The 56,831-nt window shown below is 63.0% G+C and carries 49 protein-coding genes, 1 tRNA gene and 1 pseudogene (1 of these 51 running past the window's edge); 28 read left to right on the top strand and 23 right to left on the bottom strand.

Going from position 1 to position 56,831, the window contains the following annotated elements:
- A protein-coding gene (locus EJ072_RS20375) for a glycosyltransferase family A protein (protein ID WP_126081010.1) crosses the window boundary here: on the top strand, window positions 1-840 show its 3' portion. It extends 90 nt beyond the left edge of the window; the window shows 840 of its 930 coding nt (coding positions 91-930); its start codon lies off the left edge, out of view; it ends in the stop codon at window positions 838-840.
- A 16-nt stretch (window positions 841-856) separates the two neighbouring features.
- Here the strand turns inward: EJ072_RS20375 and EJ072_RS20370 are convergent, their stop codons facing one another.
- The 3 genes from EJ072_RS20370 to EJ072_RS20360 all read right to left on the bottom strand — a co-directional run bounded on the left by EJ072_RS20370 (window position 857) and on the right by EJ072_RS20360 (window position 4,417).
- Window positions 857-1,657 carry a DUF1194 domain-containing protein gene (locus tag EJ072_RS20370; RefSeq protein ID WP_126081009.1) on the bottom strand — a complete coding sequence of 267 codons (801 nt, stop codon included), beginning with the start codon at window positions 1,655-1,657 and terminating at the stop codon, window positions 857-859.
- A gap of 58 nt (window positions 1,658-1,715) precedes the next feature.
- Window positions 1,716-3,539 carry an ABC transporter ATP-binding protein/permease gene (locus EJ072_RS20365; protein ID WP_126081008.1) on the bottom strand — a complete coding sequence of 608 codons (1,824 nt, stop codon included), beginning with the start codon at window positions 3,537-3,539 and terminating at the stop codon, window positions 1,716-1,718.
- A 101-nt stretch (window positions 3,540-3,640) separates the two neighbouring features.
- Complete coding sequence (locus EJ072_RS20360) at window positions 3,641-4,417, bottom strand: methyltransferase domain-containing protein (protein ID WP_126081007.1); 777 nt, start codon at window positions 4,415-4,417, stop codon at window positions 3,641-3,643.
- Between the two features lie 135 nt (window positions 4,418-4,552).
- Here EJ072_RS20360 and gloB point away from each other — a divergent pair, with 135 nt between their 5' ends.
- Together gloB and EJ072_RS20350 are read left to right on the top strand one after the other, a co-directional pair.
- Window positions 4,553-5,320 (top strand): hydroxyacylglutathione hydrolase, encoded by a 768-nt coding sequence (gene gloB, locus EJ072_RS20355; RefSeq protein ID WP_126081006.1) that lies wholly within the window; start codon window positions 4,553-4,555, stop codon window positions 5,318-5,320.
- A 42-nt stretch (window positions 5,321-5,362) separates the two neighbouring features.
- Complete coding sequence (locus EJ072_RS20350; RefSeq protein WP_126081005.1) at window positions 5,363-5,788, top strand: cupin domain-containing protein; 426 nt, start codon at window positions 5,363-5,365, stop codon at window positions 5,786-5,788.
- Here the strand turns inward: EJ072_RS20350 and EJ072_RS20345 are convergent.
- From EJ072_RS20345 to EJ072_RS20335, 3 genes are all read right to left on the bottom strand, one after another.
- Complete coding sequence (locus EJ072_RS20345) at window positions 5,785-6,456, bottom strand: lysoplasmalogenase family protein (RefSeq protein WP_126081004.1); 672 nt, start codon at window positions 6,454-6,456, stop codon at window positions 5,785-5,787. The two genes, EJ072_RS20350 and EJ072_RS20345, sit on opposite strands and share 4 nt — an antisense overlap.
- On the bottom strand, window positions 6,453-7,340 hold the full coding sequence (locus EJ072_RS20340; protein WP_126081003.1) for an EamA family transporter: 888 nt from the start codon (window positions 7,338-7,340) through the stop codon (window positions 6,453-6,455). Before EJ072_RS20340 ends, EJ072_RS20345 begins: the two co-directional genes overlap by 4 nt.
- 87 nt (window positions 7,341-7,427) lie before the next feature.
- Complete coding sequence (locus tag EJ072_RS20335; RefSeq protein ID WP_126081002.1) at window positions 7,428-8,219, bottom strand: DUF3108 domain-containing protein; 792 nt, start codon at window positions 8,217-8,219, stop codon at window positions 7,428-7,430.
- A 257-nt stretch (window positions 8,220-8,476) separates the two neighbouring features.
- Here EJ072_RS20335 and rpmB point away from each other — a divergent pair, with 257 nt between their 5' ends.
- From rpmB to EJ072_RS20310, 5 genes are all read left to right on the top strand, one after another.
- Complete coding sequence (gene rpmB, locus EJ072_RS20330) at window positions 8,477-8,773, top strand: 50S ribosomal protein L28 (RefSeq protein WP_040989302.1); 297 nt, start codon at window positions 8,477-8,479, stop codon at window positions 8,771-8,773.
- A 107-nt stretch (window positions 8,774-8,880) separates the two neighbouring features.
- Entirely contained in the window at window positions 8,881-9,567 is a 687-nt protein-coding gene (locus EJ072_RS20325) for a queuosine precursor transporter (protein ID WP_126081001.1), read from the top strand.
- Between the two features lie 58 nt (window positions 9,568-9,625).
- A complete protein-coding gene (locus EJ072_RS20320) occupies window positions 9,626-10,300 on the top strand; it encodes a hypothetical protein (protein WP_126081000.1) in 675 nt (224 codons plus the stop codon).
- Window positions 10,301-10,388: 88 nt separating this feature from the next.
- Window positions 10,389-12,164: a GtrA family protein gene (locus tag EJ072_RS20315; RefSeq protein WP_126080999.1), complete on the top strand. Its 1,776-nt coding sequence runs from the start codon at window positions 10,389-10,391 to the stop codon at window positions 12,162-12,164.
- 218 nt (window positions 12,165-12,382) lie between these two features.
- Complete coding sequence (locus tag EJ072_RS20310; RefSeq protein WP_126080998.1) at window positions 12,383-13,192, top strand: hypothetical protein; 810 nt, start codon at window positions 12,383-12,385, stop codon at window positions 13,190-13,192.
- 22 nt (window positions 13,193-13,214) lie between these two features.
- Here EJ072_RS20310 and EJ072_RS20305 read toward each other — a convergent pair whose 3' ends face one another.
- The 4 genes from EJ072_RS20305 to EJ072_RS20290 form a co-directional block, all read right to left on the bottom strand.
- Window positions 13,215-14,231, bottom strand: coding sequence for an esterase-like activity of phytase family protein (locus tag EJ072_RS20305; protein ID WP_189343058.1), 1,017 nt, complete (start codon window positions 14,229-14,231; stop codon window positions 13,215-13,217).
- Window positions 14,228-16,126 (bottom strand): cobaltochelatase subunit CobT, encoded by a 1,899-nt coding sequence (cobT, locus tag EJ072_RS20300; protein ID WP_126080997.1) that lies wholly within the window; start codon window positions 16,124-16,126, stop codon window positions 14,228-14,230. The genes EJ072_RS20305 and cobT overlap by 4 nt, the downstream gene beginning before the upstream one ends.
- A 56-nt stretch (window positions 16,127-16,182) precedes the next feature.
- A complete protein-coding gene (gene cobS, locus EJ072_RS20295; RefSeq protein ID WP_126064171.1) occupies window positions 16,183-17,169 on the bottom strand; it encodes a cobaltochelatase subunit CobS in 987 nt (328 codons plus the stop codon).
- Window positions 17,170-17,292: 123 nt separating this feature from the next.
- A complete protein-coding gene (locus EJ072_RS20290) occupies window positions 17,293-17,916 on the bottom strand; it encodes a J domain-containing protein (RefSeq protein WP_042643766.1) in 624 nt (207 codons plus the stop codon).
- A gap of 136 nt (window positions 17,917-18,052) precedes the next feature.
- Here EJ072_RS20290 and EJ072_RS20285 point away from each other — a divergent pair, with 136 nt between their 5' ends.
- Window positions 18,053-18,355 (top strand): BolA family protein, encoded by a 303-nt coding sequence (locus tag EJ072_RS20285; protein WP_126080996.1) that lies wholly within the window; start codon window positions 18,053-18,055, stop codon window positions 18,353-18,355.
- Here EJ072_RS20285 and EJ072_RS20280 read toward each other — a convergent pair whose 3' ends face one another.
- Window positions 18,356-19,162, bottom strand: coding sequence for an alpha/beta hydrolase (locus EJ072_RS20280; RefSeq protein WP_126080995.1), 807 nt, complete (start codon window positions 19,160-19,162; stop codon window positions 18,356-18,358).
- 293 nt (window positions 19,163-19,455) lie between these two features.
- On the opposite strand from EJ072_RS20280, the gene EJ072_RS20275 reads away from it, so the two are divergent.
- The 3 genes from EJ072_RS20275 to EJ072_RS20265 are packed head-to-tail and all read left to right on the top strand — an operon-like array spanning window position 19,456 to window position 24,293.
- Window positions 19,456-21,405: a PrkA family serine protein kinase gene (locus tag EJ072_RS20275; protein WP_042643762.1), complete on the top strand. Its 1,950-nt coding sequence runs from the start codon at window positions 19,456-19,458 to the stop codon at window positions 21,403-21,405.
- 19 nt (window positions 21,406-21,424) lie between these two features.
- Window positions 21,425-22,735, top strand: a complete 1,311-nt coding sequence (locus EJ072_RS20270; RefSeq protein WP_126080994.1) for a YeaH/YhbH family protein — start codon at window positions 21,425-21,427, stop codon at window positions 22,733-22,735.
- A 13-nt stretch (window positions 22,736-22,748) separates the two neighbouring features.
- A complete protein-coding gene (locus EJ072_RS20265; protein WP_126080993.1) occupies window positions 22,749-24,293 on the top strand; it encodes a SpoVR family protein in 1,545 nt (514 codons plus the stop codon).
- Window positions 24,294-24,320: 27 nt separating this feature from the next.
- Here the strand turns inward: EJ072_RS20265 and EJ072_RS20260 are convergent, their stop codons facing one another.
- From EJ072_RS20260 to EJ072_RS20250, 3 genes are read right to left on the bottom strand one after another with little or no spacing between them, the layout of a single operon-like run.
- Complete coding sequence (locus EJ072_RS20260; protein ID WP_126080992.1) at window positions 24,321-25,217, bottom strand: transporter associated domain-containing protein; 897 nt, start codon at window positions 25,215-25,217, stop codon at window positions 24,321-24,323.
- Window positions 25,214-26,383: a 3-dehydroquinate synthase gene (gene aroB / locus EJ072_RS20255; protein WP_126080991.1), complete on the bottom strand. Its 1,170-nt coding sequence runs from the start codon at window positions 26,381-26,383 to the stop codon at window positions 25,214-25,216. The genes EJ072_RS20260 and aroB overlap by 4 nt, the downstream gene beginning before the upstream one ends.
- Entirely contained in the window at window positions 26,380-27,009 is a 630-nt protein-coding gene (locus EJ072_RS20250; RefSeq protein ID WP_126080990.1) for a shikimate kinase, read from the bottom strand. Before EJ072_RS20250 ends, aroB begins: the two co-directional genes overlap by 4 nt.
- A gap of 190 nt (window positions 27,010-27,199) precedes the next feature.
- Here EJ072_RS20250 and EJ072_RS20245 point away from each other — a divergent pair, with 190 nt between their 5' ends.
- From EJ072_RS20245 to EJ072_RS20225, 5 genes are all read left to right on the top strand, one after another.
- Window positions 27,200-27,352, top strand: a complete 153-nt coding sequence (locus EJ072_RS20245) for a hypothetical protein (protein WP_042643428.1) — start codon at window positions 27,200-27,202, stop codon at window positions 27,350-27,352.
- A gap of 13 nt (window positions 27,353-27,365) precedes the next feature.
- Window positions 27,366-28,280 carry a site-specific tyrosine recombinase XerD gene (locus EJ072_RS20240; protein WP_126080989.1) on the top strand — a complete coding sequence of 305 codons (915 nt, stop codon included), beginning with the start codon at window positions 27,366-27,368 and terminating at the stop codon, window positions 28,278-28,280.
- A 101-nt stretch (window positions 28,281-28,381) separates the two neighbouring features.
- Entirely contained in the window at window positions 28,382-29,332 is a 951-nt protein-coding gene (locus tag EJ072_RS20235; protein WP_126064161.1) for an acetyl-CoA carboxylase carboxyltransferase subunit alpha, read from the top strand.
- 222 nt (window positions 29,333-29,554) lie between these two features.
- The gene (locus EJ072_RS20230; RefSeq protein WP_126080988.1) at window positions 29,555-30,844 is read left to right on the top strand and encodes a murein L,D-transpeptidase family protein; all 1,290 of its coding nucleotides are present in this window, start codon (window positions 29,555-29,557) and stop codon (window positions 30,842-30,844) included.
- A gap of 75 nt (window positions 30,845-30,919) precedes the next feature.
- Entirely contained in the window at window positions 30,920-31,171 is a 252-nt protein-coding gene (locus EJ072_RS20225; RefSeq protein WP_042643420.1) for a sulfurtransferase TusA family protein, read from the top strand.
- 19 nt (window positions 31,172-31,190) lie between these two features.
- Here the strand turns inward: EJ072_RS20225 and EJ072_RS20220 are convergent, their stop codons facing one another.
- Together EJ072_RS20220 and EJ072_RS20215 are read right to left on the bottom strand one after the other, a co-directional pair.
- Window positions 31,191-32,327, bottom strand: coding sequence for a GTP-binding protein (locus tag EJ072_RS20220; protein ID WP_126080987.1), 1,137 nt, complete (start codon window positions 32,325-32,327; stop codon window positions 31,191-31,193).
- Between the two features lie 5 nt (window positions 32,328-32,332).
- A complete protein-coding gene (locus EJ072_RS20215; protein WP_126080986.1) occupies window positions 32,333-33,502 on the bottom strand; it encodes a D-alanyl-D-alanine carboxypeptidase family protein in 1,170 nt (389 codons plus the stop codon).
- Window positions 33,503-33,723: 221 nt separating this feature from the next.
- On the opposite strand from EJ072_RS20215, the gene EJ072_RS20210 reads away from it, so the two are divergent.
- The 3 genes from EJ072_RS20210 to EJ072_RS20200 all read left to right on the top strand — a co-directional run bounded on the left by EJ072_RS20210 (window position 33,724) and on the right by EJ072_RS20200 (window position 38,901).
- Window positions 33,724-34,887, top strand: coding sequence for a M20 aminoacylase family protein (locus EJ072_RS20210; protein ID WP_126080985.1), 1,164 nt, complete (start codon window positions 33,724-33,726; stop codon window positions 34,885-34,887).
- A 110-nt stretch (window positions 34,888-34,997) separates the two neighbouring features.
- Window positions 34,998-35,074 (top strand) — tRNA-Arg (locus EJ072_RS20205).
- A 431-nt stretch (window positions 35,075-35,505) separates the two neighbouring features.
- Window positions 35,506-38,901, top strand: coding sequence for an adenylate/guanylate cyclase domain-containing protein (locus tag EJ072_RS20200; RefSeq protein WP_126080984.1), 3,396 nt, complete (start codon window positions 35,506-35,508; stop codon window positions 38,899-38,901).
- Between the two features lie 172 nt (window positions 38,902-39,073).
- Here the strand turns inward: EJ072_RS20200 and EJ072_RS20195 are convergent, their stop codons facing one another.
- Window positions 39,074-40,372: an NAD(P)/FAD-dependent oxidoreductase gene (locus EJ072_RS20195; RefSeq protein WP_126083694.1), complete on the bottom strand. Its 1,299-nt coding sequence runs from the start codon at window positions 40,370-40,372 to the stop codon at window positions 39,074-39,076.
- Window positions 40,373-40,761: 389 nt separating this feature from the next.
- On the opposite strand from EJ072_RS20195, the gene EJ072_RS20190 reads away from it, so the two are divergent.
- Window positions 40,762-42,507, top strand: coding sequence for an adenylate/guanylate cyclase domain-containing protein (locus tag EJ072_RS20190; RefSeq protein ID WP_126083693.1), 1,746 nt, complete (start codon window positions 40,762-40,764; stop codon window positions 42,505-42,507).
- A gap of 563 nt (window positions 42,508-43,070) precedes the next feature.
- On the top strand, window positions 43,071-43,373 hold the full coding sequence (locus EJ072_RS37340; protein ID WP_348639269.1) for a cupin domain-containing protein: 303 nt from the start codon (window positions 43,071-43,073) through the stop codon (window positions 43,371-43,373).
- A gap of 397 nt (window positions 43,374-43,770) precedes the next feature.
- Here EJ072_RS37340 and EJ072_RS20175 read toward each other — a convergent pair whose 3' ends face one another.
- Window positions 43,771-44,490, bottom strand: coding sequence for a cytochrome c biogenesis CcdA family protein (locus EJ072_RS20175; protein WP_126080982.1), 720 nt, complete (start codon window positions 44,488-44,490; stop codon window positions 43,771-43,773).
- 5 nt (window positions 44,491-44,495) lie between these two features.
- Window positions 44,496-44,891: a thioredoxin family protein gene (locus EJ072_RS20170; protein WP_126080981.1), complete on the bottom strand. Its 396-nt coding sequence runs from the start codon at window positions 44,889-44,891 to the stop codon at window positions 44,496-44,498.
- Window positions 44,892-45,382: 491 nt separating this feature from the next.
- Here EJ072_RS20170 and dctP point away from each other — a divergent pair, with 491 nt between their 5' ends.
- Genes dctP through EJ072_RS20155 form a run of 3 tightly spaced genes read left to right on the top strand, consistent with a single transcriptional unit; the run spans window position 45,383 to window position 49,037 of the window.
- Window positions 45,383-46,501: a TRAP transporter substrate-binding protein DctP gene (dctP, locus tag EJ072_RS20165; RefSeq protein WP_126080980.1), complete on the top strand. Its 1,119-nt coding sequence runs from the start codon at window positions 45,383-45,385 to the stop codon at window positions 46,499-46,501.
- Between the two features lie 58 nt (window positions 46,502-46,559).
- Window positions 46,560-47,663 carry a TRAP transporter small permease subunit gene (locus tag EJ072_RS20160; RefSeq protein WP_126080979.1) on the top strand — a complete coding sequence of 368 codons (1,104 nt, stop codon included), beginning with the start codon at window positions 46,560-46,562 and terminating at the stop codon, window positions 47,661-47,663.
- 3 nt (window positions 47,664-47,666) lie between these two features.
- The gene (locus tag EJ072_RS20155) at window positions 47,667-49,037 is read left to right on the top strand and encodes a TRAP transporter large permease subunit (RefSeq protein ID WP_126080978.1); all 1,371 of its coding nucleotides are present in this window, start codon (window positions 47,667-47,669) and stop codon (window positions 49,035-49,037) included.
- A 494-nt stretch (window positions 49,038-49,531) separates the two neighbouring features.
- Here EJ072_RS20155 and EJ072_RS20145 read toward each other — a convergent pair whose 3' ends face one another.
- On the bottom strand, window positions 49,532-49,774 hold the full coding sequence (locus tag EJ072_RS20145; protein ID WP_126080977.1) for a hypothetical protein: 243 nt from the start codon (window positions 49,772-49,774) through the stop codon (window positions 49,532-49,534).
- A 261-nt stretch (window positions 49,775-50,035) separates the two neighbouring features.
- On the opposite strand from EJ072_RS20145, the gene EJ072_RS20140 reads away from it, so the two are divergent.
- Genes EJ072_RS20140 through EJ072_RS20130 form a run of 3 tightly spaced genes read left to right on the top strand, consistent with a single transcriptional unit; the run spans window position 50,036 to window position 52,959 of the window.
- A complete protein-coding gene (locus EJ072_RS20140; protein ID WP_126080976.1) occupies window positions 50,036-51,043 on the top strand; it encodes an efflux RND transporter periplasmic adaptor subunit in 1,008 nt (335 codons plus the stop codon).
- A gap of 6 nt (window positions 51,044-51,049) precedes the next feature.
- On the top strand, window positions 51,050-52,291 hold the full coding sequence (locus tag EJ072_RS20135; protein WP_126080975.1) for an ABC transporter permease: 1,242 nt from the start codon (window positions 51,050-51,052) through the stop codon (window positions 52,289-52,291).
- Window positions 52,288-52,959, top strand: coding sequence for an ABC transporter ATP-binding protein (locus EJ072_RS20130; RefSeq protein ID WP_126080974.1), 672 nt, complete (start codon window positions 52,288-52,290; stop codon window positions 52,957-52,959). Before EJ072_RS20135 ends, EJ072_RS20130 begins: the two co-directional genes overlap by 4 nt.
- A 157-nt stretch (window positions 52,960-53,116) precedes the next feature.
- Here EJ072_RS20130 and EJ072_RS20125 read toward each other — a convergent pair whose 3' ends face one another.
- The 3 genes and pseudogenes from EJ072_RS20125 to nhaA form a co-directional block, all read right to left on the bottom strand.
- Entirely contained in the window at window positions 53,117-54,343 is a 1,227-nt protein-coding gene (locus EJ072_RS20125; protein ID WP_126080973.1) for a cation:proton antiporter, read from the bottom strand.
- 450 nt (window positions 54,344-54,793) lie between these two features.
- A complete protein-coding gene (locus EJ072_RS20120) occupies window positions 54,794-55,189 on the bottom strand; it encodes an MAPEG family protein (protein ID WP_126080972.1) in 396 nt (131 codons plus the stop codon).
- Window positions 55,190-55,425: 236 nt separating this feature from the next.
- A pseudogene (gene nhaA / locus EJ072_RS20115) lies at window positions 55,426-56,618 on the bottom strand (Na+/H+ antiporter NhaA).
- Between the last annotated feature and the right edge of the window lie 213 nt (window positions 56,619-56,831).

Genomic DNA, 56,831 nt, shown 5'->3' with positions numbered 1-56,831 from the left:
GTGCAGACACTTACCCGCTTCGAGCACATCGTGGTCGACGACGGTTCGACCGACGGGACGGCCGCCGCGCTGGCCGAGATCCGTGACCCGAGGCTGATCTATGTCGGCGCCAAATGGCGCGGCGCCAATGCCGCCCGCAACGCGGGCATCGAGCGCGCGCGGGCGCCCGTGGTGACCTTCCTCGATTCGGACGACGTCTATCTGCCGGACCGGCTGGAGCGGACGCTGGCGCGCTTCGACCAGAATCCCTCGCTCGAGGTCCTGATCAGCTCGTTCCTGTCGCTGAAGGGCAGCCGCAGCACCAAATGCATCAACCGCGAGGCCTTTCTTGATAAAAGCGCGCTGCAGCGCGCCCTGGTCTCGCAGACTATTTTCATCGCCGGCTCGGCAATCACCGCCAGGCACGTATCGCTGCTGGCGATCGGCGGCTATGACAGCGACATCACGCGCATGCAGGATCTCGACCTTCTGCTGCGCTTTGCCCGCCGCGGCGGCGCCCAGCTGTCCGAAGACATCGACTGGAAGAAGTACAATTCGGAGAACTCGATCTCCCGCCGGCGCGACGGCTATGTCGCGGCCTATGCCAACCTGATCGACAAGCATCCCTATATCGCCGACCGCTATCCCGATGTCCCGCCCTTTATGATCGCTCGCCAGATCATCGCCGACACATTGAAGGGCCGGCTGCAGCAGGCCTTTTCCGGCTACCTAGCCAACCGCTCGTCAAACGCGCTCGGCTATTCGCTGCCGCAACTGCTGCGCGGCTATGTCATCGGCCGCCGCTGGCGGCGCGACTGTTACGACGAGTTCCGCGCCAAATACGGCCCCCGCGCGGTCTGATGCGGCCGCAAGACCGCTATCGGTCGAGTTCCGGAAAATACGGATCGGAGAACCGCTGCCGCAGGCGCTCGCCCAGCAGGCAATCGACGGGCGCTGCATCCTGGACGCGAATGGATCTGGCGTCGGCGAGGCCGCTCACCTCCTGGATCAGCTTGCGGCGGATGGCGGTCGAGAATTCGGACGCCGCGTAGATCGGCAGCACGAAGGAACCGTCTCCTCCGGTCACGCAATCGGCATAGTATCGGTCGAGGCGGCTGACGCTCGGCGACGGCCTGATGAGTATGGGCAGGCCGTTGATAACGATACCCTCGGCAACGGCGGCATCGCGGATCGCGGCGACAGGCCGTCCGGTATTGTTGGGGCCGTCGCCCGATATATCGATGACCCTGCGCGGCGCCGAAAAGGCGCTTTTCTCCAGGAGCCCGGTGCCGAAGCCCAGCGCGCCCGAGATCGAGGTGCCGCGAAAGCTCCGGAACGGCCGGGAGGCGATCTTGTCGGCGAAGGCGTTGGCGCTGCCCTCGCCGTCAATGACCTGCCAGGCGATGACGCCGTCGTCGCGAACCACCCCTGCCCATTCGAAATAGGCAAGCGCGATGCGCCCGTTCGTTCCCGAACGAACCGCGTTGATGAAATCGCGATGACGCAGCGCCTCGACATAACCGGCGCGCTGCAGCGCGAACTCCTCCTCATCCATCGACTGCGAAATGTCGACGGCAAGCACCAGCTCCACATCGACCGGCGTGCCGCCGCCAGGCGCGGGCAACGAAGCCGCCTCGGCGCAGGCGAAACAGGCAAGCAGGCTGAGCATCTCGAGCATGGCTGCAGGCGTTCTGTCGACGCCGGCGATTCTTCCCGGCGATCGCGGCAAAATAAAGCTATTTCTTGCGGCGCGCCGCCTGGGGCGGCGGCTCGATCGCTCCGGCGCGGACGCGCGCCGGCTTGAGCGCCGGGCCGCAGACGTCCTTGACGATGGTGAAGGCCCTCGGGAAGAACTGGTTGTTGTGCAGGCCGCGCCCGATATTGAGGATTGCTGCATCCGGGAGCCTGGCCTGCAGCATCGCCAGCACGCGCCGCAGCGTCGCGCCGTCCAACGTGTCCAGCGCCTCGTCGATGATGACCCATTTCGGCTTCCGCAGCGCCAGCCGGGCAAACGCCAGCAGGCGCTGCTCGTCGTCCGCCAGCTCACGCTCCCAGCGCGCCGAGCGGTCGAGCTGGGACGACAGGCGCTCCAGCCCGACCTCGCCGAGCACGGCCTTGATCTCGGCGTCGTCGATCTTGACGCCCTCGGCGTGGTTCAGCACATCGCGCAGCGAACCGAGCGGGAAATAGGGCGTGCGCGGTACGAAGAACGGCTTCTCCCCGTCGGGCATGCCGATGCGGCCCCCTCCCCAGGGCCACAGGCCGGCAAGGGCGCGGAAGAACAGCGTCTTGCCGGCGCGCGGATCGCCAGTGATCATGACATGCTCGCCCGGATGGACTTCGACGCTCGTCTCGGCAAGCCGGGTGCAGCCGTCGGGCGAGGCGACTTCGAGCTCGTCGAATGTCAGCTTGCCGTCCGGATTCTCGCCGACCTCGATTCGCTTTTCCTTGTCGTGCAGGATGTCCGTTTCGCCAAGCGCGATGCGGAAGTCGGCGACGCGCATCAGCGTTGCCCGCCAGTCGGCGATGGCGCCGATATTGTTGATGAACCAGCGCAGCGAGGAATTCACCTGGTTGAAAGCGCCCACCGCCATCATCAAGCCGCCGAAGCTGATGTCGCCCGCGAAATAGACGGGCGCGGCCACCAGGATCGGGGCTACCACGGTGATCCAGCCATAGGCATCGGTGACCCAGGAAAGGTTGATCTGGGCGCTGTAGATACGCCGCATAGCGCCAAGCACGGTGCCGAGGTCGAGCTCCAGCTGGCGCCTGGCATCGGCCTCGCCATGGGCCAGAGCGATCGCATCGACATTCTCGTTGACCCGGACCATCGAGGAGCGCAGCTCCGCCTCGCGGGTGTAGCGGTCGCTGTTGAAGCGTATCAGCGGCCGGCCCACCAGCCAGCTCAGCCAGGACGCGATGCCGGCATAAAGGACCGCAGCCCAGACCATGTAGCCCGGTATGGTGATCGAATGGCCGCCGATATGGAAGACGAAGCCGGAAGAGAGCTGCCAGAGCACGCCGACGAAGGACGCCAGCAGGATGAAGGACTGCAATAGGCCGACGCCAAGGTCGGTCGACAGATCCGACAGATGGGCGGCATCCTGCTGCATGCGCTGATCGGGATTGACGCCGATGGCGCCGGCATGGGCGAGCCGGAAGGCCCGGGCCGGCGCCATCCATTCATCGATGAGGTCGAGCGTCAGCGCCTCGCGCAGCTTCAGCCGGATCATCTGGTTGAGCCACGTCTGGCCGATATTGAGCACCAGCAGGCTGCCGGCGATTTCCACAAAGATCATCAGTTGGTGCAGGAAGCCCCCGAGGTCGCGCCGCGCCAGCGCATCGTAGAAAGGCTGGTTCCATCGGTTGAGCAGAACCTGCCCGATCGAGGTCGCGATGATGACGGCGACGATGCCGACACTGACCCAGGCAAGCGGCCGGCGCACCGGCGAGGTCTTCAGCGCCATGCGTATCGTGGCCAGCTGGTCGGAAAGGCTGCTGGTCTCGATCGAGAACGCAGCCTGCTCGGCGCCTGGCTTGTAGTCCATTTGGTCAGCCATAAAGGACATCCCTGATTTCGGGCGCGATCAACGGAGCCGCGCCGCGAAGCTTTCCCTCAGATAGGGTGGCGATGGGGGTAAAGGACAAGGCGCGACACCGATCACGAACGCGTCACCCGTCGGGCGGCGACGTCCGCCGCCTTGCGTCCGAGCCGCGTCGCGCCCTGTGGCGAGAAGACTGGCACGAAGACGCGGCGCGAGGCGCGCTGGGCGACCGGCACGCCCTGGTAGAGCCGCTTCTGCGCCTCGACGACGATGACGCCCGAAAAGATCGGCCAGAACCGGCGGCCGGCCCGCTCCAGCACATTGTGGAACCGCATCATGAAACGCCGCGGCGACGGCGGGAAGAACAGCGCATCGCTCCAGGTCGCCGGGGTGAAGTTCGCCTCGCGCAGCAACTCGGTCAGCTGGCCGCGCGAGAACGGCCGGCCGTTGCCGAAGGGCGTGTGCTCGAAGCGCGCCCAGACGCCGCGCCGGTTGGGCACGACGATGACGACTCTGCCCGCCGGCGACAGCACGCGCCAGATTTCGTTCAGCGTCTCGCGCGGGTTTTCGGCGTGCTCGAGCGAATGCACCAGGAGCACGCGATCGATGCAGGAATCGACCAGCGGCAGTTCCTCGTCGAAGACCAGCGCCGTCGCCGTCGGTCCTGACGCCGGCCATACCACAGCGCCCTGCGTTGCCGGCATGAAAGCGAAGACACGCTCGGCATCGGTGCCGAAGCGTTCCAGCCATGGCAGCGCGTAGCCGAGGCCGACCAGCCGCTCGTTGGGGACAGTTGCCCAGATGGACGACAGCGCCATGGTGATCGAGCGCTCGGCGAGACGCCCGAGCGTGGACGAGTAGAAGGAACGCAGGTCGACGATGTCCGAATGCATGCGCGGGACGGTAGCCGTGAAGCCTGCCAAGTTCAACAAAGGCGCAAGTTCGATAAACGCGCCAAGTTCGATAAACCCGGATGACATCGGCGGCCGGTCGCCCTATGTCTGCGGCGATAATGGAGAAAGATGCCGATGGCCGTAGAGATCGAGCAGTTCATGTGCCGCACGGACAATTTTGGCGTGCTGGTCCACGATCCCAAAAGCGGCGAGACGGCGATCATCGACGCGCCGGAAGAAGTGCCGATCCTTGCGGCGATCAAGCGCACCGGCTGGACGCCGACATTGATCCTCACCACGCACCATCATGCCGATCACGTCGAGGCCAATCTGGCGCTCAAGGAGCGCTTCAAGCTGCGCATTATTGGCCCGGAAGCCGAGAAGGCAAAGATTCCCGGCATCGACGAGACGGTCAGCCAGGGCTCGGTCGTGCGCCTTGGCGAGGAACGGATCGAGGTCATCGAGACGCCCGGCCATACCGCCGGCCATGTCTCCTACCACCTGCCGGCCTCGAAAGTGGCCTTCACCGCCGACACTTTGTTCGCGCTGGGTTGCGGCCGCCTGTTCGAATGCAAGCCGCCGGTGATGTATGAATCGTTGAAGAAGCTGGCGGCGCTGCCTGCGGAAACCGCCATCTATTGCGGCCACGAATACACACTTGCCAATGCCCGCTTCGCGGTGACGGTCGACCCGGGCAATCCGCTGCTGAGGCAGCGCGCGGCAAGGATCGAGGCGCTGCGCGCCGACAACAAGCCGACGCTGCCGACGACCATCGGCGAGGAACTGTCGACCAACCCGTTCCTGCGCTGGCACGACCCGGCGATCCGCAAGCATCTCGGCATGGAGAAAGCCGGCGACGCCGAGGTGTTTGCCGAGATCCGCAAGCGCAAAGATAATTTCTAACTCCACCGCATAAAGCGACATGCGTCGAACCAAAGACCGCCAATGACCAGCGCCGCCGAGATCATCGCAACGCTAGGCCTTGAGCCGCATCCCGAGGGCGGCTGGTTTGCCGAGACGTTTCGCGACGCCGCAGGCGGCCCACGCGGTCATTCCACCGCGATCTACTTCCTCCTCGAGCAAGGCCAGCTTTCAGCATGGCATCGGGTGAAGGACGCGGCCGAGGTCTGGCATTTTTATGCCGGCGCGCCGCTGGAGCTGTCGATGCATGAGGAGGGCGCAGGCGTGGTCATCGAGCAGGTGCTTGGCACGGCCCTTGCCGCGGGCGAGCGGCCGCAGGTCGTCGTACCGGCCGGCTGGTGGCAGTCGGCGCGCAGCTTAGGTGAATGGACGCTGGTCGGCTGCACCGTGGCGCCGGGCTTCGATTTCGCCGCTTTCGAGCTGGCTGAGCCCGGCTGGCGGCCGGTCTAGGCCAGCAGAAACCCCAGCGTGATCGCCAGCTGGGCGGCGTAATAAAGCACCCAGACCGCGTAGCGCATCCACAGGCGCTGCGGCGAGATCGCCGCGAGCAGGAAGCGCTCGGTCGCCAGCAACCCGTCCGAAGCGATGAACAGCACCGCGCCGGCGATGACCCATGCGCTGCCGGTGGTGAGCGCCGAAATGCCCATGGCGAGGATCGCCGCGACATAGACGGCGATCGGGATGCGCAGTTGCGGGCCGACGCGGCGCCAGAGCGCTGCAAGCATGACGATGCTGAATGCGGCCATGGCGAGCGCGATCGCGCCCCGCCAGGATTCGGCGCTCAACAGTCGGAGCCCGCCACCCGCCTGCGAGAACAGCGCGACATAGGCGACATGGCCGGCGAGGAAGCTCGCCAGCCCGCCGAGGAAGGCCTTTTCGCCGTCGCGCGACAGGAAGGCGTCGCCGATGGCGCTCAAGCCCAGCGCTGCGACGAGCAGCAGCGGACCGCCCTGCATGACGGCAAGCACGGCCAGCAAGGCGACTGCAAGCGTCTTTGCCGCCGTGCGCGTCCATTTCGCCGGCATGTCGAGCGCAAAGGCGTAGATCACGGCCGCGACGAACGAGAACAGAAGCGTCGCGTTGGCGTTGGCCTCGATGCCGCCGGGAAACGGCATCATGCGTTCACCTCCTTGACCGCCGGCTTGCGCATCAGCAGAGACTTCGCGGCCAGCGCAGCACCCCCGGTGATGAGCAGGCAGGCCGCGAGGATGCGCAGCGACGGCTCGGCGACGCCGGCGGCGATCAGCACCAGCGTCGACAACAGCGGCGCGGCATAGCTCGCGGCGCCCAGGACCTGTATGTTGCCGCGCTTGACGCCGATGTCCCAGGCATAGAAGGCCGCGCCAACCGGCATCAGGCCGAGCCCGATGACGGCCAGCCACTGTCCGGGGCCGTCGGGCAGCACGGTCTCCTCAAGCAGAAAATGGCAGACCAGCGACAGCACCGACGTCGCCAAACAGAACCAGGTGACGATGGAGGTCGGCACCGATGGGAAGCGCCGCGACAGAAGCGAATAGGACGACCACAGCAGCGCGCAGACGGCGGCCATCGCGTAGCCGAAGGCATAGCGCGCATCGAAGGCCAGCCCGCCGCCCTTGGTGACGATCAGGAAGGTACCGGCAAGGCCGAGCAGCGCGCCGACGACATGGTTCCAGGCCAGCCGCTCGCCCGGCATCAGCGCGGAACCCAGCACGATCAGCAGCGGCCACAGATAGGCGATCAGGCTCGCCTCGACCGCCGGCGCGTTGCGCAGCGCCGTGAAGTAGAAGAAATGGTAGCCGAACAGGCCAGCTATGCCGATCACCCAGACCTGTGGCGGGATCTTCTCACTGCGGTCGGGCGCCGGCATCACTAGCCGGGCCGCCAGCCCGACGCAGGTGCCGATGGCGAAGGTGATGGCCGACAGCAGGAATGGCGGCACCTGCCCCGAGGCGTCGGTGAGCAGCGCCAACAGCGCCCACATGGCGACCGCCGAAAACCCGATCAATGTTGCGCGCCCCATATCTCCCCCGCCGGCGCGCGGCGGCGCCTCTAGCAATTCCAGGAAAAGTGCCTTGCGGTTTTCCGTCCGGAATTGCGTAAAACTGAGTTAATTTACCGCTTCGAACCGTCCGGCGCTGATGGTCAGCGGACCGATCTGGGTCCCGACCGTGGCGCGGATCGGGGCATATACGCCGGATTGACCGACCGGTGCAAACGTCACCAGCATGCGGCTCTTGTTCTTGAGGTAGTTCAGTGCCTTGCGTCCCTTGCGATAGCCCGCCACCGGCTCGAATCCCATCTTGCAGGTCACCGTGTCGCCCTTGTAGCCCGGCACCGCGATCGAGCCCCTGGAGGCATAGGTCAGTGTCAGGTCGGCGCGCATCTCGCCATCATAGAACTTGACCGTGCGTCCGCAGACCTTGTCCAGGCTGTCGGCATGGATGACGGTCGCGGCCATCGGATCGAGCACCGATTTCAGGTCTCCGTCGCCGATCGGCACCCAGCTCTTCGGATCGCGCTTGCCTGGAGCGGGAACGACTTGCGTGGAGGAGACCGCCCCGTTGCTGAAGCGGATGTCGACCATGGAGGACTTCTTACCGGACGTATAATCGGCCCTGAACACCTGCGGCGTCATCCGCTTGTCGGAAATGATGCCTTTCGACGAAATCGTGCCTTTCGTGTCGTCGAACAGCCTGCCGAGCCCGGCGGCGGAGACAGTGCCGTTGATGGCGTAGGTATCGCCCACATAGCGGCTGGAAAAGGTGGCCCTGGCGATCGAAAGGCCGAGGTAGGACACCGTATATTCGCCCTTGAAGGACTGTGGCGAGGGGGCGGCGAAGCTTGTTGCCGGCACGGCAAGGGCAAGAAGGGTGGCGAATGCATGAGATGGACGGAGCATGGCGGCTGGCGAATCCCTGGCGGTTCGGCCAGAACGCAACGGCTCCAGCCTGGCGTGTCCCTTCGCGAACGGCTTATAGTATGAAATCCGGCCTTTATATGGAGCGCGCCCGACGGCAGGCGACGTGCCGGAGCTTGACGCAATGGCGAAATGCCACTATGGAACGCCAACTTTTCCAAAGGCCGCCTGACTGAGACCGCGCGCCGCCTGGCGCGGGCAGAATGGTTTGGCAGGTTTAGAAACTGAAGGTTAGACAAATGTCCCGCACCTGCGAACTCACTGCCAAGGCAGTCCAGACCGGCAACAATGTGAGCCACGCCAACAACAAGACCAAGCGTCGCTTCCTGCCGAACCTGGTCAATGTGACGCTGATTTCCGAAGCGCTGAACCAGAACGTTCGGCTGCGCATTTCGGCCAACGCGCTGCGTTCGGTCGAGCATCGCGGTGGCCTCGACGCCTTCCTGGTGAAGGCGGACGTCAAGGAATTGTCGCAGCGCGCTCGTCTGCTGAAGAAGCAGATCGCCAAGAAGCTTGCCGAGCAGTCCGCCGCTTAAGTAGCTTTCGGGCACGACGACCGCCTCGGGCACCGGCCAGACCGGTGCTCGGATATGAGCGAGCGTCGCCTTGACGCTCGGCTGGTTCCATTACCCAGGATAAAAAAATGAATTTCCTGACGCGATACCTGCCCTTCGTGGCCGCCATGGCGCTTGTCGTCGTGGCGTCGAATATCCTCGTGCAGTTCCCGATGCAGGGCCAGGTCGGCGGCCTGTCGCTGGCAGACCTGCTGACCTGGGGCGCCTTCACCTATCCCTTCTCCTTCCTGGTCACCGACCTAGCCAACCGCCGCTACGGCCCGGCCGTGGCGCGCAAGGTGGTGTTCGTGGGTTTCATGACTGCGGTGACCTGCTCGATCCTGGTCCCGCCCTTCCTGTTCCGTCATGGCCTGATCGAGTTCGAGACCGCCGCCGATCGGTTGGTGCGCATCGCGGCCGCTTCCGGCGCCGCCTTCCTCACCGCGCAATTGCTCGACGTCACCGTCTTCAACCAGCTGCGCCGGCAGAGCTGGTGGCGCGCGCCGATCGTCGGCACGCTGGTCGGCTCGGTGTTCGACACGCTCGTCTTCTTCGGCGTCGCCTTTTCCGCCGCCTTCGCCTTTGCCGGCCCCAATGACAGTTTCGCGCTGGAGGCCGCGCCGCTAATGGGCATGCTGCCGGTCGAGACGATGCGCTGGGTCTCCTGGGCGCTTGGCGACCTTTCGGTCAAGCTCATCATCGCCGTCGTGGCGCTGATCCCCTACCGGCTGCTCGCCGCGCGCTGGAGCCAGCCGGCGGTCGCCGTCGGAGCATGATCCCAAAAAGTGGGACTCGGTTTTTGGAAAAGATCATGCTCAAGCCAAAAGACAGGCCGTGATCCCCTGGGTTCAGCTTGATTCCGCCCGCACGCCCGATGGCGGCCAGGAACTGCGCCTGAAGCAGCGCGGCACTGAATTCTCGATCATGCTCGGCACCAACGAGCTGATGAACAGCCGCCTCAGCGGCTCCGAGGAGGCGCTCGCCAGGCTTTCCTGCGAGCGGATCGCCGGCCGCAAGCGGCCGGAGATCCTCATCGGCGGGCTCGGCATGGGCTTCACCTTGCGCGCCGCTCTCGCCGCGCTCGATGGCGATGCCGCCGTCACTGTCGCCGAGCTTGTCCCCGCGGTCGTTGGCTGGGCGCGTGGGCCGATGTCGACGATCTTCGGCGGCTGCCTCGAGGATCCTCGAGTCAGCATTCGCGAGGCTGATGTCGGTCAGCTGATAAGGGTGCGGAAAGCCGCTTGGGACGCCATCCTGCTCGACGTCGACAATGGTCCCGAGGGCATCGTCTACAAGGGCAATGACTCGCTCTATGACGCGGCCGGGCTGGCTGCCGCTAGCGCCGCCTTGAAGCCAGGCGGCGTGCTGGCGGTCTGGTCGCAGGGACCGGACGGCGGCTTCACCTGGCGGCTGAAGCAGGCAGGCTTCGCGGTCGAAGAGGTCAACACGCGCGCCCACGGCAAGCGCGGCGCCCGCCATGTTATCTGGGTTGCGACCAACCGGCCCTGACGCTTTCCGTCACAGCTGCGGCGGATTTACGCTTTGTTACGGCCGATCGTGCAGGATCGCGAAAATTCTCCAAGGCTTCGCAACCACCATGACCGTGCAAGGCACCGGTTGGAAAAATCATCTCCTGCTTGCGGCATGCGCCACGCTGGTGGTGTTGACCGTCAACGCGGTTTCCGGCTTCCCAACCCTTGCGAATAATGGCGCGGACAATGACAGCATGCTGCGGCTGGTCGAGGTCCGCGACCTGCTCGCCGGGCAGGGCTGGTTCGATCTCCATCAATACAGGATGGGCACGGCAGGCGGTTTCGTCATGCACTGGTCCCGGCTGGTGGACGCGCCGCTCGCATTGCTTGTCATGGTCTTCGACGCGCTGGGCGCCGGCGCCGCCACCGCCGAACGGGCAGCGCGGATCATCTGGCCGACCACGCTCTACGGACTGACCATATTCGTGCTCATGCGCGCCTCGCGGCGCTTCGCCGGCGCCGACGTCGCGATGCCATCGCTCATCCTGTCGACGGCCGCGCTTTTCTTCCTGATGGTCTACAGCCCCGGCGTGATCGATCACCACAATGTCCAGCTGCTGCTGACGGCGGCCAGCCTTTGGCTTCTGATGGAAGCGCCCTTCTGGCGGCCTGCCGCCCTGCTGTCGGGCATTTGCGCCGGCCTGACGCTCGCTGTCGGCATGGAAACCGCTCCCTATGTGGCGACGCTCGGCATCTGCGCTGCGGTCCTGTTCATCCTCGACGATAAGGAGCACGCCACCGCGCGAGGCTTCGGCCTTGGATTTGCCGGTGTCGCCTTGCTGGTCTTCGTGGCGACCATCCGGCCTTCCGACTGGCGCGTCGCCCAATGCGACGCCTTCTCATCCTTCCAGTTCGCCGTAGCGGCGCTTTCCGGATTTGGCCTCGCGATCGCCTCGACATTGACCGCATCGACGGTTCGGGAACGGTTCGTTTCGATGCTGGCGCTGGCCGCGGTGGTCGCGGTGACTGTGATAGCGGCCTTCCCGCAATGCCTGGCATCGCCCTATGCGGGCATGGACGAGCGCATCCGCACCTTTTGGCTGGCCGACGTGGTCGAAGCGCAGCCCTTCTGGAGCGTCGCCATCCACCAGCCCAAGCTGATGGCGGCGCGCTATGTGACGCCCTTCATCGCGATCCTTCTGATCGGCTTTCAGCTGCGAAGCCGTCGCCTGCGCCGCGAGGAGATGCTTGCCGCCATCCTGCTTGTCGTCGCCTTCGGCGTCAGCCTCTGGCAGGTGCGCGGCTCGACCTTTTCCGTCGCCTTCGCCGTGCTGCCGCTCTCGGCCTGGATCACGCAAATCCGCCTCAGGGCCAGCGCCGCGCCCTCTTGGCGGATCTCCACCGCCATCGTCATGGCGTGGCTGGTCTCGCTCAATGCGACCTGGGCCGGGGTAGCGGTGGCGGCGCAATCCGTGGTCCAGAAGGCACCGCAGCGGGTGAATTCCGATCCCGACCATGCCTTGACCTGCGGCAAGCCGGCCGACTTCCTCGATCTGGCCGTCATGCCGGCGACGACGGTGCTTGCTTCGTCCAATCTCGGCTCGGGGATATTGATGTTCACCGAACACCGGGCGCTGGCTGGCCCTTACCACCGCAATGTCGCCGGCAATCTCGCCATGCTCGATGCTTTCATGGGAACGCCGGAAGCAGCCCGCGCCGTCATCCAGCGCGAGCAGGTGGCATTGGTCGCGATCTGTCGAGGCAACACGGAAGAGATATCGCTGGGCTTGGACGCGCCCAAGGGCCTTGCCGCGGCATTGCTGCGGGGCGACCTGCCGGCATGGCTTGAACTGGACCAGTCGACCGCGGGCAAGCCGATCGAGATCTACAAGGTCCGTTGAATATCGGCTTGCGGCCAAATCAGCACCGTCGCCGGGTGCCTCGCAACGCCCTTGCTTTGCGCCGATGCAACATCACCTCGTGATTGGAAGCCGCGATTGAAGTCAGTCCGTGGATCATTGCAATCCAGCCTGTGCTTTGGTTAGCATTCCGCACGGTCGGCGATATATCTATTCAAGAAATTTGGGTTCGGGGTTCTTCGGATTGGGGAAGGTTATCCATGTCGGTCATAGACGGCGCGGCGGCGCCAGCATCAGCCAGACAAACGCTGCAGCATGTTGTCTCCCACATGGTGGAGGCGGTGAACCGCGCCACCTTCGTGGAAAAGCCGTTCTGGCATCTTGAGATGACGGATATCTTTCCGGCGGACCTCTACCAGCGCATGCGCGCAGCCATGCCGGAGGCGCGCGAATATCGCGCGCTCAAGGGCCGCCACAATGTGAACATCAAGGCCGACGGCACCGCGACGCGGATCAAGATCGACCTTTATCCCGAATATATCCGCCATCTGCCAGCTGAGAAACGGGCCGTCTGGGCCTTGGTCGGCAAGGCATTGCACGCGCCGGAACTGAAGGATGCCTTCATGCGCCGCCTTGCCCCGGGCCTGGAGCGCCGGTTCGGCTCGGATTTCATGAAGGTCGGCATGTATCCGGTGCCGATGCTGACGCGAGACGTGGCGGGCTACAAGATTGGCTTCCACACCGACACGAAATGGAAGGGCATCACGGTCCAGTTCTATTTGCCGGAGGACGACTCGATCAACCATATCGGCACCCGCTTCGCCGAGCGCATGCCGGACGGGCGTTTCGAGAATTCGCACCGGATGTCGTTTTCGCCGAACACGGGCTACGCCTTTGCGGTCGGCACCGACACCTGGCACGCGGTCGACACTGTCGGGCCGGAAGTCCGCACCCGCGACAGCATCCTTCACACCTATTTCGTCGACAACACAGCGACACTCAAGATCCGCAACCGGAGCAAGCGCGCCGCCAATTTCGCGATGAACGAAGTCCGCCACGTCGGCCGGTAATCTCCCAGCGCTCGTGTCTTGTTCAGTCCTGATGCAGGATGAATTCCAAATAGAGGTTGCGCTGCAGGATCGAATGGTTGTCGTCGGATACCAGCGACACCATCAGCGCGCCATCGTCGCGGGTCCAGACGTCGAGCCCTTCCATATTGTCGATCTGGTAGCCCAGATCGGCCTCCATCAGCACCGGCCCGTCGGCGACCGCGCCCTTCTCGACGCTCTCGCCATAGATGCGCCGCAGCCGCATCTTCACCCCGCGCGCGATCGAGAAACTGCGTTCCAGAAGCAGCAGGTCGCCGTCCGGCAGGAAGGCTCCGTCGGTTATGTCGAAATCGCCATTGCGCTTGATGGTGAAGACGCCTTTGTGCGGCCCTTCGATAATGGCGGCGTAGACGTTGCCCGCCTTGTCGAGGCTCCTCTCCGAAACCACGACCAGCCCGCCCGCATGCTGACCGTAAGGGTTGGCATGGGCGACGGTCTCGAAGCCGCGGTTCTGGCGCAACTCGTGGGCGGGAACCAGATAGTCGAGCTGCCGGATCGGCGCTTTCATATTGTCGGGGTCGATCTTGAACTGGGCGACGCGCTGGTCGCGCTCGAAGCCGACGGTTGCGATGCCGTCCTTCACCGCGAGCCCTTCCGCGTCGACCTTCCATTTCCGGTCGATCGGCCGCCCCGAAGCGTCGACCATCTGCTGCATGCGGAAATTCTTGACACCCGAGGGTCGCTTGCCGGCGTCATGCGCGATCGTGCCGAAGAACCAGAAGCCGGTGTCGGCGACCCCGATGAAGTCGCTGCCCGGCTTCAAGAAACGAAGCGCCGACAGCGCGCCGAAATCGCGCGCCGGCGAGGTCATCTCCAGCCCGCCGACGAATTCGAACGGCCCGAACCGCGTCTCGTCATGGCCGATTTGGAACTGGGTGATCGGCCGCGCTGAAATCTCGACGGTCTCGACGGGAGCTCTCTGGGCGGCAATGGCCGGCGAGGCGCAGATCAGCACGCAGGCGAAGAGCGTCCGCCGCGCACGCCGCCCCGAAAACATCATCCGGCGCGCCGCAACCCGCCGCGGCGCGTGTCGCGCGCGCTTTCCTCGCCGAACAGCGAGGCGAGCTGCTCGGTCATGGCCCCGGCCAGTTCCTCGGCGTCGACGATGGTGACGGCGCGGCGGTAGTAGCGCGTGACGTCGTGGCCGATGCCGATGGCCAAAAGCTCGACCGGCGAACGCGTCTCGATCAGCTCGATGACCGCCCGCAGATGCCGCTCCAGATAATTGCCCGGATTGACCGAGAGGGTGGAATCGTCGACCGGCGCGCCGTCCGAGATCATCATCAGGATCTTGCGCTGCTCGGGCCGGCCGATCAGCCGGTTATGCGCCCAAAGCAGCGCCTCGCCGTCGATGTTTTCCTTGAGCAGGCCCTCACGCATCATCAGCCCGAGATTGCGCCGGGCGCGCCGCCATGGATGATCGGCGGACTTGTAGATGATGTGGCGCAGGTCGTTAAGCCGGCCGGGATTCGGCGGCTTGCCGTCCTTCAGCCATTTCTCGCGCGCTTGCCCGCCCTTCCAAGCGCGGGTGGTGAAGCCGAGGATCTCGACCGAGACGCCGCAGCGCTCCAGCGTGCGCGCCAGGATGTCGGCGCAGGTCGCCGCGACGGTGATCGGCCGGCCGCGCATCGAACCCGAATTGTCGAGCACCAGCGACACCACCGTGTCACGGAACTTGGTGTCGCGCTCCTGCTTGAAGGACAGCGGCTGCATCGGATCGATGACGACACGCACGAGGCGCGCCGGATCGAGATAGCCTTCCTCAAGATCGAAATCCCAGGAGCGGTTCTGCTGCGCCATCAGCCGGCGCTGCAGCCGGTTGGCCAACCGCCCGACAACGCCGGACAGGTTGGCAAGCTGCTTGTCAAGGAAGGCGCGCAGCCGGTCGAGCTCCTCTTCCTCGCAAAGGTCCTCGGCCCCCACCGTCTCGTCGAAGGCGGTGGTGAAGACCTTGTAGTCGATCTCCTTCGGCAGGTTGAGGAACGGGTTGTCGTTGCGCTTGGCCTCGCCGGGCGTCTCAGCGTCGGAATCGTCCTCGTCCGAGAGGTCGTCCGATGTGGCGTCGGTCGCTTCCGTCTCGGCCGACTCTTCCTCGTCGGCTGAAGCTTCGGCCTCTTCCGACTGCGACTGCTCGGAGCCTGAATCCTCCTCGCCGCCTTCCTCGCTCTGTTCGTCTCCCTGCTGCTCGTTCTCTTCGTTTTCCTCGGAGTCGTCGGTTACCTGGTCGTCGCCGAGTTCCTCGGCCATCTCCATGGAAACCAGCATGTCGCGCACGACGCGGGCAAAGGCCTGCTGGTCCTCCAGCTTGGCCGACAGGCCGTCGAGGTCGCCGCCCGCCTTTTCCTCGACCCAGGGGCGCCAGAGATCGACGAGCCGCTCGGCGCTCTTCGGGATCGCGCGGCCGGTGAGTTTTTCGCGCACGATCAGCGCGATCGCTTCCTCCAGCGGCGCGTCGGCCTTGTCCCTGACGTCGACGAGGTTGGCCTTGGCGTATTTGTCCTCGAGCATCGAGCCGATATTGTCGGCCACGCCCTGCATGGCGCGGCTGCCGATCGCCTCGACGCGCGCCTGCTCGACGGCGTCGAAGATGGACCGCGCCAGCTTGCCTTCCGGCGCCAGCTTGTTGTGGATGCGCTGATCGTGGCAGGCGCGCTTCAGCGCCATGGAATCGCCGATGCCGCGGGTGATCGCGATGTCGTTGCGGGAGGCCTTCTTCGGCAGCTCGGGCAGCCGGGCTCGGTTGCCGGCCAGCGCCGGCCGGTCCTTGGCGAAGCCGACCTCGAGATCCTTGTCGCCGGCGACGGCGCGCATGCAGACCGTCACGGCGCGCTTGAAGCTGTCCGCTTCAGACCCGTTCTTCGGCTTGTTGCGCGTGTTGTCGCCCGGACCCGCCATTGATCATTCCCTGCGCGTTTTCGTGCTGAACGGCCGGAGGCCTTTCAGCTGCGCGCCTAGCCCAGCACCACGTTGGCAGCGCTCTCCGGCAGGTCCTCGCCGAAGGCGCGCTGGTAGAACTCGGCCACCACCGAACGCTCCAGCTCGTCGCATTTGTTGAGGAAGGTCAGCCGGAACGCCATGCCGATATCGCCGAAGATCTCGGCGTTCTCGGCCCAGGTGATGACGGTGCGCGGGCTCATCACGGTCGACAGGTCGCCATTGATGAAGGCCGAGCGCGTCATGTCGGCGACGCGCACCATCTTGTTGACGATGTCCCTGCCCTTGTTGTCGCGGTAGTGCTTGGCCTTGGCCAGCACGATGTTCACCTCATTGTCGTGCGGCAGGTAGTTGAGCGTGGTGACGATCGACCAGCGGTCCATCTGCGCCTGGTTGATCTGCTGCGTGCCGTGATAGAGGCCGGTGGTGTCGCCGAGACCGACCGTGTTGGCGGTGGCGAACAGCCGGAAAGCCGGATGTGGGCGGATGACGCGGCTCTGGTCGAGCAGAGTGAGCCGCCCCGACGATTCCAGCACGCGCTGGATAACGAACATCACGTCCGGTCGCCCGGCGTCATACTCGTCGAAGCAGAGCGCGACATTGTGCTGATAGGCCCAGGGCAGGATGCCGTCGCGGAACTCGGTGACCTGCAGGCCTTCCTTGACCACGATGGCGTCCTTGCCGACGAGGTCGATACGGCTGACATGGCTGTCGAGGTTGACGCGCACGCAGGGCCAGTTGAGCCGCGCCGCCACCTGCTCGATATGCGTCGACTTGCCGGTGCCGTGATAGCCCGACACCATCACGCGGCGGTTGTAAGCAAAGCCGGCGAGGATCGCCAATGTCGTCGCCTTGTCGAACAGATAGTCCGGGTCGATGTCCGGGACATGCTCTGTCGCCGCCGAATAGGCGGGAACGACCATCTTGGACTCGAAACCGAATTTCTCCTTCACCGACACCGTCGTGTCGGGCAGGTTGGCGATGTCGCGATCGACCTTGTTCATCTCTATCAACGTCTCCACGGGCGAAACGCCGCGTTTCGCCGGCAATCGATTTTGTCCGGGGGCGGTCTTAGAGCCTTTTCCAACGTTATGAAAGTTGGAAAAGACTTGGGACCGTAGGGCCGCTCAGCACAATCCTGCCTGCTTGAGCACGCGATAGGCCTGCAGCACATCGCGGAACCGGTCTTCCGAACCTCTGTCTCCGCCATTCGCATCCGGATGGTGGCGCTTAACCAGTTCCTTATAACGCGCCTTGATGTCCTGACCAGTCGCCTTTGTATCAAGGCCAAGCGTTTCCAGCGCCTTGGCCTCAAGCGGTTTTGCCTTGCGTTCGCGCGGCTCGCGCGCGCCTGAGCCGAACAGGTTGAACGGGTCGCGCATGCGGTTGTAGTAGCCGGCGCGTCCCGAGCGCTGCTGCGCGAAATCCGGCGCCGAGCGCGTCCCGCCGCCATTGGCGCCCATGCGCCAGGTCGGCCTGTGACCGGTCAGCGCCTCTTTCTGGAAGCGGGCGATCTCGCTGTCCGACACGCCGGAGAAGTAGTTGAAGCCCTTGTTGTATTCGCGCACATGATCGAAGCAGAAGCGGAAATACTCGCCCTCCTTGAGCCGCCCGACCGGCGCCCGGTGCGTGCCGGCCTCGTTGCAGCCGTCCCACTGGCAGACCGGCGCGCGCGACTTCAGCTCCGCGTCCTTTTCCGGCCGGATCCGGATTTTCTCGAAATATTTGGGATACGCTTTCATCTCACCCATTTATGGGCTGTTCGCATGTGCGAAACAAGAATTGACATTTCGCCGATGATCGCCCTAACCGCTGAATCGCGGCTTAAAAGCGGTCGAAATACAAGATTTTGCGGCTGTGCCGCATATGTGGTGAAGGGAAGCCCTGATGTCCATACAGGCCAAGATGGAAGACAAGCTGAAAGCGGCATTTTCGCCCGAACGGCTCGCCGTCATCAATGAAAGCCACCTTCATGCAGGCCATCACCATGTCGAGTCCGGCCATCACGGGACGTTCGACGGCACCGGCGAGACACATTTCCGCGTCCGCATTGTCTCGCCGAGTTTTGCCGGCATGAGCCGCATCGACCGCCACCGCGCCGTCAACCAACTGCTTGCCGACGAACTGAAGGCAGGCGTGCACGCGCTGGCGATCGAGCCGGCCGCACCCGGCGAGAAGACGCGCTGGTAATCAGGCCACCGTCGCCTTCAGGAAGGCCAGCACCGCCGCGGTCAAGGCGTCGCCATCCTCGCCGAAATCGCCATTGATCGACATATGCGTATAGGCGCTGCCGTCGAACAGCGTGACCTCGGTGCCAGTGGCGCGCAGGCGCTCGGCGAAAGCTTTCGACTCCTCGCCTCGCCCGGGCGCGCGCGAATAGGCGATGAAGGTCGGCGGATGCTTCCTGCCGTCGACATAGCTCGACGGCGACAGCGCCGCCCATTGTTTCGGGTCGGAGAAGACACGCGCATAGGCGCGCACCATGCCGCCATTTCTCGAAAGCGCGGCAAGATCGTAGGCCCTTGTGTCGTCCAGGATCAGCGCGGCGACGCCCGGCAACCCTCCGCGCATGCCGGTCAGCGCAACCAGATGGCAGCCGGCCGAATGGCCCATGCCGACGATGCGGTCCGGATCGCCGCCATATCGGGCGATGTTCGCGCGCACATAGGCATAGGCCTTTTCGACATCGCCGGCCTGGGTGGCGACATCCGCTTCCGGCAGCATGCGGTAGTCGATCGAGACGAACAAGAAGCCATTGGCGAGCAGGAAGTCCGGCTTTGAGCCGACCTGGCTGCGCTTGCCGAACCGCCAGGCGCCGCCATGGACGAAGAAGACCACCGGCAGGTTCTTCGCGCCGGCCGGCGCGTAGATGTCGAGCTTGGCCGGACCGTAATCGATGGTTCGCGGTTCCGGCTGGCCCGGACGCCCAGCGGCTGACGCGCCCGGCGGCAACAGCGCCGCCATGGCTGCCACGATGAAGCTGCGTCGATTGATCATCGTCATCTCCGGCCAGGTTCTGTCGCGGCGGGCACGGATGCTCGCCACGCGCCTCGTTTACGAACCAAAAATGACAACTTTCGGTGCGAAACCAAATCCACTCCTTGACCGTCCGCTGGCAATCACCACGTATGTTCATAGGCGAGCATTTAAGGCCGAATCGGGGTGTCCCGAAGGCTAATGTCGGGGTGCATTGTGCGCTCTTCCTTCACGTGAAGGGAACCACAATGCTTTCCGGTGGTTGATGAAGCGATGAGCCGATTGGCAGCCTATCGGCTCCGAGGCAAAGCATCATGCGCGAGAACCAATCCGACGTCTTCGATCTGTTTTCGGAGATCTATTCCAATGCGGCACAGGAAGAGATCAGCCTTCAGCAATATCTGCTGGCCTGCCGCGAGGACAAATCCATGTACGCCTCGGCGCCGGAGCGCATGGTCGAGGCGATCGGCGAGCCGAATCTGGTCGACACCAGCAAGGACGAGCGGCTCGGCCGCATTTTCTCCAACCGCACCATCAAGATCTATCCTTCCTTTTCCGACTTCTACGGAATGGAGGATACGATCGAGCGCATCGCCGGATATTTCCGCTACGCCTCGCAAGGCCTCGAGGAGCGCAAGCAGATCCTCTATCTTCTCGGCCCGGTCGGCGGCGGCAAATCCTCGCTAGCCGAACGGCTGAAGAAGCTGATGGAAGAGCGGCCGATCTACACGCTCAAGGTCGGCAACCAGATCAGCCCGATCTTCGAATCGCCGCTGGGCCTCTTTCATCCCGACCGGATGGGCGATCTGCTGGAGGACAAATACGGCATCGCCCGCCGCCGCCTGAACGGACTGATCTCGCCCTGGGCGGCCAAGCGCCTGGATGAGCTGAAGGGCGACATCTCGAAATTCAGCGTCGTCAAGCTGATGCCGTCGCGGCTGCGCCAGATCTCCATCGCCAAGACCGAGCCCGGCGACGAGAACAATCAGGATGTCTCGGCGCTGGTAGGCAAGGTCGACATCAGGCAGTTGGAGCACTTCAGCCAGTCCGACCCGGACGCTTATTCCTACAGCGGCGGCCTGAACCGGACGACGCAAGGCCTGCTCGAATTCGTCGAGATGTTCAAGGCGCCGATCAAGGTCCTGCACCCGCTGCTGACCGCCACCCAGGAAGGCAGCTACAACGGCACCGAGAATTTCGGCGCCTTCCCCTATCAGGGCATCGTCGTCGCCCATTCCAATGAATCGGAATGGCAGCAGTTCAAGAACAACAAGAACAATGAGGCGTTCCTCGACCGCATCCTCGTGGTCAAGGTGCCCTATTGCCTGCGCATCACAGAGGAGCGGCAGATCTACGAGAAGCTGCTGCGCGAAAGCGAGCTGGCGAACAGTCCTTGCGCGCCCGAGGTGCTGGACATCCTCAGCCGCTTCACCGTCTCGACGCGCCTTGCCGAGCACGAGAACTCGCCGCTCTACACCAAGATGCGCGCCTATGACGGCGAGAACCTCAAGGAGATCGACCCGAAGGCGAAGTCCGTCCAGGAATATCGCGATGCCGCCGGCGTCGACGAGGGCATGACCGGGGTCAGCACGCGTTTCGCCTTCAAGATCCTGTCGCAGACCTTCAACTACGACACCAAGGAAGTGGCCGCCGATCCCGTCCACCTGATGTACATCCTCGAAGAGGCGATCAAGCGCGAGCAATTCCCGAAGGAAACGGAGGCTGCCTATCTCGAGTTCATCAAGTCGGAACTCGCCAGCCGCTATGCCGAGTTCATCGGCCACGAGATCCAGAAAGCCTATCTGGAATCCTACAGCGAATATGGCCAGAACCTCTTCGACCGCTACATCGCTTATGCCGATGCCTGGATCGAGGATCAGGACTACAAGGACCCCGACACCGGCCAGATCCTCAACCGCGAGGTTCTTGAGAAGGAGCTGTCGCAGGTCGAAAAGCCGGCCGGCATCGCCAACCCCAAGGACTTCCGCAACGAAGTGGTCAAATTCACCTTGCGCGCCCGGGCGCGCAACCATGGCCGCAATCCTTCCTGGACGAGCTACGAAAAGCTCCGCGAGGTTATCGAGAAGCGCATGTTCGGCCAGGTCGAGGACCTGTTGCCGGTGATCAGCTTCGGCTCCAAGCAGGACAGCGTCACGGAGAAGCGGCACAATGAATTCGTGCAGCGCATGGTGGAGCGCGGCTATACCCAGCGGCAGGTGCGCCGATTGGTCGACTGGTACATGCGCGTGAACAAGGCGGGTTGAGGAACGCCGGAACGGTGCCATGCCGATCTTCATCGACCGCCGTCTGAACCCGAAAGACAAGAGCCTTGGCAATCGCCAGCGCTTCCTCAGGCGCGCCCGCGAGGATCTCAAGCGCAGCATCCGCGACAAGGTCCGCACCGGCGGCATCGCCGATCTCGACCGCGAACACGCCGTGCCGATGCCGCGCAAGGGCACCGACGAACCGAGCTTCGGCGACGACAGGCAAAGCGGCCGGCGCCAGCACATCCTGCCCGGCAACAAGACGTTCAGCCCTGGCGATCTCATCGACAAGCCTGGCGGCGGCGGAGGCTACGGATCGGCTCCGGGGACTACGGAATCCGAAGACGACTTCCGCTTCGTGCTGTCGCGCGAAGAGGTGCTCGACCTTTTCTTCGAGGACCTCGAACTGCCGGATCTGGTCAAGCTCAACCTCAAGCAGATATTGAGCTTCAAGCCGAGGCGGGCAGGCTTCGCCGCGAGCGGGGCGCCGACCAACATCAATGTCGGACGCACAATGCGCAACAGCCACGGCCGCCGCATCGCGCTGAGACGACCCAAGCAGGCGGAGCTGGACGAAATCGCCCGGCAGATCGCCGAGCTGGAAGCGAAGCCGGCAAGCGCCGCTGTGCGCGAACGCATCACGGCGCTGCGCGAAGAGCTTGATCGGCTCGAACGCCGGCGCAGGCGGATTGCCTATGTCGACCCGGTCGACATCCGTTTCAACCGCTTCGATCCCCAGCCCGTGCCCAATGCGAACGCGGTCATGTTCTGCCTGATGGACGTCTCAGGTTCGATGGGAGAGCGCGAGAAGGATCTGGCCAAACGCTTCTTCGTGCTGCTGCATCTCTTCCTGACGCGCCGCTACGACCGCATCGAGGTCGTCTTCATCCGCCATACCCACCAGGCCAAGGAGGTGGACGAGCAGACGTTCTTCTACCACACCGAAAGCGGCGGCACGGTCGTCTCCACCGCGCTCGAGGAAATGCACCGCATCATCGAAGAACGCTATCCGGTCGCCCAGTGGAACATCTACGCCGCCCAGGCCTCAGACGGCGACAACTTCGCCACCGACTCCGAGCGCTGCATCGAACTGCTCGACCGCAAGCTCATGCGGCTTTGCCAGTATTTCGCCTATGTGGAGATCATCGACGAGCGGGAAAGCCATATCTTCGGCTCGACCGAGAACGGCACGTCGCTTTGGCGCGCCTACAACGCCGTCGACGGCAAATGGCCGAACTTCCAGATGAGGCGCATTGCCGCGCCGGCCGATATTTACCCGGTCTTCCGCGAGCTCTTCGCCAGGCAACCCGCCCTGCGCAAGAGCGCTTGAGGGGCTTCTGCAAATGGTCAGCCAGGCGCGCAAATCCGAACTGCTGTTTTCCGGCTCGGACTGGAATTTTGCGAAGCTGTCCCGCGTCTATGACGAGATCGAGGCGCTCGGGACCGAAGATCTGGGCCTCGACATCTATCCTGTGCAGATGGAGGTCATCTCTTCCGAGCAGATGCTCGACGCCTATTCCTCGGTCGGCATGCCGCTGATGTACCGGCATTGGTCGTTCGGCAAGCGTTTCCTCTACGACGAGTTTCTCTACCGCAAGGGCGCACGCGGCCTGGCCTATGAGCTGGTCATCAACTCCAACCCCTGCATCGTCTATCTGATGGAAGAGAACACCATGGCCCTGCAGGCCCTGGTGACCGCGCATGCCGCGCTCGGGCACAACCATTTCTTCAAGAACAATCATCTTTTCCGGCAATGGACCGATGCCGGCGGCATTCTGAGCTATCTGGATTTTGCCAAGGGCTACATTGCCCGATGCGAGGAACGGCATGGCCTGGCGGCCGTGGAAGCGATCCTGGATTCCGCGCACGCGCTGATGGAACAGGGCGTCTTCCGCTACCATCGGCCGCCGAAACTGTCGTCCGAGCAGCAGCGCGAGGGGCTGCGCGAACGTCTCGAATACGAGGAGCGCTCCTTCAACGATCTGTGGCGAACGCTGCCGCCCTCGCAGGGAAAGAGCAAGCCGGAAGCGGGGGACGAAATGCTTGCCGAGCGGAAGAAATCGCTCAAGCTGCCGGAGGAGAACCTGCTCTATTTCCTCGAGAAGAACAGCCTCGTCCTCGAGCCCTGGCAGCGCGAGATCGTCAGGATCGTGCGCGTCATCGCGCAATATTTCTATCCGCAGCGGCAGACCCAGGTGATGAACGAAGGCTGCGCCACCTTCGTGCACTACACGATCATGAACACGCTGTTCGATCGCGGCCGCATCAGCGAAGGCGCCATGCTCGAGATCCTGCGCAACCACTCCAACGTGGTCTTCCAGCCGGCCTATGACGATCCGCGCTACTCCGGCATCAATCCCTACGCGCTTGGCCTCGACATGATGCAGGATATCCAGCGCATCTCGACCGCGCCCACCGCCGAGGACCGCGACTGGTTCCCGGACATCGCCGGCCGCGGCGACTGGCGCGACACCCTGCTCGACGCCTGGGCCAACCACCGCGACGAATCCTTCATCCGCCAGTATCTGAGCCCGGCGCTGATCCGCAAATGGCGGCTCTTCGCGCTGGCCGACGGCGCCGACGAGCCGCATTACGAGGTGGCCTCGATCCACAATGAGCGCGGCTATGCCAGGATACGGTCGGCGCTGGCGCAAAGCTACGATATCGGTGCCAGCCGCCCCGACATCCAGGTGGTCGACGTGGACCTGCTGGGCGACCGGCATCTGCGGCTGCAGCACAAGGTCAAGGACGGCATCATGCTCGAGGGCCAGAGCCGCGACGCAACCCTGCGCCATATCCGCAACCTCTGGGGCTACGAGGTCAGCCTGGCGGCAATCGACGCCGGGACCGGCGCGACGCTCAGCGAGCGCTGGACGAAGGAACTCTGAGCGACATGGCTTGAATCGCGGAGCGCGTCAGCTTTCCCCGGCGGGCCTGATCCTCAACCTCGCAATGCGGTTCTTGTCGCGCTTCATCACCACGAAACGCTTGCCGTGGAAGGTGAAGGCCTGCTTCTCCTCCGGGATCGACTGCGTCTCATGGATGACGAGACCGGCGATCGTCGTCGCCTCCTCGTCGGGCAGGTCCCAGTCGAGAGCGCGGTTCAAGTCGCGGATCGGCACGGTGCCGTCGACGACGACCGAGCCATCGGCTTCTTTCTTGACGCCCTGCATGTCGACATCGTGCTCGTCGGCGATCTCGCCGACGATCTCCTCGATGATGTCTTCCAGCGTCACCAGCCCTTCGACCTCGCCATACTCGTCGACGACGATGGCGAAATGCGTCTTGCGCCGCAGGAAGGCGTTGAGCTGTTCCTGCAAGGTGGTGGTGTCCGGCACGAACCAGGGCTTCGCCGCGATCTTCATCACGTCGATCCGCGAAAAATCGTTGCCGACCTCGTTGAGGGCCCTCAGCAGGTCTTTCGCGTGCAGGACGCCGACGATGTTGTCGAGCGAGCCCTTCCACAGCGGCATGCGGGTGTGCGGACTCGTGAGGATCTCGCGCACCACTGCCTCGGGCGCATTGTCGGCATTGACGGAGCGCATATTGGTGCGGTGGACCATGACGTCCGACACTTCGAGCTCGTCAAGCTCGAAGAGGCCCTCGAGCCGGTCGCGCTCCTCGCGGTCGGCTTCGCCGTCACGACGGGAATCGTCGCTGTCATGATCCTTGCCGTTGCGCTCGGATCGCTGCTGCGGCTCGATCGGCCGCAGCGCGTAGCCGAAAGCGGCAAGCAAGCGGGCGCGGAACAGAAGCGCCACGATCATGATGGCGGCGAGGACGGCGGCGACGATCCAACCGGCGTCGATCATCCGGAACGGTTCCTCTTGGACCGTTCGGGATGGCTCATCTTGAGCGCTGCGGGATGGCTCATCTTGAGGAAGGAAAGCACTTCCGAGGGCGGCACGTCCTTGGCGATGAAGGCCTGGCCGATGCCGTGTGTGAGGATGAAGGTCAGCGCGCCGCGCGAGACCTTCTTGTCCTGAGTGATGAAGGAAAGCAGCGCCTCAGCGTCCGGCAACTCCCCGGGAATATCGGCCATGCGCCAAGGGAGGCCGACGGCGCTGAGATGCGCCTCGACGCGTTCCGCGTCGTCCGGGCTCGCCAGGTTGAGCCGCGCCGAAAAGCGATGCGCCAGCGCCATGCCGATGGCGACGCCCTCGCCATGGACGAGGCGCGCGCCGTCATATTGCGTGGCGGCTTCCAGGGCATGGCCGAATGTGTGGCCGAGATTGAGCAGGGCGCGATCGCCGGTCTCGAACTCGTCCCGGGCGACAACGTCGGCCTTGGCGCGGCAGGCCTCGGCGATCGCCTCGACGCGCGCCGGGCCGCCGGCAAAGACCTGCCCCCAGTTCTGCTCCAGCCAGGCGAAGAAGGCCGGGCGATCGATCAGCCCGTATTTGGCAAGCTCGGCATAGCCGGCGCGGAACTCGCGGATGGGCAGCGTGTCGAGCACTTGGGTGTCGGCCAGCACCAGCCTGGGCTGGTGGAAGACGCCGACCAGGTTCTTGCCGCGCGGGCTGTTGATGCCGGTCTTGCCGCCGACGGAGGAATCGACCTGCGCCAAGAGCGAGGTCGGGATCTGCACGAAATTCATGCCGCGCCGCACGATGCCGGACGCAAAGCCGGCGAGGTCGCCGATGACGCCGCCGCCGAGCGCGATCACCACGTCGCGGCGTTCGAGCTTGGCGGCGAGCACGCCGTCGACCACCTCCTCGAGATGGGCGAAGCTCTTGGTCTTCTCCCCGGCGGGCAATGTGATGACGGCGGACTGGATGCCGCCTTTCTCCAATCCCGCCTTCAGCGTGTCGAGATGCGCGGCGGCGACGTTCTCGTCGGTGACGATGGCCGCGCGGGTGCCAGGAAGCCGGCGCGCGACCTCCTCGCCGGAGCGCGCCAGCAATCCGGAACCGATAAGGATGTCATAGGCGCGGTCGCCAAGCCCGACCTCGACCTTTACCGGTTCGGCATGGCTCACGGCTGCCCCTCGTCATTTGTGGCGCCTGTAGCGCCCGTCGCGATCGCCTCGACGCCGAGATGGGCGCAGAGCGCCGCGACGACTTCGCCGGCGATGATCTCCTTGCGGTCGTCGCGCGTCGGCACGGTCAGGTCGGCGGCGGCATAGACCGGATAACGCTCGCCCATCAGCTTTTCCAGCACGGCGCGCGGATCGGGGTTCTTCAACAGCGGCCGGTTCTGCTTCTTGGAGACGCGCTCCATCAAGAGGTCCAGATCGGCCTTCAGCCAGACCGACACGCCATGCGCCGATATAGCCTCGCGCGTCTGCGCGTTCATGAAGGCGCCGCCGCCGGTCGACAGCACCTGCGGGCCGTTCTCCAGCAGGCGCAGGATCACGCGCTGCTCCAGCGCACGGAATTCCGGCTCGCCATAGCGCTCGAACAGTTCCGGCACCGTCATGCGCGAGACGCTTTCGATCTCCTGGTCGCTGTCCATGAAGGGCAGCGACAGCATCGTCGCCACCTTGCGGCCGATCGCCGTCTTGCCAGCCCCCATCAGTCCGACGAAGACGATCGAACGGCTGCCGAGCCGTTCGACCAGCGCGGCACAGCCTTCGTCCGTCGGATTTGGTGGCACAGCGTTCATCGGGGCCTCTTTGCGCCGTATCGACATCAAAAGCCTGTTTGCGTCAAGCGCGGGTGCACGAACGGGTCCGAAGCCTTTCCGGCAAAAACCTGCGGCGACCGGAATCCTTCGTCCTTGAATTGCCCAGTTTGGCGTCCCATAAGGGCACAGGGCTTTGGAAACGCAGAACAACAAGACGGGCGAAATTTGAATGCCGACTTTGTTTCGCTTCGTCGTGACGCTGGCGGTTCTTGCGGGTATTGCCTATGGCGCGATGTTCGCGCTGGCGATGTTCGTGGAGCCCAAAAAAGCGGAAATGAGCATCCGCATTCCCGCCGAGAAGCTCAACCCCAAGAAGAATTGACAAACCCGGCCCGATGAACAGCGCCGCCCGCATCGAAGCCTTCCTCGAAATGATGAGCGCCGAACGGGGGGCGGCCGAGAACACGCTTGCCTCCTACCGCCGCGATCTCGAGGACGCTTCCGAAGCGATCAAGGGCGGACTTGCGGGCGCCGGATCGGCCGACATCCGCGCCTATCTCGACGACATTGCCGCGCGTGGCTTCGCGCCGACATCGCAGGCGCGCAAATTGTCGGCGATCCGCCAGTTCTTCAAATTCCTCTACGCCGAGGGCCTGCGCGGCGACGACCCGACCGGCACGCTGGACAGCCCTCGCAAGGGCCGGCCGCTGCCGAAGACGATGAGCGAGGCCGAGACCGGCCGCCTGCTCGACCGGGCGGCGCACGAAGCCGGCGAAGCTGGTCCGGATGGCGACCGGATGGCCGCCTTGCGCCTGCACGCGCTGGTCGAGGTGCTCTACGCCACGGGCCTGCGCGTGTCGGAGCTGGTCGGCCTCCCGGTGACGGTGGCGCTGCGTGACGACCGCTTCTTCATGGTGCGCGGCAAGGGCGACAAGGAACGCATGGTGCCGCTGTCGGCCAAGGCGCGCACGGCCATGCGCGCCTGGCTTGCCGCAAGGGCCGAGCGCCCGGCCTTTGCCGAGAGCCCGTTCCTGTTTCCCGCCTCCTCCGACAGCGGCCATCTTTCCCGGCAGGTTTTCGCCCGCGATCTCAAGGACTTGGCGGCTCGGTCGGGGATAGCTGCGGCGAAAATCTCGCCGCATGTGCTTCGCCATGCTTTTGCCAGCCATCTCCTGCAGAACGGCGCCGATCTCAGAGCCGTTCAGCAACTCCTTGGCCATGCCGACATCTCGACCACGCAGATCTACACCCATGTGCTGGAGGAGCGGCTGGTGCGGCTGGTCAACGATCATCATCCGCTTGCCGACTAGGCCTCATATCGCTATGTGAGGGCGACGTTCCACCGCCCGGAGCCGGCATTTCAGCGGTTCCGCCAGCCATTTCGCCTTCCGACGGATCGGTCCGCTCAAGCATGTACAACTACCTCGACTTCGAAAAGCCGGTGCAGGATCTGGAGCTCAAGATCCTCGAGCTGAAGAAGCTTGCCGAGAACGGCGAGGCGGTCGATGTCGCCGAAGAGATCAGCCGGCTGGAAAAGCGTTCGCGCGACGCGTTGCGCGACCTCTACAAGGCGCTCACCCCCTGGCAGAAGGTGCAGGTCGCGCGCCATCCCGACCGCCCGCATTGCGTCGACTACATCAAAGGGCTGTTCACCGATTTCACGCCCTTGGCCGGCGACCGCAATTTCGGCGACGACCAGGCGATCGTCGGCGGCTTCGCCCGCTTCCGCGGCGAGCCGGTGGCGGTGATCGGCCAGGAAAAGGGTTCGGACACGGCAAGCCGCATCAAGCACAATTTCGGTTCGGTGCGGCCGGAGGGCTACCGCAAGGCGGTGCGCCTCATGGAACTGGCCGACCGTTTCAAGATCCCGCTTCTGACGCTGGTCGACACCGCCGGCGCCTATCCCGGCGTCGGCGCCGAGGAGCGCGGCCAGGCCGAAGCGATCGCACGTTCGACTTCCGCCTGCCTTTCGCTGAAAGTGCCGTCGATCTCGGTGGTCATCGGCGAAGGCGGTTCCGGCGGGGCCATCGCGATCGCCACCGCCAACCGGGTCTATATGCTGGAGCACGCCATCTATTCGGTGATCTCGCCGGAGGGTGCCGCTTCGATCCTGTGGCGTGACACCACCCGCTCCAAGGACGCGGCGACCAATATGAAGATCACGGCGCAGGATCTGCTCGAGATGAAGATCATTGACGCCATCATTCCCGAGCCGATGGGCGGCGCCCAGCGCGCGCCGGAAACGGTGATTGCCTCCACCGGTGACCTCATCGCCAGGACGATGAAGGACTTTGCCGGCGCCAACACCGATTTCCGCGAGCAGCGCCGCGAGAAATATCTGGCGATGGGCCGCAGCCTCTGACCCGCCTACCGTTCAACTGTGGCAAGATGAGCAATTTCGCCACAAAAATGCCGCCGGATCCGGCTCAATGGGATTTGCCGTGAGGGGTTTGCCCAGATTTGTGACGAAGGCTTGCGGTAAGGAATTTTCAAGGTTAACGGGCTTACGGTCCACTGGTGTTCAGCCTGCGGGCCCGGCTATGCCGAGAGTCGTTGGCCCGAGAGAAGAGACGTAGCCGCACCGATGTTTGCCAAGCTTGCCCGCACCGGAGTCCTGATCGCCGCCATCGGCGTCGCCGGCTGCAATGATTCGTCGATGAAGGATTTCGCGCCGGAGGCCAACAAGCCGCTGCCGGACAAGATCCTCGCCGACATGAAGGCCAAGGGCATGGTGCGCACCTCCTCGGTGATGGCGCGCATCTTCAAGGAAGAAGGCAAGCTCGAGATTTGGAAGGCCAAGACCAACGGCCGCTACGATCTCGTCGCCAGCTACGACATCTGCAAATGGTCGGGGAAGCTCGGCCCCAAATACACCGAGGGCGACCGCCAGGCGCCGGAAGGCTTCTACACGGTGCGTCCCTCGCAGATGAATCCGCGCTCGAACTATCATCTGTCCTTCAACATCGGCTTCCCCAACGCCTATGACCGCGCCAATGGCCGCACCGGCCAGAACCTGATGGTGCACGGCGCCTGCTCGTCCTCCGGCTGCTATTCGATGACCGACGCGCAGATCGAGCAGATCTATGCCTTCGGCCGCGACGCTTTCCAGGGCGGCCAGACCGAGTTCCAGATCCAGGCCTTCCCCTTCCGCATGACCGCCGCCAACATGGCGCGCTACCGCAACGACCCGAACTACGAGTTCTGGAAGATGCTGAAGGTCGGATACGACAATTTCGAGATCACCAAGGTGCCGCCGAAGGTCGACGTCTGCGAGAAGCGCTACGTCTTCAATCAGGTCGCGCCGGAAGGCACGACCTTCGACCCGACTGGCCCCTGCCCCCCGACGACGCAGCCGGATTCGCTGAAGACCGCCTTCGCCAGTTACGAGAAGAGCTACGACGCGGCCTTCAATTCGGCGGTGAATTCCAGCAACCCGCCGCCGAAGCCGACCATTGCCGGCATCAAGGAAGCCAGCATCGTCTCCGACTGGTCGAAGCGCCGCGCCCGCGGCGAGCGCGTGCCGATCGAGCCGCCGTCGATGAATGCGGATGGCTCGGTGACGGAAACGACCCGCATGGGCCGTATCGATTCGCCGGCCGGCCGCAAGATGGCCGCGCTCGACGCGGAGAAGGAGGCCAAGCGCAAGGCGGAAGAGCAGCGCCTGGCGGCGATCGAGGCGGCCAAGGCCGCCAAGGAACAGGCCAAGGCGCAAGCGCTGGCCGAGAAGGAAGCCGCCAAGCAGGCCGCGCAGCAGCCGGTCGTCACCGCCGGCGTGGAGCCAGCGCCCGCGCAGGAAACCCAGCAGGCCGCCGACGCCGACCAGGGCACCGTGTCGAAGCTGAAGAAGAAGCTGCTCGGCATGTTCGGCGGCTGAGACCCAATGCGTGTCGCCCAAAAGCATGCCCTCGGGCATTGACCCGAGGGTGTAAGGCGGTTTTGGGATAACGACATGCATGAACAAAGGGCAAAGCCGCCCGCCATCTACGATCTCAAGGGACTGAACTGTCCGTTGCCGGTGCTGAAAGCCCGCAAGCGGTTGGCGGCCATGCGGCCGGGCAGCCGGCTTTGGCTGGAAACCACCGATCCGCTCGCGGTCATCGATATCCCGGCCTTCTGCGCCGATGCCGGTCACCAATTGGTCGAAACGGCCGCGGTCACTGGCGGTCATCGTTTCCTGGTCGAGCGCGGCAGCGCGGCCTGAGCCGGCGTCGTTTTTTTGCTTATAGCCCGGCTATTGCCAGCGGATTGGACTCGAGCGCGGCCCGGTCCGGCGTGTCGATCGACGGTTTGTTGGTGAAGGCCGCGAACAGGCGCTGGATATAATCTTCCGGCATGTCCAGCGTGATCAGCACCAGCCTGGTGCCGCGCTGACCGTCGGGCCAGGCCGGCAGCCTTGCCGGCGGATGCAGGATCTTCTGCACGCCGTGAATGACAAGCGGTCGCGACGGATCCTCCGCGAGCTCGATGACGCCCTTCATGCGCAGCAGCTTCTCGCCATGTGTCGAGCGCAGAAGGTCGAGGAACATCTCGATCGCCGAGAACGGCACCGGCCCATCATGGACGAGCGAGTGCGTGCGCACGCGCCTATCGTGGCGGTGCTCGTGATGGTGGTGATCATGATCGCCGTCATGGTGATGATGGCGATGATCTTGGTGATGATCCTGATCATGGTGATGATCTTGATCATGCGCAGCCTCTTCGCCAAGCCAGCGCCGCACGTCGGCGGACTTGGTTTCGGGATCATAAAGCCCGCAATTGAACAGCGCCGCGGCGCCGGCCTCGTTGACGTCGAGCACGACGGCGCCCGGATTGACCTGCTTCAGCCTTGCCAGCAACGCCTCGACCTCGGCCGCATCGGCAAGGTCCGTCTTGGTCAGCACGATGCGATCGGCCACCGCCGCCTGTTTCACCGCCTCGACATGGGCGTCGAGCGTCGCCTCGCTATTGACGGCGTCGACCAGCGTGATGACGCCGTCGAGCCGGAAGGCCTGCACCAGCGCAGGATGCGCCATGATCGACTGCAGCACCGGCGCAGGATCGGCGAGACCCGTCGTCTCGACGACGACGCGGGCGAGTTTCGCGATGCGGCCGGTCTGCAGCCGGTCGACGAGATCGGCAAGCGTGTCGACCAGGTCGCCGCGCACCGTGCAGCAGAGGCAGCCGTCGGAGAGCTGGATGATGCCGTCGGATGCCTGCTCGACCAAAAGGTGGTCGATCGCCACCTCGCCGAACTCGTTGATGATCGCCGCCGTATCGGCAAGCGCCGGATCCTTGAGCAGCCGATTGAGCAGCGTCGTCTTGCCGGCGCCGAGAAAGCCGGTGAGAACGGAGACGGGGATGGGAAAGCCGCCCTTCATGATGGCTAGTTCGCCTTGGCGGGCTGGTCGCCTTGCGCCGCGGCGGCTGCCGTTCCGGTCGCCGCCGGCTCGGCGTCGGCCGGCGCCGGCCTGTCGGGCCGCCAGCTCGGCACCGGCACATCGGCATAGTTCTGATCGGCCTGGTCGACGAATGCCTTGGGCGCCGGTCCGGTTGCGCCCCCGAGGCCGACCGCGATCAGCGTCGGGTGGTCGAGCTTCACCTGATAGGGCGACTTGGGCTTATCCTTGGCAGCGACCTCGGGGGCCGCCTCGGATTGCTCTTCCTTCGGCTTCTTCTTGCAGATCTCGTCATGCATGTCGTTGGGCGACAGGGTGTCGCCATAGGGCTTGAGAGCGGCCAGCGTCGTCGAACTCTCCGCCGGCGTATCGAAACCCTGGTCGAGCAGCTTTGCGGCCGCCTCGGCGCGGCTGACAGCCGATTTCTCGCCAAGCACCACGGCGACCAGCGTGCGGCCGTTGCGCGTCGCCGAGCCGATCATGTTGAAGCCGGAAGAGCAGACGAAGCCGGTCTTCATGCCGTCGGCGCCGGGATAGCGGCCGATGAGCAGATTATAGTTCGGGAGCGCCTTCTTGCCGACGGCAAGGCCTTCGATTGAGAACCAGGGCGCATACTGTGGAAAATCATTGCGCAGCGCCGTCACCAGCACGGCGAGGTCGCGCGCTGTGGTGTATTGTTCCGGCGAATAGAGCCCGTTCGGGTTGACGAAATGCGTTCCGACCATGCCGAGCCGGGCCGCCTCGGCGTTCATGCGGTCGGCGAAGGCCGCCTGCGACCCGCCGATATTCTCGCCCACGGCCATGGCGATGTCGTTGGCCGATTTGACCAGCATCATCTTCAGCGCATTGTCGAGACGCATCACCGAGCCGGGCTTGAAGCCCATCTTGCTCGGCGGCTCGCCGGCCGAATGCTTGGTCACCTTGATCGGCGAATCGAGCGCCACCTCGCCGGCCTGAATGGCGCGGAAGGCGACATAGGCCGTCATCAGCTTGCTGAGCGAGGCCGGATACCAGCGCTTGAACGCGTCCTGATGCTCCAGAATGGAGCCGCTCTTGAGGTCGAACAGGACCACCGGATTGGCGCGCGCAACGCCGGCAAACGCCGGAAGCGCCAGCGCGCCCGCCAGCAACAGGTTGAGGAAATGCCTCTGCCGCATGATCAAATCCGAAATCGCCTCTTGCCGTAATCGCCACTGGGTCCGTAAGATTTCGTTACCCATCGCCAGCATAAATGCGGCCCGGCCCCTCGACCCGGACCCCATTGTTGCGGTGCTATTTACCCTATGTGACGCCAAAATGGCAAAGTTCAACACAATCACAATTGCTGAGCATCGGTTCTGAACCGACCGCCGCCAATCAACCGAGAGATGGACCGATCATGCCTATTCTCAACCGCGCCGCACAAATGCAGGAAGAAGTCGCCGGCTGGCGACGACATCTCCACCAGACGCCGGAGCTGAATTTCGACGTCTTCCAGACCGCCGGCTTCGTCACCGAGAAGCTGAAGGCCTTCGGCTGTGACGAAGTGGTGACGGGATTGGGCAAGACCGGCGTCGTCGGCATCATCCGCGGCCGCAAGGGCGATGGCCCGACGATCGGGCTGCGCGCCGACATGGACGCGCTGCCGATCGACGAAATCACCGGCAAGCCATGGGCCTCGACCGTGCGCGGCAGGATGCATGCCTGCGGCCATGATGGCCATACCGCGATGCTCCTGGGCGCCGCCAAATATCTTGCGGAGACGCGCAATTTCGCCGGCACCGTGGCGGTGATCTTCCAGCCGGCCGAGGAAGGCGGCGGCGGCGGCAACGAGATGGTCAAGGACGGCATGATGGAACGCTTCGACATCGAGAAGGTGTTCGGCATGCACAATATGCCGGGCCTGCCGGTCGGCCAGTTCGCCATCAAGCCCGGTCCGATCATGGCCGCGACGGCCGAGTTCACCATCACCGTCAAGGGCCGTGGCGGCCATGCCGCGATGCCGCACGGCACGATCGATCCCATCGTCATCGCCAGCCAGCTGGTGGGCGCGCTGCAGACCATCGCCTCGCGCAGCACCGACCCCGTCGAGGCCGTGGTGGTGTCGGTCACGAAGTTCCACGCCGGCGACGCCTATAACGTCATCCCCGAAAGCGCCGAGATCGCCGGCACCGTCCGCACGCTGAAGAAGGAAGTGGCCAAGAAATCGGAAGAGCGCATGCGCGCCATCTGCGCCGGCATCGCGACCGCCTTCGGCGCCACGATCGAGGTCGATTACGACGCCAACTATCCCGTCACCTTCAATCATGCGCAAGAGACGGTCTTCGCCAGCGATGTCGCCGCCGACGTCGCCGGCGACGCGCATGTCCATCGCACCATCCAGCCGGTGATGGGCGGCGAGGATTTCTCCTATATGCTGGAAGCCCGACCCGGCGCCTTCATCTTCATCGGCAACGGCGACTCGGCCGGCCTGCATCACCCTGCCTACGACTTCAACGACGAGGTCATCCCGCACGGCATGAGCTACTGGGTGAAGCTGGCCGAGACGGCCTTGGCGGCCTGACGGCACTGGCTTGGCAAGAGGAGGCGGCCGCCCATCGCAGACGGCCGCCTGATCGGCTTTCAGACTCCTCTTGGCGAACCGGCCCGAAGCGTTTATGTGTCGGGCCGCGTGGTCCCGTAGCTCAGTAGGATAGAGCGGCAGATTCCTAATCTGTAGGTCACAGGTTCGATTCCTGTCGGGATCACCATGAATTTCAATGGCTTGGCTCTGAAGTCGCCGTACTATTTTTGCTCGAAAAGTACGGCAAATTATGCAAACCTTTAAACTTTAGGCCGTGAGCGACCTTCCTACAGTTGTCGGTGAACGGCTGAAATGGGCCGAAGCCGGACCGTCAGGTCTCGCCTGTCGTTGCTTCAGTAGCCCTTCTGCAGTCGACCCGATTCCGGCAATAGCGATCTGCTTAGTCGAAGGCGGCGTTTGACGCTGTCGCGACGTCTCGGCCGACTTGGGTCATCAGTTCCGGTTCCGGAAGGACATTCTTGCGCCGCCACTTGCAGACATTTCTGGTCCTATTAAGGGGACCTTCAGGCTGAGGCCGAATCGACTCTCTCGGACCCGTTTTCACGCATCCATGAGGGCCTTTTGGTGTATTATTGCACTTTCATTCAGGAGGGGGAGGTGAACGTCGCCACCTGGCTTCGCGGTATCGGCCTGGGACAATACGAGAAGGCCTTTCGCGACAACGATGTTAGTGGAGAGGTTCTTGCCCACCTGAGGGCCGAGGATCTGGCGAGACTCGGCGTGACCTCGGTCGGACACCGGCGCAAGCTGCTCGATGCGATTGCCTCACTGGCCCCTGTTTCGAGGTCGCCGCCCGTTGGCGCATCCATATCGCTGAAGACGGCGCTGCCTTTTTCTGCCCCGACAGAGGCGGAGCGGCGGCAGCTCACGGTGATGTTCGTCGACCTCGTCGGATCGACCGAGCTAAGCCGACAGCTCGACCCCGAAGAACTGCGGGCGGTGATGCGGCGCTACCGAAGCGCGGTAACCGAAGAAGTGGACCGTTTGGGAGGGCACGTCGCCAAGTTCTTGGGCGATGGCATTCTTGCATATTTCGGCTGGCCGAAGGCACAGGAGGACGCGGCTGAACGGGCGGTCAAGGCTGCCCTTCGCATTGTGGCAGCAACCGGTGGAATCAAGACGCAAGAGGTTCCTCACCTTCGTGCACGCATCGGTATTGCCACAGGGTTGGTGGTCATCGGAAGCCTAGGGGAAGGGGAGGCAGAGCGCCCGGACGAGATCGTCGGGGAGACGCCGAACCTCGCAGCACGGCTGCAGCAGGCGGCAGGGCCGGACCAGGTTGTGATTTCCGAAACCACCCGGCACCTCGTCGGAGGGATTTTCGACCTGGAGGACCTGGGAAGGCAGCCGATCAAGGGGATCGGCCCCTCGGTAGCCCTCTGGCGGGTCCACGGCATCGGGCGCAGTGAAAGTCGGTTCGAGGGACTTCACGGCACGATACTCACGCCGTTCGTCGGCCGAGACCGCGAGATCGATCTGCTGCTCGAGCGCTGGGGGCGGGTCAGGCGAACGATGGGCCAGGTTGTCCTCGTAGCCGGGGAGCCCGGGATCGGAAAATCGAGACTGGTGCGCTTTTTCGTGGATCGACTGAGAGGGGACCGGCTCCAGGCAATCCATTTCGACGCCTCGCCGTACTACACGAACTCGGCGCTACGGCCCGTCATCTCGGAAATCCGGCGCTCTGCGGAGTTTGCAAACATTGACCCGGACAAAACACCGTTCAGGAAGCTCGAGCTTCTTCTCGGAAGGGCTTTGCCCGATACCACTGGCGCCATCCCTGTCATCGCCGATCTGCTCGGCGTTCGAACCGGCGAGCAGCATTCGTTACGTGATCTGACCCCTCAGCAGAGGAAGACCATAACTTTTGAAGTGCTGCTGAACTGGGTTGAGGGGCTCGCGACGCGGCATCCGCTGCTCATGGTCGTCGAAGATGCACAATGGCTCGACCCGACGACGCTGGAACTGGTCGATCGGATCAACAATCGGATCGCCCAATTGCCCCTGCTGCTGCTCATCACTTTTCGGCCGGAGTTCAAGCCGACCTGGAGCGGCGCACACGTTGACTGTATCGTGCTCGAACGGCTCGATCCGATTGAGGCGGCCGCAGTGGCCGAGGCCGTTGCAGGCAAGCGTCTTCCGCAGGAAGTCTTGAACGAGATCGTCGCGCACGCCGACGGCGTTCCGCTGTTCATCGAGGAATTGACCAAGGCGATGCGCGATCTCAACGTCCTTGTCGACGCAGGGGATCATTTCGACCTCTTGGGATCGCTGCCTGCAGTCACGGTTCCGGTGACACTTCAGGACGCGCTGATGGCTCGGCTCGACAGCCTGCCACCCTCCGCAAGGCATGCCGCGCAAGTCGGTGCCGTGATTGGGCGGGAGTTCGATCGTGCGCTGCTGGCGAGCGTCAGCGACATGCCTGCCGGTGAATTGGAGACGGCGCTCTCGGAACTGATCGGAGCCGAGCTAATCTTGAGCGGCGGCACCACGGCCAGCCCGGCAAATATCTTCAAGCACGCTCTCATTCAGGACGCCGCCTACGAATCGCTCCTCAAAAGGCGCCGCCGGGAACTGCACGGCGCGATTGCCGACGCGCTGGTCAACAGATTCAAGGACACGGCCACAGCTCATCCCGAACTCGTCGCCGGCCACTACGGCAGGTCCGGGCTCGTCGAGCAGGCAGTGCCATATTATCAGGCTGCGGCACGCACGGCGATCATGCGCTCGGCGACAATAGAAGCGTTGGGCCAGCTCAATAACGGTCTCTCGCTTCTCGAAACGCTGCCGGAAGGCTTGGAGCGCAACCGACTTGAACTCGGGCTCCGCCTTGCGCTCGGGGATGCGCTCCGGGCGGCTAAAGGCACGGCGGCGGTCGAAACGGGCACCGCTTATGCCCGCGCCAGATTCTTGGCAGGGCAAACGGGAGCGGAGCACGAGAACCTCCGTGCCTGCTATGGCGAGTTTCTCTGTTACTACAATCGCGCGGAGCTCGACCGCGCGCGCGAAGTCGAAAACGAGCTGATGCGCGCGGCGTCGCGCGCATACGGCGAGGGTGGCCCAATCGGAGCGGACGCAGCCGGATTCGTTGCCCTTTGGATGGGCGATTTTGCCACCGCACGCTCTTTCCTGGAACAGCGGGTCTCGACGAGAGCACCTGTCCTGGACCCTCTGCTCGGTGCGGATATCGCCGACGCCGGACCGAACCTCTACCTTGCCCGGACGCTGCTCATTCTGGGCTACCCCGAGCAGGGGTACCGCCGGTGTCGGCAGGGTCTGGAAACTGCGGAGAAAACGCGCCAGCCCTTCGCGATCGCGTTGGCTCTCGCCAACACGTGCGTCTACTACCACTTGTGCAAAGACTGGCTCGCCCTTCGGCGCGACAGCGAGCGCCTGATTGCTCTCGCGTCCGAAAAGGCCATGCCTGCAATGTTGAACAAGGGACGGGGCTTTCGAGCTGCCTCACTCATCGCTGAAGGAAATGCAACCGAAGGCCTCGAGACCCTCAAATCCTGCTACGAGCACGACGTGAACGCCGGTTACCTGGTGATGATGCCGTACTACGGGTCTATTCTGGCTGAGGCTTACCTTAGTAGTGGCAACGTTGAAGATGCGCGACGCGTGCTCGACGACGCGTTCGAGCGTGCGACTTCGACCGGCGAGCGTTGGTTTGATGCCGAGCTGTACCGACTGAAAGGGGAGTTTGCTTTGCGCGAGCCTGGTCGCGACGGCGACTTGGCGGCGGAATCTTTCGGCAAATCGGTAGAGACTGCTGGGGCGCAGGCCGCCAAATGGTGGGAGTTGCGAACTGCGACGCAACTCGCACGCCTGTGGGCGGAGCGAGGCGCCGGGGAGAAGGCCCACGATTTTCTGACACACGTTCGCGACTGGTTCACCGAGGGTTTTGAAACTGCCGACGTCAGAGAAGCCGAGGCCCTGCTCAGCGAGCTGGAGCGTGCTACGCTATTTGGCTCACCCTCGGCCCGGCGTGAATAGCCCTGGCCGTTTGTTGGTGGAAGGGGCAGCGCGTTCAACGGGCGCGGTCGCGCCAATTGCAGTCATTCCAGTCTTTCACGATCAGAAAAAAGCGAATTGCCCAGACTTGCTTCTGCGTGAGGCGGTCGCTTGGTGCCGACTTTTTCCGACGTTCCAAGCTACGCGCTCGCGCCTATCTAGCATCATCGAATTGAGAATGGCCCATGTGATTCTCCGCGGCCGGGATTGGCCGAAGTATTCGACTCACTTTTGTTGCGATGTGGCTCACCAGATGGTCCGCCTCCTCTGCAACGGCCGGAATGGTGCCTGATTTCCGCGTTACCGCAAAATCGAGGCCGGCGAAATAGAGCCCGGGAATGGTGCCTATACCGTCCTCGTGCTTCGGCTGGCCGGCCTCGTCGAGAGCCCCGGGAACCTTCACCCATGAAAAGTCGCCCGAGAATCCGGTGCACCAGATGATCGAGGAGATGCCGCTTGCGGCCAAGCCGATCGATCGGATCGGCGGGCTCGGCACGCTCGACGCAACCGTTTCGGCAGGATCATCCTCAGCCGGCGGCGCATCGATGCCGGCGCGCTCGATGTACTCGTCGATAACCCGCTTCGCGTAGGCCGAGGTTTCGTCTGCGAAGCGCATGTGGTCGTCGACGTCATCCCCGAAGGCCAGGCTGCCATTCACGATGCCATTGAAACGCCCGAGCAATACGACCCCTTGGGCGCTAAGCGACTGCAAGCTGATTGTGTGGGTCGCGCCGAGCAGCGGGCGCGCCGGAGGCCTGCCGCCGTTTTCCACGATGAGCTGACAGCGCGGCACGTCGGCAAAGCCGGAGATGGTGAGCCAGTTGAACGAGTCGCCACCCCTGTAGCGGCGCACTAGGCGGCCAGTGCGGCTGGTCGCCAGAAATACCCGACGTCCGGCTTGCACCAGATCCTCGGCGATCTGTCCACCCGATTGACCACTCCCGACGACGAGCACGGCGCCCTCAACAAGCTCGGCCGGGTTGCGGTAGGCTGAGGAATCGACCTGGCGAAAAATGGTCGGCAGGTCTGACCACCAGGGTGGCCGGACCTGGCGGCACTGGTTGCCCGTTGCAATCACGATCGAATGGGCCACAAGCGTCTCGCAATCAGTCGTGACCCGGTAGGTGCCGCTCTCGGAATCCAGCCGCTCGACCGCCACCCTGGTGCGCACCGGCAAGTGGTACCGGTCAACATAGCCTTCCAGATAGGCGACGAATTCGTGGTGCGTTATCGCGCCCCAGGGGTCCGGCCCGTCGTAGGAGTCGCCGGGCAGCATGGTGCGTAAATTCGTCGAGTTCAGACGGAAAGAGTCCCAGCGCTGAGTTCGCCACGTCTCGCCTATGCAGCCTCGCTCGAGAACCTGGTGCGTGCAGCCACGTTGTTGCAGGAAATAGCTGACGCCAAGCCCGGCCGAGCCAGCGCCTATGACGATCGCATCAAGAATCCCCCTCATGGTCCCCGCCAAAATCGTGCCGCCGACAACGACTGCATGTGAGGGCGAACGACACCAGGCTCACCCTGGAAATGCGGCAGCATACTGCAAACAGCTGTTTCCGGGAATTGCAAAGGACGAAAGCATCCCCGCCCCGAACCTCTGTCGACTATCGACTGCCATCTCTTCTAATCACGATATCGTCTTCCGCTGACAGTCACTCACGGGTGCGGTGCCAAGGGCTGATCCGAAGCGCAAGGCCGACGTTCGGCAGACCGGAGCGCTTCTGATCCTGTCGTGGCGGGAAAGCATCGGTTGGTCCAGGCTCACCGACGGAACAGTGACACTTATGGACTTGTCTGCACGCCGTGACTATCCTGATGCAGCAGTCACGATCGTTCTGGTGCCGGATGGCCAAGCAAAGCGCGCCGCGACGTCTCGCCGCGATAATGAGCGCGGACGTCGTGGGGTATTCGCGCCTGATGGGGCTCGACGAAGTGGGAACTCTCAAAGCGCTCAAGCAGCGGCGCAGCGAAGTCCTGGCACCTCTCATCGCCAAATACCATGGGCGTCTCGTAAAGGTAATGGGCGATGGGGTTCTGGTGGAGTTCGCAAGCGCGGTGAACGCCGCCCAATGCGCGCTTGATCTGCAGCACGAAACAGCAAAGGCGAATGGGCCACTGCCTGAGCCCAAGCGCATAACTTTGCGCATTGGGGTCAACCTCGGTGACGTCATCGTCGAGGGGAGTGATATCTATGGCGATGGTGTCAATGTTGCGGTGCGGCTCGAAACCGTCGCGGAGCCTGGCGAAGTGTGCATTTCCGCGAGCGTGTTCGACCAGGTAAAGCGCAAGCTCGACGCCACCTTTGACGATTTGGGAGAGCAAGCACTAAAGAATATTGCTGAACCCGTGCGCGTGTATCGTCTGCGGCCGCCGCCGGGCGGTCATATCGAAAGTGTCATCGAACCGACCCCGCCGAGGCTTCCCGCCAAGCCTTCTTTGGCGGTTCTTCCGTTCACCAACATGAGCGGCGATCGCGAGCAGGACGTCTTCGCGGATGGGCTGACTGAAGACCTAATCACCGACCTGTCTAGAAATGAGGGGTTGTTCGTCATCGCGCGACACTCCACGTTTGCTTACAAAGCCAAGGCGATAGACGTCCGCCAGATCGCCCGCGAGCTTGGCGTCCGTTATGTGTTGGAAGGCAGTGCGCGCCGCCTCGACGGACGCGTTCGGATTAACGTCCAGCTTATCGACGCGACCGGCGGCGATCACCTCTGGGCTGAGCGGTTCGACCGCAGCGTCGAAGACATATTCTCGGTGCAGGACGAGGTAACGGGCAAAATTGTCGAGGCCCTTGTCGGCCGACTTACCACTTTGCCTGCGCGCAGCCGCCCGAAAAATCTCGAGGCCTATGAACTCTGCTTGCGAGCGCGTCCACTCATCGCCCACCTTGCCGGATCCGCCGAAGCAATCCGCGAGTGCGAGATCCTGCTGAGAGAAGCGGTCACGATCGAGCCGGATTATGCTGAGGCCATGCGCTGGCTGGCCTTCACGCTTTGGTCGTATTGGGCTCACAGCATAGGCTCGCCGGAAACCAAGAGGCCGGAGTCGATCGAGTTTGCGCTTCGTTCCGTAGAACTCGACCCGAACGACGCTGGCAATCACTGGGTGGTTGGTTACCTGCAGGCCTATGAGCGTCGTTGGGCAGAGTCGGAAGCCGCTTTCGCCGCCGCTCTGGCGCTCGACCCCAACCACGCGGATACCCTTGTTATGAGTGCCGAAATGCTGATGTGGGACGGCCGTATCGTTGAGGCCAGGGACATGATCCTCAGAGCTTTTCGGCTTAATCCGCACCCAGCCGGCTGGTATTTCTGGATCTTGGGAATGGTCCATTACGCTGCCGGCCGATATGATGCGGCAATCGACACCCTGCGCAATGAGGCGACCTATCGCTCGGGATCAAGGAAGGTGCTTGCAGCCGCGCTTGCAATGGTGGACCGCGACCGCGAAGCTCGTCGAGAAGCGAACATCTTTATAGCCAATAACCCCCAGTTTTCCCTGGGACGGTGGGCTGCCTCCCAGCCGGCGCGCCATTTGGTCGTGGTCCAATACTTCGTCGAGGGGATGCGCAAGGCCGGGCTGCCTGACTGACAAGTGTGCCGGTCGGAAATACGCCAACGGCGGCTCTCGGCGAACCACGATTTCTAGCGAGGTCGCCGGTTATGTCCGCTTTGAGACATTGGCGAAGCTGACTTCAACGTCCGAACATGCTGCGCAAAGCTCTCATGACGTCTTGGGGCCGGAAGCGGAATGACGGCTTCCGGCCCCAAAACGACGATATCCGACATTCAAACTGCCAGGTCGTGAGCCCAAACGGTCATTGTTTCCACCCCCGCCCAATGGCAATTGACCTGCTCCTTTGAGGGCTGCGTCGCAATGTCATTCTGCGCAAATAAGCGTCCTTGGACACGGGTGCGCCGGCGTTTTGGATCAACAGGCGCAACAACGCAACGGCGCGTTGCCCAAGCATGGTCGGCTCGGCGCCGTAAAAGAGAATTCCCACCTCTGGATCGAGGCGGAACCGGCCGAACTGATAGAGGTCGCCCCTAGCGAACATTCGAGACTTTTAGCAAATTTTTGGCGACGGATTTCCGGCGTGGGCAGCCGATGTTGCACCAGTGCTTACAGGAGCAAATCGCTAGTCATAGGGTCACATGTGCGCCGATGCCGTCATTCGCATGCCCCGAAAAAGGGGCGTTATGCTGCGTGGTCATCCCATGGTCTTCCTCGTCACCGGCGAAAATAGCAGGCACGCGAGACTGGACGGTCCCTCCGGGGTTCGCCACCGGGCGGCATGTTCATCGGGTGCAGGACGAGACTTCTACGTGCTCGACGGCGAGTGCGAATGGCATGTCGGCGAGAGGATGGTCCGCGCAACGCCCGGAACCTATCTTTTCATCCCGCCGGAAGTGCCGCACAACATCACGACGTCAGCGAGAAACCGGCCTGCGTGCTAATGACCGTGTCCCGCTGGTCACGAGCATTATTTCGAAAATCTCGCCAAACTTGCGGCACAAGGTGCGCCGATCCAAAAGCACTCGCCCATCTGCGAAACCGCTACGACCGACCAGCTCTCGACGTTGACCACGCGCTTGTAGGCGATTTGTAGGCGCCGAGGCGGACTTGGCGAGCGGCGAGAACGTGCTGTCAGAAATGGCAACGATCAGCGTGTTTGCTGCCGTCCCTTCTTCTACCACGTTTTGACACCTTCCGTCGCGTAGAACCGAACGGGTACTGCGAACAAGACGTCACGTTGGGTGATCCGCGCGCCATGAATTGGCAGAAATATCAAAAATTTCTGACAATAGATCAGACGCTCAGCAGCACGAGTCCGATGGCCTTGGCACAGACAATTCAAAATTGCGTCGTCAGCACGGTCAGCCATTCGGGCGAGATGTCGACCAGCACCGTCTCCAGCCGCTTGTCGAAACCGGAAAGGATCGCTACGCCGGTCAGGATCAGCACCCCGCCGAGCGCGATCTTGAAGCCGCCGCCGGCTTCGGCGATGCGGCCGCGCCAGCGCAGCAAAGTCTCACGCGACAGCATGCCGAAGATCAGTAGCGGCACAGCAGCACCAATGCCGAACAGGACCATGGTTGCGGCAACCTGGCCGAGGTTCCGGCCCTGAGCGGCCAGGACGGAAGCCGCGCCGAGCGTCGGGCCGACGCAAGGGCTCCACACGGCGCCAAGCAGCAGGCCGACGCCGAACTGGCCCCAGAGGCCTATGGACGAAAACCGGCCAAAACGCTGGTCGACCCAGTTGCCAGCGGGACCGGCGGCAAGCGCCACCCGTGTTTGCAGGGCCGGCAAGACCAGCACTGCGCCGAGAACAAGCATCAGGACCGAGGCGGCGCTGCGAAAGACCGCATTGTCCAGTCCTATGGAAAACCCGATCGTGGCGACGAAAAGTCCGATCGCCGTGAAGGATATCGCCAGTCCGGCCGCCAGCGCGGCGGGTCCGTAGCGATGCTGGGCGACCGCAGCGCCCAGCACGACCGGGATCAGTGGCAGCACGCATGGCGACAGCGTCGACAACAGCCCTGCCAGAAACGAAAAACCGAAACCGAGCAGCATCGCGCTCAGCCTGTGCTGTCGAGCAACCGCTTGATGGCGTCCGCTCTGGTGACGGCGACGAGCCGGCCGACCTCCTTTTTGCCCTTGAAGGTGATCAGCGTGCTCTGCATCTGGGCGCCGAAGGCACGCACGACATCCTTCTGCGTATCGAAATCGACCTCGAATACGATTATGTCCGCGTGTTCGGCCGACGGCAGCAGCTTGGCCAGGACCTGCTTCTGCGCCTTGCAGATCGGGCACCACGATGCACGGATATCGACCAGGATCGGCCTGCCCGCCTTCTGGGCGTCCTCGAACGCCTGCTGTGTATAGGGCATGCGGTCGCCAGCTGTCGCCGCCAAGGCGCAGGCGAAGCTTGATAAGGCAGTCAGGGCGATGAGAAACAAACGGCGGTCGAGCATTTTCATACTCCTGGTGCGTGGCGGACGGCGGAGGCCGGCAGACGGCCACGTTTCGTTCTTCGTGCCGCTAAGGGTAATCGTTACAGGCTCACGGCAACGTTACCGATGCGCCATGCGCTTGCAGCGCCCCTGTGGAGATCACTGGCCAATCTTGCTCAGTTCATGGCGATCCGATTGTTCGACATCGCAGGCTGCGGCGGCTTCCGCGCCCCTGCGAATGTTCACAGAAGGGAACACCGGCTCGACAGGCGCCAACCCGCTTAAATGAATGGATTTATGGAAATCGCGCGAGCATACTGCGCCTAGTGGTGGAAGATATTCGAGCCGCGCTATCTTACCTGCAGGCTATGGTTCCTTTTGCAATGCTTGGTGGCGCTGGCAACTCGGCCGGAAACGATGACGGAAAGGCAGACCTAACCTACAAATCGCTATGAGTTTTTGATGCCGCGGTGTGCCCATCATATGTCCGCCTGTCGAATAGGGAGGAAACAATGGACGAAGACACGCATTCCAAATCACGGCGAAGCTTTCTAAAGACCGGCGGGCTCGTCGCCGGGCTCTCGGCGACGGCGGTTGCGGCGCCCTGGGTTCAAAGAGCCGGGGCGGCGGATACGATCACCTGGAAAGTGCAGACATCGTGGCCAGCTGGCGTCGGACTTGAGACCTTCCAGACCTGGTGCGGGACCATCAAGGACAAGACGGGAGGCCAGCTCGCCTTCCAGCCCTTCAAGGCTAAAGACATCGTTGGCGATTTCGAGCTCTTCGACGGCGTGAAGAACGGCGTCCTCGAGGCCATGAACTCGTTCTCGCTCTACTGGGCTGGCAAGCTCCCGGCTACGGCCTTTCTTTCATCTTACACGATGGGGCTGCGCTATCCCCATGAGTGGGACATCTTTTTCTATTCCAAGGGCGGCCTGCAGGCTGCGCGCGACCTTTATGCCGCCCAGGGCCTTTATTACGTCAATCGCATCCATCATGGCCCCAACATCATCCACTCGAAGACGCCGATCCGTTCGATCGAGGACTTCCGCGACCTGAAGCTGCGCGTGCCCGGCGGCATGATCGCCGAGACGTTCGCCAAGGCTGGCGCCAAAACAACGCTGCTGCCGGGCGGCGAGGTCTTCTCCGCGCTGGAGAAAGGCACGATCGATGCCGCCGACTACACTGGGCCAGCGGTCAATTGGGCGCTGGGATTCCAGCAGGTGACCAAGTACATTTCGATGGGGCCACCCGGACTTATGTCGGTTTACCAGCCTGTCGACCTCATGGACTTTGCCGTCAACATGAATGTCTGGAACCAGCTTCCGGACAATCTGAAGAAGTTCGTGGAAGACGAAATCCAGGTCTATTCGAACACGCATTTCGGCGCGATCCAGAAGGCCGATATGGAAGCCTGGCAGAAATTCATCGATGCCGGCATAGAAATCAACCGGCTCGGCCCGGACGATCTGCAGAAATTCCAGGAGATAGCGGTGCCGATCTGGTTTGAATGGGCCAACAAAGACAAAGACGCAGCCCGCATCTTCAAGCTGCAGCTCGAGGTGATGGAAAACCCGACCGTCGGCTACGTCACGCCGGACATGTACAAGGGGCTGACGATCAACCTCTGAGGCCCTCCGTGCCCGTCCTGGCCGGGACGGGCGCTCTTCCATCAATGGGCGTTCGCCAATGCCTTCACTCACCTTTGTGCTGCCGCACTGGCTCTACTGGTCGAGCCTCGTGCTTTTTCCGCTTGCTGCGGTCTTCCTTGTCTATCGTGAGCGGAGCAGACCGGATGCCGGCCGGGCTAACCTCTTCCTCGCCTATTTCTTCCTGATCACCGCCGGATTTCTCGGCATGCACCGCTTCTATCTGAAAAGCCGCTGGGGGTTCTTGTTCATCCCGTTCTTCATCGCGGTGATCTGGACGAGCGCTCAGGTGCGCGACGAACGCGAGGCAGTGTCGCTGTCGCGGTCCGAAGCCGAGCATGCCGAAAGGGTGTTGACGCATGCCAGGGCAGATGTTGCGTCACGCAAGGACGGTGCCGCCGATCGCCTTGCGAAGGCAGAGGCGGATGCGGCGGCCGCGCACGGCAATCACACTGCCAGCCTCGAGACGCTCGCTCGCTCCAACAGCCTCGCCCGAATCGCCGGAATACTCCTCGGTCTGGTGCTTGTCGGCGACGCTTTTCTGATGCCCGGCCTTGTGCGTCGCGCCCGCAGGCGTGAAGCGCGGCCCGATACACCCGACCTGCATCCGATTGTGACCGATGTGCCCGTCACGCCTATCAAGCGACCGCTGGCCCTGTTCCGGCCCGTCGACCGGCTGGTAAGGGTGACGGGCGAACTCGTTGCCTACTGGGCCGTGCTCGCGGTGATTGCCTATTACTACGAAGTGGTGGCTCGGTATGTCTTCAACTCACCGACCAACTGGGTGCATGAAAGCATGTTCCTCATGTTTGGCATGCAGTATATGCTGGCCGGGGCCTATGCCTATCGCGACGAAACTCATGTCAGAGTTGACATCGTTTATAGCCACCTTTCGGAACGTGGCCGCGCGATCTGCGATATCATCACCTCTGCATTCTTTTTCCTGTTCACGGGAACCATGCTTGTTACCGGCTGGCGTTTTGCCAGCGATTCGATGGCAGTTGGCGAGCGCTCGTTCACCGAGTGGGGCATCCAATACTGGCCGGTAAAGCTCGCGATCCCCATCGGGGCAGCACTTCTGCTGCTTCAGGGGTTGTCACGGCTACTGCGCGATATCGTCACTGCAACCAAAAGGTTCAATTGATCCATGGGTCTCGAACTCCCGATCCTGTGGCTCAGCATATTGATGTTCGGAGGCCTGGGCGTACTTCTGCTGCTTGGGCTGCCGATGGCCTTCTGCACCGGCAGCCTTGCCGTGCTCTTCCTCTTTCTGTTCGGCAACTCTGCCATGCTGAACATGCTGCCGTCGCGGGTCTTCCCGTTCATGACGGATTATCAGCTGTCGGCAGTGCCGCTTTTCATCTTCATGGCGGCGATTCTTGAGAAGGCAGGCATCATCGAGGAGTTGTTCGACGTCGTCTACAAATGGCTGGGTGGGCTGAAAGGTGGACTGGCCTCGGCGACGGTCATCTCCTGCACTCTGCTGGCCGCCATGGTTGGCGTGGTCGGGGCGACGGAAGTGACCATGGGGATGATTGCTCTTCCAGCGATGCTGCGCCGCAACTATGATGCCAAGCTTGCTTGTGGCTCGCTCCTTGCTGGCGGAACGCTTGGTATCCTCATTCCCCCTTCCGTCATGGCGATCGTCTACGCCGTCGTCGCGCAGCAATCGCTGGGCGAGTTGCTGATCGGCTCAGTCTTTCCCGGGCTGCTGCTGTCGGGGATGTATGTCGCATACGTGACGGCTCGCTGCTATATCAACCCGAAGCTCGGGCCAGCGTTGCCCCCCCACGAGCGCATCGCGTTTGTTGAAAAGCTCAAACTTTTGCGCCGCACGTTGATGCCGATCCTTCTGATCCTGCTTGTGCTCGGGGTCATTTTCATGGGCATCGCCACGCCTGTCGAGGCCGCCGGCATCGGCACGTTTGGCGCTTTCATCGTTTGTTCCGCGCATCGTCGCCTGACCTGGGGGACGATACGGGAAGCCAGCTTAGCGACCCTGAAGGCGACGGCGATGGTCATGTGGATATTTTTCGGCGCCACCATGTTCGTCGGCTTCTTCATCCTGAAGGGCGGGCAGAACTTCGTCGCCGATTCCATTCTTGGAACGGGTCTCGCTCCCTACGGCGTTCTTGTTCTGATGATGGTGATCCTATTCGTCCTGGGCATGTTTCTGGACTGGGTGGGAATCCTGCTTCTGACCGTACCGATCTTTCTGCCCATCCTTAGGTCGCTTCAGTTCGGCGGCGCGTTCGGGTTCGCCGGCGTGGCTGCCGAAGACGTTCCGCTTTGGTATGGCGTGATATTCATGGTCAACATGCAGATGGCTTTCCTGAGCCCGCCGTTCGGTTATTCGCTGTTTTATCTGAAGAGTGTTGCCCCGCCGGAGATATCAATGGCGACAATCTTCCGATCCGCCGTCCCGTTCCTGTGTCTGCAAGCGATCGGAGTGGGCTTGTGCATCGTGTTCCCTTCGATCGTCGTGTGGCTGCCGAAGGTCATGTACGGGGGCAATTGAAACCCCACCTGAAAATCCTTCTCCGCCGGCACGCGTTCGGCGCGTTCTTGTTTGCTGTCGGCCACTTCCCCAGTCAGCACCGGCGAATTTATTCCAGAAAAGCCCGTCGCAGCTATGAGCCTAGGCGACGGGCTTCCTGCGATTGGAAGCGGCTACACCCAGAGGGATCGACCGCTCACTCCTAAATTGCCAAGCCGCGAATCCGTTCCAAAAGAGGCGCGGTATTTTCTTCGCCTCCGAATCCATTTTGTGACATAATCCACACAAGCCGCGCTGAGGGCGGCGGCCATGTCAGTGTCGCGGTGCAGTGGATTCTACTGGCCTGCTGATCTGGATATGCTCCAGCGGGTGTTTAACCGCGTGTGCGACGAGCGCCACCTAGCAATGGAAGATCGTGAACAGCGGGAATGCTTGGCTAGGGAACTGTTCCAACTTTTCGATGACGGCACCACCGACGAAGCTGACCTGTTGCGCATTTTTCCATGTTGAGCCAGCTAGGTTCGGTGCTGCACCGCCGTTACATCGTTACCCAATGATCCGGTCGGCGGAAATCGAATGATCCTGTGCGGGATATTTGGCGCCGTGATTTTGGTCCGGTCGATCTCAACCTGCTGCGCGTCCGCGATGCGATGACGCTGGAGCTGAGTACCGTGCCGGGAACGGGTCGGCCTGTCGCAGCCTGCGGTCATCTCGGTGCACATCACTGTTCCGCATTTCCATGCCGTTTCGCTTGTCATGTCGACCAGCGACCTCCTCGGCAGCATCCCGGTTCACTTTGCGCGGCTGGTGGCCGACCATCTCTACCTAGATGTTTTCATGCCGCCCATGGAATCGCCGACAATGGACGTCACAATTTACTGGCACCGCCGATTGGACCGCGACGCCGGCAACGTTGGCTGCGCGCGCAGCTCGTGGCGGTCGCTTCGTTCGAATCGTGGCAGCATGGCTATCTTGGCCAGCTCTAATCGGCCGGGCGTCCGGCATCAAGGAATAGCTCCATGCGGGTGAGACGCTGGATTCCCGGAATTGTCGTCGCAGCGGCCGTGGTTGGCGGCACAGCCTGGTATCTGCTGCGGGCGACGCCTGTCTCAATCGTGACGCCCTGGCGCGGCGACGCCGCTGAGATCGTGTATGCGAGCGGCTCGGTCGAGCCGCATACGTGGGCCAAGGTGGCTCCGGTTGTGCGCGAGAGGATCGTTGAACAATGTAATTGCGAAGGAGCAAGGGTCGCGCAAGGCGACGTGCTCGCCAGGCTCGACGACAGCGAGGTCCGCGCAGCGCTTGGAGAGCTTGAAGCAAGGCGGGCTCTTGCAGGGCAGGAGTTCCAACGCCAAAGCGTCCTCGCCGACAAGAATGCGACGAGCCAGCAGGCTCTCGATCGCGCGCAGAGCGAGTTGTCCCAGATCGAGGCGCTCGTCGCTGGGCAGAAGGCGCGCCTCGAGACCTATGTTATACGCGCCCCTACCCCTGGCGTCGTGCTGAGGCAAGACGGCAAGGTGGGAGAGATTGCCGAACTGGGCACAGTGTTATTCTGGGTAGGCGAGCAGAAGCCGCTGCTCGTGATCGCCGAGGTCAACGAAGAGGACATCCCGCGGGTCGAGGTCGGGCAGCGCACGCTGCTCAGGGCCGATGCCTTTCCCGGACAGATCCTTGAGGCCGTTGTCAATCGCATCACACCGAAAGGCGATCCGGTGACGAAGACCTATCGCGTCTATTTCCGGCTGCCGGACAATACGCCGCTCAGGATTGGCATGTCGACCGACGTCAACATCGTCATTCGCGTCGCGAAGAATGCCCTGCTGGTTCCGTCGGTGGCGATCGAAGGCAATAATATCGTCGTGGTCGAGGGCGAGACGGCGCGGCTGCGCGAAATCCACACCGGCATTCGCGGCAACAACGGCGTCGAGGTCCTCTCGGGCATCGACGCACTGGCACAGGTCATCTCGCCCTACCCGGCTGAGCTGGCAGACGGCGCGCGCGTGACGGTCGCGGCAGCGCAGAGGTGAGGTCCGATGCGACTTATTCTCGACATCGCCATCACGCACATCGCCGGCCGAGGCCGGCAGACGCTTGTTGCCGTGCTCGGCGTCGCCGTCGGCGTCGGATTCTCAATCGCCATGGCAGCGCTGATGCAGGGCGGACAGGATGATTTCGTTCGGCAACTCGTCGACACAATGCCCCATGTCGACATCACCGATGATCAGCGCACGGCTCGCCGCCAGCCCGCCGAAGACGTCTTCAACGCGGTGGCCATTTCGGGGCTTCGTCCGCGCGACGACCGCCGCGGTATCATCAATCCGACAGCCGCGACCGCATGGCTGGCGAGTTGGATCCCTGGACGGTTCGCAGTGAGTCTCAAGACGCAGGGCGTGATCCGCTATTCCAGCCGCGAGGTTGGCGCGACCATCATCGGCATCGACCCCGGACGCGAGCCGGGCGTGTCGCCGATCATGGAGGATTTCGTTAAGGGCAGCTTCAACGCCCTCGCGGCGGGCGGCAACAACGTGCTCATCGGCGACACGATGGCAAAGCGGCTGGGCACGGGGTTCGGCGACACGATAACGGTTGTTTCCTCGGAAGGGCTGACGCGCAACTTCAAGATCGTCGGCCTTTTTCACACTGGCACCACCGCCCGCGACGAAGGCGAGGTGTATGTGCTGTTGAAGAACGCGCAGATTCTTTCGGAGCGACCGAACGCCATCAACGAGATCCGCATCAAGCTAAACGATCCGAACCGCGCTCCGGCGGTAGCGCATCGCGCCGAGGCCGAGCTAGGCTACAAGGCGGTGGCCTGGCAGGAGGCAAACGAATCCATTCTCCAGGCCCTCGTCATCCGCAACATCATCATGTACACCGTCGTCGGAGCGATCATGCTCGTCGCCGGCTTCGGCATCTACAACATCATTTCCACCATCACGCATGAGAAGGCGCGCGACATCGCCATCATGAAGTCGCTCGGGTTCCCGGCAACCGACATGCGCCGGCTGTTCTTGCTCGAAGGCGTGGCGATCGGCAGCGCCGGCTCCGCGCTCGGCTGGCTGCTTGGCTTCTCCATGGTGTACGGCCTCTCCCTAGTGCGGTTCGAGATCGCCGCGACCGGGCAGGAGATGACGCATCTGCCGATCGCCTGGAGCGTGCTGCACTACATCATCGCGTCTGCCTTCGCGATCGGCTCGGCCGCGGTGGCCGGGTATTTACCGGCGCGCCGCGCGGCGCAGCAGAACCCGGTCGATATTATCAGGGGCGCGTCATGAGCATGCTCATCAAGACCGAGAGTCTTACGCGCGTGCTGCCGGAGACCATTCCCGTCACCCTGGTGAAGGACGTCACGGTGTCGATCGAGGAGAGGGAGTTCGTCGCCATCACCGGGCCCTCGGGCTCGGGCAAATCATCACTGCTTTATCTGCTCGGACTGCTTGACCGTCCGACTGGCGGAAGGCTCACCATCGGCGGGCGTGATACCGATCCGATGGACGAGCGGGAACGCGCGGCAACGCGGCTGTCGATGCTTGGCTTCGTGTTCCAGTTCCACTTTCTACTGCCAGAATTCACCGCGCGCGAGAATGTCGAGATACCGATGCGCAAGCTCGGCCGGCTTGCGCCGTCAGCCATGCATGAGCGGTCCGGCGAATTGCTGGCATCGCTGGGGCTTGGCGAGCATCTCGACAAACGGCCGGACCAGCTCTCGGGAGGTCAGCGCCAGCGTGTGGCCGTGGCCCGTTCGCTTGCCAATGATCCGCCCCTGATCCTGGCGGACGAGCCTACCGGAAGTCTCGATTCGAAGAGTTCGGAACAGGTCTTCGCGATCTTGGAGAATTTGGTGCGCGAGCGCGGGAAAACGGTCGTTGCGGTGACGCATGACCTGGAGATGGCAGGGCGCATGGACCGCCGGATCCAAATGGTGGATGGCAAGATAGAATGAAGGCCTTGCTGTTAGACTGGGGCTTTGGCCGGATTGCTGAAAGCATCAAGTCTAACCGCAGACCATCCATTGTGCATGGCCGGAACGTGATGGTCCATCAGAACTGCTGCAGCAGCGACACGAAGCAAATCCATCGCCGCGTGGCACCAAACGGCTCCTACCGATTCTGCCGAGCTGATTTCGTGCCAAATTGGTGGGCTTGCCCGGCGATCAGGCCCATCCGTCGGATCAGCCACGGCATCGTCAGACCTTGAATGAATACCGAGAATGCGACTACGGCAAATGCCGTGACGATGATCACGCCGCGCTCGGCGATGGTCTGAGGTAGGGCAAGAGCCAATGCCAGTGCCAGCGAGCCTCGCAGACCTCCCCAGACCAGTATGTGCTGATATTTGAGGTCGACCTTCAAGGAAGTCCCGTTGAGCAGGACGCAAAGCGGATAAATCGCCAGCACCCTGCCGAGCAGCACGAGCACCACGGCAATCGCCGATGTTCCAGCAAAGAGTCCGAGCGGCTGGTGCGCTTCATGGCCGCCGATCAGAATGAACACGATGGAGTTGGCAAGGAAGGCCGCATATCCCCAAAACGCGAGTACATGGCTCCGTGCATTGGTCGATATTGCCCCCTGCCAGCCAACGTTTCCGACCAGCAAACCGGCGGTGAGCGTTGCGAGAACGCCCGACATGCCGAACTTCTCCGCGATCAGGAATGAGCCGTAAGCGGCAATCGTTGTCAGCGTGATTTCCACCAGGTGATCTTCGGTTCGTCCCGCTATGAAAAGCAGCACACCTGCCACGGCTGCACCGACGGCAACGCCGCCCGCAACCGTCCACGCAAACGAATAGCCTATTGCAAGAGGCGTGGCGCTGCCGCCTGCGGCGATCGCGACCAGGATCGCGAAGCCGACCGCCGCTGCGCCATCGTTGAGTAGACTTTCGGATTCGACCAGAAGCCCCAGACGAGGTTGCACCTTCATCTCCTTGAAGGCAGCCAGAACGGACACCGGGTCAGTGGCAGCGATCAGCACACCGAACAGGCTCGCGCCGATCCAGCTCCAACCAAGCAGCAGATGCATGCCGGCGGCTACCGCGGCAGCGGCGACCGCGACACCGGGAAAGGCAAGCAACGTTGTCACCGGCAGGTTTATCCGAAAGTGACGCCACTCTATTTCCAACGCTGCCTGAAAAATCAGCGGAGGAAGGAATACCGTGAATATCAGATCCCGGCTGAGAGGAAGTTCAACCCCGCCTGGTAGGAAACTGAGCGCAATACCAGCCGCAACCAGCCCCACGCTGTACGGGAGCCGGAGGCGCCTTGAGATCATGGCGACCAGCGAGGCGGTAAGCAGAATCATTCCCAAGGTGGGGATCGAGAGCTCGTCCATTGCGTCTCCGGGTCAATCAGCGACGGCCTGACCGTTGGCCTCTTCGTGAAATGCGGTGGCATCCGCAGACAGCAAATTTCGAGAGGCTCAGTTTGGATGGCCGCGTGCGTGGGACCATTCGATTTTTCTATAACGCCGAACGTGACCGGATGGGGCTCGGCCACAAGCCTCAGAATGCCTATCGCATCGCAGTGATAGCGAGGCCTAAAGTTCAGATCAAGGTGATCAGAAGTGGCCCCAATTCGGCGGTTCGAACAGCCAGGTGGCCAGGATAATCGCAACGATCCCTGTTAATACGATGAAGAGCACGATTTTCGGGAGCTGGTCATTCTAGCTGGAAGTAACATCTGCGGCCAAAAGGACAATTCAATGGACGTTAGCGCCTGCCCGGCTGCCAACCATCGGGAGATGCCAAAGCAGCCGGGCCAAAGGCTGAAAAGGCAGGGTAGATTAAGGCCATCCCAGCGACAAAAGGATCAAGACGATACCGAACGTCGCGACGTTCCATACAAGGGAGCGCAACAAGAAAATCCCCCACGCGTAGAATGCGACATATATGACCCGACCCCAAAAATAGAGCTGCACACCCCATTCGGTCATCCAGCCGTGCGTGCCCGCAACATGGGCTATCAGGACGGCTGCAACAAACAGCGGAAACGTTTCGACGAAATTCTGCAGCGCCCTCGCCAGGCGACCTGCTACTCCGGTCAACGCGGGCACAGGCTCGTCTCGAGAGCTCGCCGTCCAGACATAACCGCGTTGCAGGCTTGAAGCGTGGGAGGCAAGTACGATTTGCAGCAGTCCCAGCACGATGCTGAGGGCGAGCATCTTGAGTTCAAGTGTCATTGCTTTCTTGTGCCGCGGCAGACCTTTGATCCAGCTCCGCGGCGTCTCTTAACACAGATGATTGCCCGCGCAATCGAGAACAAAATCTGCCCCAAGAGCGAGGTCAACGATTAAGGTGATGACATTTCAGATGCCTCGGATGTCGAGTTTTGGATAGGGAACCTCGATGGCCGCACCGTGGCTAATCGCAGCAATGATCGGCTAGTGAAGGCACTGAGTGATTTGGGGCTAAGTCATCAACGTGTGGCCGGCGAAGACGAGCGAGCTTTTTCCGAAGCAATCGACGACAGCACGGCGGCTCCCAGCAGCGCGACAACTAGCGAGCCCGCGAGGATGCCGACCTTCACCGCCTCCTGAAGGGCGGCGTCATTGGCGAAGGCGAGCAGGCCCATGAACAGGCTCATGGTGAAGCCGATGCCGCAGAGCAGCGAAATGCCCAGCATGTGCAGCCAGCCGGCATTGACCGGCAGGTCGGCCAGGCCGAAGCGGATGGCCAGCGCCGAGGAGCCGAAAACGCCGACCAGCTTGCCCAGAACCAAGCCCAGCGGCGACGCCCAGCGTCAGCGGCTCGACAAGGGCGGCAAAGCTCAGGCAGCCTAGCGAGACGCCGGCATTGACGAAGCCGAAGATCGGGATGACCAGGAAGGGCACCAGCTTGTGCAGGCCGTGCTCCAGCCGGTGCAGCGGCGAATGTTCTTTATCGTGGCTGATGCCGGAAGACCGCTCCAGCGGGATGGTGAGCGCCAGCGCCACGCCGGCCAGCGTGGCATGCACGCCCGACTTCAGCACCAGAACCCACAGCACGGCGCCGAGCAGCAGATACGGCCAGAGCTTCATGGCCCGCATGCGGTTGAGCACCACCAGCAGGGCGATGACGGCGAAGGCGGCGGCCAGATAAGCAAGCGACAGGCCGCTGGTGTAGAACAGCGCGATGATGATGACGGCGCCGAGATCGTCGATGATGGCCAGAGCGGTGAGGAAGACCTTCAGCGAGGCCGGGCACGCGGCTGCCGAGCAGCGACAGCACACCGAGCGCGAAGGCGATGTCGGTAGCGGTCGGGATCGCCCAGCCGGAAAGCGCGGCCGGATTGCTGCGATTGATCAGGACATAAACCAGCGCCGGCACCACCATGCCGCCGGCGGCGGCGATGCCGGGCAGCACCCGGCGCGGCCAGGTCGAGAGCTGCCCGTCCAGCATCTCGCGCTTGATCTCGAGCCCGACCAGCAGGAAGAACACCGCCATCAGCCCGTCATTGATCCAATGCGAAACGCTGAGCGGCCCGAGATAGGCGTGAAGCACGGCGAAATAAGTTTCGGCCAAAGGCGAGTTGGCGACTATCAGCGCCAGGGCCGCGGCCACCATCAGGATGATGCCGCCGGCCGTCTCACCGTCGAGGAATTCGCGAGGGATTGATTTGGACCGGGGCATTGCTGAGCTCCTATGGAAAACGGATTGTCACGTTCTCCGTAGTCGGGGCGAGCCCGGGCGCACGCAGCACACGCCATCGGACAAACATAACAGCGAGACTTTGGAAACAAGCTTCCGCGATTTCCTGATACCGGAGCGTGTTCGTCGCAATATCTGCCATAGGTCTTCGGCAGTGAAGGTCGGGCGATGCGGACACGGTCTCAGCTGTGTGCG

Source organism: Mesorhizobium sp. M2A.F.Ca.ET.046.03.2.1 (assembly GCF_003952425.1).
In the GTDB taxonomy this organism is placed as follows: domain Bacteria; phylum Pseudomonadota; class Alphaproteobacteria; order Rhizobiales; family Rhizobiaceae; genus Mesorhizobium.
Note: the sequence above shows the minus strand (reverse complement) of the source record. Positions and strands in the feature narration are given on the sequence as shown.

Bases quoted from the DNA above. Each gene is read 5' to 3' on its own strand.
- EJ072_RS20370 (WP_126081009.1), bottom strand. From the start codon at position 1,657: ATGCTCGAGATGCTCAGCCTGCTTGCCTGTTTCGCCTGCGCCGAGGCG.
- EJ072_RS20365 (WP_126081008.1), bottom strand. From the start codon at position 3,539: ATGGCTGACCAAATGGACTACAAGCCAGGCGCCGAGCAGGCTGCGTTC.
- EJ072_RS20360 (WP_126081007.1), bottom strand. From the start codon at position 4,417: ATGCATTCGGACATCGTCGACCTGCGTTCCTTCTACTCGTCCACGCTC.
- gloB (WP_126081006.1), top strand. From the start codon at position 4,553: ATGGCCGTAGAGATCGAGCAGTTCATGTGCCGCACGGACAATTTTGGC.
- EJ072_RS20350 (WP_126081005.1), top strand. From the start codon at position 5,363: ATGACCAGCGCCGCCGAGATCATCGCAACGCTAGGCCTTGAGCCGCAT.
- EJ072_RS20345 (WP_126081004.1), bottom strand. From the start codon at position 6,456: ATGATGCCGTTTCCCGGCGGCATCGAGGCCAACGCCAACGCGACGCTT.
- EJ072_RS20340 (WP_126081003.1), bottom strand. From the start codon at position 7,340: ATGGGGCGCGCAACATTGATCGGGTTTTCGGCGGTCGCCATGTGGGCG.
- EJ072_RS20335 (WP_126081002.1), bottom strand. From the start codon at position 8,219: ATGCTCCGTCCATCTCATGCATTCGCCACCCTTCTTGCCCTTGCCGTG.
- rpmB (WP_040989302.1), top strand. From the start codon at position 8,477: ATGTCCCGCACCTGCGAACTCACTGCCAAGGCAGTCCAGACCGGCAAC.
- EJ072_RS20325 (WP_126081001.1), top strand. From the start codon at position 8,881: ATGAATTTCCTGACGCGATACCTGCCCTTCGTGGCCGCCATGGCGCTT.
- EJ072_RS20315 (WP_126080999.1), top strand. From the start codon at position 10,389: ATGACCGTGCAAGGCACCGGTTGGAAAAATCATCTCCTGCTTGCGGCA.
- EJ072_RS20310 (WP_126080998.1), top strand. From the start codon at position 12,383: ATGTCGGTCATAGACGGCGCGGCGGCGCCAGCATCAGCCAGACAAACG.
- EJ072_RS20305 (WP_189343058.1), bottom strand. From the start codon at position 14,231: ATGATGTTTTCGGGGCGGCGTGCGCGGCGGACGCTCTTCGCCTGCGTG.
- cobT (WP_126080997.1), bottom strand. From the start codon at position 16,126: ATGGCGGGTCCGGGCGACAACACGCGCAACAAGCCGAAGAACGGGTCT.
- cobS (WP_126064171.1), bottom strand. From the start codon at position 17,169: ATGAACAAGGTCGATCGCGACATCGCCAACCTGCCCGACACGACGGTG.
- EJ072_RS20290 (WP_042643766.1), bottom strand. From the start codon at position 17,916: ATGGGTGAGATGAAAGCGTATCCCAAATATTTCGAGAAAATCCGGATC.
- EJ072_RS20285 (WP_126080996.1), top strand. From the start codon at position 18,053: ATGTCCATACAGGCCAAGATGGAAGACAAGCTGAAAGCGGCATTTTCG.
- EJ072_RS20280 (WP_126080995.1), bottom strand. From the start codon at position 19,162: ATGATCAATCGACGCAGCTTCATCGTGGCAGCCATGGCGGCGCTGTTG.
- EJ072_RS20275 (WP_042643762.1), top strand. From the start codon at position 19,456: ATGCGCGAGAACCAATCCGACGTCTTCGATCTGTTTTCGGAGATCTAT.
- EJ072_RS20270 (WP_126080994.1), top strand. From the start codon at position 21,425: ATGCCGATCTTCATCGACCGCCGTCTGAACCCGAAAGACAAGAGCCTT.
- EJ072_RS20265 (WP_126080993.1), top strand. From the start codon at position 22,749: ATGGTCAGCCAGGCGCGCAAATCCGAACTGCTGTTTTCCGGCTCGGAC.
- EJ072_RS20260 (WP_126080992.1), bottom strand. From the start codon at position 25,217: ATGATCGACGCCGGTTGGATCGTCGCCGCCGTCCTCGCCGCCATCATG.
- EJ072_RS20250 (WP_126080990.1), bottom strand. From the start codon at position 27,009: ATGAACGCTGTGCCACCAAATCCGACGGACGAAGGCTGTGCCGCGCTG.
- EJ072_RS20245 (WP_042643428.1), top strand. From the start codon at position 27,200: ATGCCGACTTTGTTTCGCTTCGTCGTGACGCTGGCGGTTCTTGCGGGT.
- EJ072_RS20240 (WP_126080989.1), top strand. From the start codon at position 27,366: ATGAACAGCGCCGCCCGCATCGAAGCCTTCCTCGAAATGATGAGCGCC.
- EJ072_RS20235 (WP_126064161.1), top strand. From the start codon at position 28,382: ATGTACAACTACCTCGACTTCGAAAAGCCGGTGCAGGATCTGGAGCTC.
- EJ072_RS20230 (WP_126080988.1), top strand. From the start codon at position 29,555: ATGTTTGCCAAGCTTGCCCGCACCGGAGTCCTGATCGCCGCCATCGGC.
- EJ072_RS20225 (WP_042643420.1), top strand. From the start codon at position 30,920: ATGCATGAACAAAGGGCAAAGCCGCCCGCCATCTACGATCTCAAGGGA.
- EJ072_RS20220 (WP_126080987.1), bottom strand. From the start codon at position 32,327: ATGAAGGGCGGCTTTCCCATCCCCGTCTCCGTTCTCACCGGCTTTCTC.
- EJ072_RS20215 (WP_126080986.1), bottom strand. From the start codon at position 33,502: ATGCGGCAGAGGCATTTCCTCAACCTGTTGCTGGCGGGCGCGCTGGCG.
- EJ072_RS20210 (WP_126080985.1), top strand. From the start codon at position 33,724: ATGCCTATTCTCAACCGCGCCGCACAAATGCAGGAAGAAGTCGCCGGC.
- EJ072_RS20195 (WP_126083694.1), bottom strand. From the start codon at position 40,372: ATGAGGGGGATTCTTGATGCGATCGTCATAGGCGCTGGCTCGGCCGGG.
- EJ072_RS20190 (WP_126083693.1), top strand. From the start codon at position 40,762: ATGGCCAAGCAAAGCGCGCCGCGACGTCTCGCCGCGATAATGAGCGCG.
- EJ072_RS37340 (WP_348639269.1), top strand. From the start codon at position 43,071: ATGTGCGCCGATGCCGTCATTCGCATGCCCCGAAAAAGGGGCGTTATG.
- EJ072_RS20175 (WP_126080982.1), bottom strand. From the start codon at position 44,490: ATGCTGCTCGGTTTCGGTTTTTCGTTTCTGGCAGGGCTGTTGTCGACG.
- EJ072_RS20170 (WP_126080981.1), bottom strand. From the start codon at position 44,891: ATGCTCGACCGCCGTTTGTTTCTCATCGCCCTGACTGCCTTATCAAGC.
- dctP (WP_126080980.1), top strand. From the start codon at position 45,383: ATGGACGAAGACACGCATTCCAAATCACGGCGAAGCTTTCTAAAGACC.
- EJ072_RS20160 (WP_126080979.1), top strand. From the start codon at position 46,560: ATGCCTTCACTCACCTTTGTGCTGCCGCACTGGCTCTACTGGTCGAGC.
- EJ072_RS20155 (WP_126080978.1), top strand. From the start codon at position 47,667: ATGGGTCTCGAACTCCCGATCCTGTGGCTCAGCATATTGATGTTCGGA.
- EJ072_RS20145 (WP_126080977.1), bottom strand. From the start codon at position 49,774: ATGACAAGCGAAACGGCATGGAAATGCGGAACAGTGATGTGCACCGAG.
- EJ072_RS20140 (WP_126080976.1), top strand. From the start codon at position 50,036: ATGCGGGTGAGACGCTGGATTCCCGGAATTGTCGTCGCAGCGGCCGTG.
- EJ072_RS20135 (WP_126080975.1), top strand. From the start codon at position 51,050: ATGCGACTTATTCTCGACATCGCCATCACGCACATCGCCGGCCGAGGC.
- EJ072_RS20130 (WP_126080974.1), top strand. From the start codon at position 52,288: ATGAGCATGCTCATCAAGACCGAGAGTCTTACGCGCGTGCTGCCGGAG.
- EJ072_RS20125 (WP_126080973.1), bottom strand. From the start codon at position 54,343: ATGGACGAGCTCTCGATCCCCACCTTGGGAATGATTCTGCTTACCGCC.
- EJ072_RS20120 (WP_126080972.1), bottom strand. From the start codon at position 55,189: ATGACACTTGAACTCAAGATGCTCGCCCTCAGCATCGTGCTGGGACTG.